General features: G+C 40.6%; 47 protein-coding genes, 2 tRNA genes, 1 pseudogene and 1 riboswitch (2 of these 51 running past the window's edge). Of the genes and pseudogenes, 25 read left to right on the forward strand and 25 right to left on the reverse strand.

The window, feature by feature from the left end; genetic code table 11:
* The 4 genes from ACOFKR_RS09885 to ACOFKR_RS09900 all read left to right on the forward strand — a co-directional run.
* On the forward strand, positions 1 to 643 hold the 3' portion of the coding sequence (locus ACOFKR_RS09885) for a tetratricopeptide repeat protein (protein ID WP_419800636.1). The gene continues 470 nt to the left of window position 1, outside the view; only the last 643 of its 1113 coding nucleotides appear in the window; its start codon lies beyond the left edge, outside the window; its stop codon occupies positions 641 to 643.
* Between the two features lie 6 nt (positions 644 to 649).
* The gene (locus ACOFKR_RS09890; RefSeq protein ID WP_419800637.1) at positions 650 to 1822 is read left to right on the forward strand and encodes a tetratricopeptide repeat protein; all 1173 of its coding nucleotides are present in this window, start codon (positions 650 to 652) and stop codon (positions 1820 to 1822) included.
* Positions 1823 to 2294: 472 nt separating this feature from the next.
* Entirely contained in the window at positions 2295 to 3905 is a 1611-nt protein-coding gene (locus tag ACOFKR_RS09895) for a catalase (protein ID WP_419800638.1), read from the forward strand.
* 91 nt (positions 3906 to 3996) lie between these two features.
* Complete coding sequence (locus ACOFKR_RS09900; protein ID WP_419800639.1) at positions 3997 to 4470, forward strand: ankyrin repeat domain-containing protein; 474 nt, start codon at positions 3997 to 3999, stop codon at positions 4468 to 4470.
* Positions 4471 to 4607: 137 nt separating this feature from the next.
* Here the strand turns inward: ACOFKR_RS09900 and uxuA are convergent, their stop codons facing one another.
* The 3 genes from uxuA to ACOFKR_RS09915 all read right to left on the reverse strand — a co-directional run bounded on the left by uxuA (position 4608) and on the right by ACOFKR_RS09915 (position 7718).
* Positions 4608 to 5795, reverse strand: a complete 1188-nt coding sequence (gene uxuA / locus ACOFKR_RS09905) for a mannonate dehydratase (RefSeq protein WP_419800640.1) — start codon at positions 5793 to 5795, stop codon at positions 4608 to 4610.
* A gap of 94 nt (positions 5796 to 5889) precedes the next feature.
* Positions 5890 to 6639 (reverse strand): LytR/AlgR family response regulator transcription factor, encoded by a 750-nt coding sequence (locus ACOFKR_RS09910; protein ID WP_419800641.1) that lies wholly within the window; start codon positions 6637 to 6639, stop codon positions 5890 to 5892.
* Between the two features lie 68 nt (positions 6640 to 6707).
* Positions 6708 to 7718, reverse strand: coding sequence for a sensor histidine kinase (locus ACOFKR_RS09915; protein WP_419800642.1), 1011 nt, complete (start codon positions 7716 to 7718; stop codon positions 6708 to 6710).
* Positions 7719 to 7784: 66 nt separating this feature from the next.
* Here ACOFKR_RS09915 and ACOFKR_RS09920 point away from each other — a divergent pair, with 66 nt between their 5' ends.
* Both ACOFKR_RS09920 and ACOFKR_RS09925 read left to right on the forward strand, forming a co-directional pair.
* Positions 7785 to 10316 (forward strand): TonB-dependent receptor domain-containing protein, encoded by a 2532-nt coding sequence (locus ACOFKR_RS09920; RefSeq protein ID WP_419800643.1) that lies wholly within the window; start codon positions 7785 to 7787, stop codon positions 10314 to 10316.
* 167 nt (positions 10317 to 10483) lie between these two features.
* A tRNA-Leu gene (locus ACOFKR_RS09925) sits at positions 10484 to 10567 on the forward strand.
* Between the two features lie 11 nt (positions 10568 to 10578).
* On the opposite strand, the gene ACOFKR_RS09930 is transcribed toward ACOFKR_RS09925, so the two are convergent.
* From ACOFKR_RS09930 to ACOFKR_RS09960, 7 genes and pseudogenes are all read right to left on the reverse strand, one after another.
* A complete protein-coding gene (locus ACOFKR_RS09930; protein ID WP_419800644.1) occupies positions 10579 to 11340 on the reverse strand; it encodes an MBL fold metallo-hydrolase in 762 nt (253 codons plus the stop codon).
* A 75-nt stretch (positions 11341 to 11415) separates the two neighbouring features.
* Entirely contained in the window at positions 11416 to 12102 is a 687-nt protein-coding gene (locus ACOFKR_RS09935) for a LolA family protein (RefSeq protein WP_419800645.1), read from the reverse strand.
* Positions 12103 to 12105: 3 nt separating this feature from the next.
* Positions 12106 to 12354 (reverse strand): annotated as a pseudogene (locus tag ACOFKR_RS09940) (DNA translocase FtsK); the annotation flags it as partial.
* A gap of 1078 nt (positions 12355 to 13432) precedes the next feature.
* A complete protein-coding gene (locus ACOFKR_RS09945) occupies positions 13433 to 16108 on the reverse strand; it encodes a DNA translocase FtsK 4TM domain-containing protein (protein WP_419800646.1) in 2676 nt (891 codons plus the stop codon).
* Between the two features lie 176 nt (positions 16109 to 16284).
* Positions 16285 to 16506, reverse strand: a complete 222-nt coding sequence (locus tag ACOFKR_RS09950) for a PspC family transcriptional regulator (RefSeq protein WP_419800647.1) — start codon at positions 16504 to 16506, stop codon at positions 16285 to 16287.
* Positions 16478 to 17794 (reverse strand): DUF2851 family protein, encoded by a 1317-nt coding sequence (locus tag ACOFKR_RS09955; RefSeq protein WP_419800648.1) that lies wholly within the window; start codon positions 17792 to 17794, stop codon positions 16478 to 16480. Before ACOFKR_RS09955 ends, ACOFKR_RS09950 begins: the two co-directional genes overlap by 29 nt.
* Before the next feature lie 131 nt (positions 17795 to 17925).
* Positions 17926 to 18573, reverse strand: a complete 648-nt coding sequence (locus ACOFKR_RS09960; protein ID WP_419800649.1) for a DUF47 domain-containing protein — start codon at positions 18571 to 18573, stop codon at positions 17926 to 17928.
* 268 nt (positions 18574 to 18841) lie between these two features.
* Between ACOFKR_RS09960 and ACOFKR_RS09965 the strand changes: the two genes are divergently transcribed.
* The 4 genes from ACOFKR_RS09965 (at position 18842) to ACOFKR_RS09980 (ending at position 24827) form a co-directional block, all read left to right on the forward strand.
* Positions 18842 to 20245 carry a TolC family protein gene (locus tag ACOFKR_RS09965; protein WP_419800650.1) on the forward strand — a complete coding sequence of 468 codons (1404 nt, stop codon included), beginning with the start codon at positions 18842 to 18844 and terminating at the stop codon, positions 20243 to 20245.
* 36 nt (positions 20246 to 20281) lie between these two features.
* Complete coding sequence (locus ACOFKR_RS09970; RefSeq protein ID WP_419800651.1) at positions 20282 to 23524, forward strand: efflux RND transporter permease subunit; 3243 nt, start codon at positions 20282 to 20284, stop codon at positions 23522 to 23524.
* On the forward strand, positions 23499 to 24614 hold the full coding sequence (locus tag ACOFKR_RS09975) for an efflux RND transporter periplasmic adaptor subunit (protein WP_419800652.1): 1116 nt from the start codon (positions 23499 to 23501) through the stop codon (positions 24612 to 24614). The genes ACOFKR_RS09970 and ACOFKR_RS09975 overlap by 26 nt, the downstream gene beginning before the upstream one ends.
* A 139-nt stretch (positions 24615 to 24753) precedes the next feature.
* Positions 24754 to 24827, forward strand: a tRNA-Arg gene (locus ACOFKR_RS09980).
* Positions 24828 to 24993: 166 nt separating this feature from the next.
* On the opposite strand, the gene ACOFKR_RS09985 is transcribed toward ACOFKR_RS09980, so the two are convergent.
* The 3 genes from ACOFKR_RS09985 to mqnE form a co-directional block, all read right to left on the reverse strand.
* A complete protein-coding gene (locus tag ACOFKR_RS09985) occupies positions 24994 to 25740 on the reverse strand; it encodes a menaquinone biosynthetic enzyme MqnA/MqnD family protein (protein WP_419800653.1) in 747 nt (248 codons plus the stop codon).
* 88 nt (positions 25741 to 25828) lie between these two features.
* The gene (locus tag ACOFKR_RS09990) at positions 25829 to 26452 is read right to left on the reverse strand and encodes a histidine phosphatase family protein (RefSeq protein ID WP_419800654.1); all 624 of its coding nucleotides are present in this window, start codon (positions 26450 to 26452) and stop codon (positions 25829 to 25831) included.
* 46 nt (positions 26453 to 26498) lie between these two features.
* Positions 26499 to 27686: an aminofutalosine synthase MqnE gene (gene mqnE / locus ACOFKR_RS09995; RefSeq protein ID WP_419800655.1), complete on the reverse strand. Its 1188-nt coding sequence runs from the start codon at positions 27684 to 27686 to the stop codon at positions 26499 to 26501.
* A gap of 214 nt (positions 27687 to 27900) precedes the next feature.
* Here mqnE and ACOFKR_RS10000 point away from each other — a divergent pair, with 214 nt between their 5' ends.
* The 7 genes from ACOFKR_RS10000 (at position 27901) to ACOFKR_RS10030 (ending at position 36318) form a co-directional block, all read left to right on the forward strand.
* Entirely contained in the window at positions 27901 to 29028 is a 1128-nt protein-coding gene (locus tag ACOFKR_RS10000) for a trans-sulfuration enzyme family protein (protein ID WP_419800656.1), read from the forward strand.
* A 94-nt stretch (positions 29029 to 29122) separates the two neighbouring features.
* Positions 29123 to 29231: riboswitch (SAM riboswitch) on the forward strand.
* Positions 29232 to 29440: 209 nt separating this feature from the next.
* Positions 29441 to 30769, forward strand: coding sequence for an O-acetylhomoserine aminocarboxypropyltransferase/cysteine synthase family protein (locus ACOFKR_RS10005; protein WP_419800657.1), 1329 nt, complete (start codon positions 29441 to 29443; stop codon positions 30767 to 30769).
* A 240-nt stretch (positions 30770 to 31009) separates the two neighbouring features.
* Complete coding sequence (locus ACOFKR_RS10010) at positions 31010 to 32038, forward strand: homoserine O-acetyltransferase family protein (RefSeq protein WP_419800658.1); 1029 nt, start codon at positions 31010 to 31012, stop codon at positions 32036 to 32038.
* 29 nt (positions 32039 to 32067) lie between these two features.
* On the forward strand, positions 32068 to 33267 hold the full coding sequence (locus ACOFKR_RS10015; protein ID WP_419800659.1) for a homoserine dehydrogenase: 1200 nt from the start codon (positions 32068 to 32070) through the stop codon (positions 33265 to 33267).
* 153 nt (positions 33268 to 33420) lie between these two features.
* The gene (locus tag ACOFKR_RS10020) at positions 33421 to 34608 is read left to right on the forward strand and encodes a glycosyltransferase family 87 protein (RefSeq protein WP_419800660.1); all 1188 of its coding nucleotides are present in this window, start codon (positions 33421 to 33423) and stop codon (positions 34606 to 34608) included.
* Positions 34605 to 35558, forward strand: a complete 954-nt coding sequence (locus ACOFKR_RS10025; protein ID WP_419800661.1) for a glycosyltransferase family 2 protein — start codon at positions 34605 to 34607, stop codon at positions 35556 to 35558. The genes ACOFKR_RS10020 and ACOFKR_RS10025 overlap by 4 nt, the downstream gene beginning before the upstream one ends.
* A complete protein-coding gene (locus ACOFKR_RS10030) occupies positions 35539 to 36318 on the forward strand; it encodes a polysaccharide deacetylase family protein (protein ID WP_419800662.1) in 780 nt (259 codons plus the stop codon). The genes ACOFKR_RS10025 and ACOFKR_RS10030 overlap by 20 nt, the downstream gene beginning before the upstream one ends.
* 28 nt (positions 36319 to 36346) lie before the next feature.
* Here ACOFKR_RS10030 and ACOFKR_RS10035 read toward each other — a convergent pair whose 3' ends face one another.
* From ACOFKR_RS10035 to ACOFKR_RS10050, 4 genes are all read right to left on the reverse strand, one after another.
* Positions 36347 to 37081, reverse strand: a complete 735-nt coding sequence (locus tag ACOFKR_RS10035; protein ID WP_419800663.1) for a hypothetical protein — start codon at positions 37079 to 37081, stop codon at positions 36347 to 36349.
* 493 nt (positions 37082 to 37574) lie between these two features.
* On the reverse strand, positions 37575 to 38951 hold the full coding sequence (locus tag ACOFKR_RS10040) for a dihydrolipoamide acetyltransferase family protein (RefSeq protein ID WP_419800664.1): 1377 nt from the start codon (positions 38949 to 38951) through the stop codon (positions 37575 to 37577).
* 30 nt (positions 38952 to 38981) lie between these two features.
* Positions 38982 to 40226 (reverse strand): competence/damage-inducible protein A, encoded by a 1245-nt coding sequence (locus ACOFKR_RS10045; RefSeq protein WP_419800665.1) that lies wholly within the window; start codon positions 40224 to 40226, stop codon positions 38982 to 38984.
* Complete coding sequence (locus ACOFKR_RS10050; RefSeq protein WP_419800666.1) at positions 40227 to 42983, reverse strand: putative LPS assembly protein LptD; 2757 nt, start codon at positions 42981 to 42983, stop codon at positions 40227 to 40229.
* Positions 42984 to 43128: 145 nt separating this feature from the next.
* Here ACOFKR_RS10050 and ACOFKR_RS10055 point away from each other — a divergent pair, with 145 nt between their 5' ends.
* Together ACOFKR_RS10055 and ACOFKR_RS10060 are read left to right on the forward strand one after the other, a co-directional pair.
* Positions 43129 to 43887, forward strand: coding sequence for an N-acetylmuramoyl-L-alanine amidase family protein (locus ACOFKR_RS10055; protein ID WP_419800667.1), 759 nt, complete (start codon positions 43129 to 43131; stop codon positions 43885 to 43887).
* Between the two features lie 26 nt (positions 43888 to 43913).
* Positions 43914 to 44876, forward strand: coding sequence for an MlaD family protein (locus ACOFKR_RS10060; protein WP_419800668.1), 963 nt, complete (start codon positions 43914 to 43916; stop codon positions 44874 to 44876).
* A 153-nt stretch (positions 44877 to 45029) separates the two neighbouring features.
* On the opposite strand, the gene ACOFKR_RS10065 is transcribed toward ACOFKR_RS10060, so the two are convergent.
* From ACOFKR_RS10065 to ACOFKR_RS10080, 4 genes are read right to left on the reverse strand one after another with little or no spacing between them, the layout of a single operon-like run.
* On the reverse strand, positions 45030 to 45941 hold the full coding sequence (locus tag ACOFKR_RS10065) for a ribonuclease Z (protein ID WP_419800669.1): 912 nt from the start codon (positions 45939 to 45941) through the stop codon (positions 45030 to 45032).
* A 21-nt stretch (positions 45942 to 45962) separates the two neighbouring features.
* Positions 45963 to 46340 carry an STAS domain-containing protein gene (locus ACOFKR_RS10070; protein ID WP_419800670.1) on the reverse strand — a complete coding sequence of 126 codons (378 nt, stop codon included), beginning with the start codon at positions 46338 to 46340 and terminating at the stop codon, positions 45963 to 45965.
* Between the two features lie 55 nt (positions 46341 to 46395).
* Positions 46396 to 47343, reverse strand: a complete 948-nt coding sequence (locus ACOFKR_RS10075; RefSeq protein WP_419800671.1) for a phosphoribosylaminoimidazolesuccinocarboxamide synthase — start codon at positions 47341 to 47343, stop codon at positions 46396 to 46398.
* 59 nt (positions 47344 to 47402) lie between these two features.
* The gene (locus ACOFKR_RS10080; protein ID WP_419800672.1) at positions 47403 to 48365 is read right to left on the reverse strand and encodes a PhoH family protein; all 963 of its coding nucleotides are present in this window, start codon (positions 48363 to 48365) and stop codon (positions 47403 to 47405) included.
* A 101-nt stretch (positions 48366 to 48466) separates the two neighbouring features.
* Here ACOFKR_RS10080 and ACOFKR_RS10085 point away from each other — a divergent pair, with 101 nt between their 5' ends.
* From ACOFKR_RS10085 to ACOFKR_RS10105, 5 genes are all read left to right on the forward strand, one after another.
* A complete protein-coding gene (locus ACOFKR_RS10085) occupies positions 48467 to 49243 on the forward strand; it encodes an SAM hydrolase/SAM-dependent halogenase family protein (protein WP_419800673.1) in 777 nt (258 codons plus the stop codon).
* A gap of 82 nt (positions 49244 to 49325) precedes the next feature.
* A complete protein-coding gene (locus tag ACOFKR_RS10090) occupies positions 49326 to 49847 on the forward strand; it encodes a hypothetical protein (protein ID WP_419800674.1) in 522 nt (173 codons plus the stop codon).
* A 60-nt stretch (positions 49848 to 49907) separates the two neighbouring features.
* Positions 49908 to 51731 (forward strand): ABC transporter ATP-binding protein, encoded by a 1824-nt coding sequence (locus tag ACOFKR_RS10095; RefSeq protein ID WP_419800675.1) that lies wholly within the window; start codon positions 49908 to 49910, stop codon positions 51729 to 51731.
* A gap of 76 nt (positions 51732 to 51807) precedes the next feature.
* Positions 51808 to 53211, forward strand: coding sequence for an MBL fold metallo-hydrolase (locus ACOFKR_RS10100; RefSeq protein ID WP_419800676.1), 1404 nt, complete (start codon positions 51808 to 51810; stop codon positions 53209 to 53211).
* A gap of 30 nt (positions 53212 to 53241) precedes the next feature.
* Positions 53242 to 53778, forward strand: coding sequence for a hypothetical protein (locus tag ACOFKR_RS10105; protein WP_419800677.1), 537 nt, complete (start codon positions 53242 to 53244; stop codon positions 53776 to 53778).
* Between the two features lie 99 nt (positions 53779 to 53877).
* Here the strand turns inward: ACOFKR_RS10105 and ACOFKR_RS10110 are convergent, their stop codons facing one another.
* The 3 genes from ACOFKR_RS10110 to rpe form a co-directional block, all read right to left on the reverse strand.
* Entirely contained in the window at positions 53878 to 54828 is a 951-nt protein-coding gene (locus ACOFKR_RS10110; RefSeq protein ID WP_419800678.1) for a D-2-hydroxyacid dehydrogenase, read from the reverse strand.
* 28 nt (positions 54829 to 54856) lie between these two features.
* Positions 54857 to 55924, reverse strand: coding sequence for a 3-phosphoserine/phosphohydroxythreonine transaminase (gene serC / locus ACOFKR_RS10115; RefSeq protein ID WP_419800679.1), 1068 nt, complete (start codon positions 55922 to 55924; stop codon positions 54857 to 54859).
* A 153-nt stretch (positions 55925 to 56077) separates the two neighbouring features.
* Positions 56078 to 56728: a ribulose-phosphate 3-epimerase gene (gene rpe, locus ACOFKR_RS10120; protein ID WP_419800680.1), complete on the reverse strand. Its 651-nt coding sequence runs from the start codon at positions 56726 to 56728 to the stop codon at positions 56078 to 56080.
* 125 nt (positions 56729 to 56853) lie between these two features.
* Between rpe and ACOFKR_RS10125 the strand changes: the two genes are divergently transcribed.
* The gene (locus ACOFKR_RS10125; protein ID WP_419800681.1) at positions 56854 to 57159 is read left to right on the forward strand and encodes a hypothetical protein; all 306 of its coding nucleotides are present in this window, start codon (positions 56854 to 56856) and stop codon (positions 57157 to 57159) included.
* 217 nt (positions 57160 to 57376) lie between these two features.
* Here the strand turns inward: ACOFKR_RS10125 and ACOFKR_RS10130 are convergent, their stop codons facing one another.
* Positions 57377 to 57671 carry the final stretch of a sigma-70 family RNA polymerase sigma factor gene (locus ACOFKR_RS10130; RefSeq protein WP_419800682.1) on the reverse strand. Its footprint extends 563 nt past the window's final position, so 295 of the gene's 858 nt are visible here — the last part of the coding sequence; its start codon lies beyond the right edge, outside the window; its stop codon occupies positions 57377 to 57379.

Here is a 57671-nt window from a genome sequence, read left to right on the forward strand (position 1 = left end):
CGGTGCCGAAAATTTATCGGTTTATCTGGCCTACGCAACCAACAAAATGGGCGAACTGAATAAATCTGCTTCTTATTATGATCATTTGCTGGAGAATGATCGGCCGGGCGCAGAGGTGATTTTAACTGCTCAAAGAATTTACAAAACGTTGGGCGATACCACTAAAGCCTTAATTGCCATTGAAAAGGGCAGGAGGATTTACCCCGAAAACAAAAAGCTGCTGTATGAGCAAGCAAACATTTATAACAACAAAAAAGATTACGAGGCGTTAAGAAAATTGCTGGAAACGCTGATTAAAGTTAGTCCAGATGATTACGACATTAACTTTTTGGCAGCAGTTTGTTATGATCATTTAAACCAGCAAGATCAGGCAGAAAAGTATTATAAAAAGGCGATTCAGCTTAACCAAAGCAGTTATGATCCGATTTTTAACCTCGGTATTTTGTATATGAAAAAAGAGCTTGCCAGCCCGGACCCATCGGTACAAAAATATAATACAGCGATCAATCTGTTGGAAAAAGCAAATCAACTTAACCCGAACGATCCGGATTTTTTAAGGACTTTAAAATTAATTTACGATAAAACAGGCAACACAGAACAATCAAATAAAATAAGTACACAACTAAATCAGATCATTAATTAATTAACCATGAAAACAAAGTATGTAATAGCAAGTGCATTTGCGCTCGCGGTTTCTACAGCTGCCATGGCGCAGAAATCAGAGTTGGCCAATGCCAAATCAGAGTACGACAAGTTTAGCGTTGTACGTACCGGCAAAATAGCGTCCACCAGTTTAAACTCCGCAAAAGAAGCTATTGATAAAGCTGCCGCTAATGACAAAACAGCAGCTTTGCCCCAAACATATGCTTTAAAAGCAGCAATCTATGGTTCGCTGGCCGGAGATACCACGCAGCAATCCAGGGATAATTTAATCACCACTGCGCAGGAAGCTTACAAAAAAGCGGAGGCAGCCGACACAAAAGGGGAAAACAAAAAGCTATTGGAAGACACCAAAATTTCTTTGGCAAATTATCAATTGCAAACTGGTGTAAAACAATACCAAAGCGGCAAATACGATCAAGCGTTTGCTTCTTTTGACAATTACCGCCAGTATTTTCCGGAAGATACAAATGCCATTTTATATACCGGTTTAGCTGCTGCCAATGCCAAAAACAATGATGCGGCCATCAGCAATTATAAAAAGCTGGTAACTACCAAATATTCTAAAACAATGGGCGTTTATTCTGATTTGGCTTCCCTGTATCTAATGAAAAAAGATACGGCTTCTGCATTAAAAGTTATGGATGAGGCAACCAAAAAGTTTCCTAAAAATGCAGATTTAGCCAAGCGTGAAATCGAACTGAACATTCAATCCGGTAACAAAAAAGAAGTTTTACAGAAAATAGAAACCGCAATAGCTAATGATCCAAAAAACAAAACCTTGTATTATTATGCAGGCTTAACTTACTCATCTGCAAAGGATTATGTAAAAGCAGGAGAGTATTATCAAAAAGCTTTAGATATCGACCCTAACTATTACGAAGCTAATCTGAACCAGGGTTTTGTGATCATGAGTCCGGCAATTGATATTTTTAATGCAGCCAATAAACTACCGGCCAATAAACAAAAAGAATATACAGCGGCCATTGCAAAATCAAATGCCTTATTTACTAAAGCAGAACCATACATTGTTAAAGCAACGGAAGAAAACCCAACTTCTTTGGAAGCTTTAAGTAATTTGAAAACCGTTTATATCGGCAAAAAAGAGGATGCAAAAGCAGCAGCAGTACAAAAGAAAATTGATGCGCTGACTAAAAAATAGGCAGCCCAATTTTATACCATAAAAGAAGCATATTTAAAAGATATGCTTCTTTTTTTATATTAAAGTTTTTCGATAACATTTTGAATTTATTTAAAGATCATCAGGATTCTAATGCTTCTTTTATCACCTAAAATTTGGTGGTTTTGGTTGAAGCTTTTTAAAAAACAATTACAAAACAAAAATTACCTGCCTAAAAGAAGTATCGTAAATTTCCAAAAGTAGTTTAATCATTATTTAGGTTTTTATAACAATTATTTTGAAAATTTATGTGGTAAAAGAAGCATCGGAAATTACTACTTAACATAATATTAATTATAAGACATTTAATTTTTATAATACATTGGTTATAAACTTTTATTAAGATATAGATTTTATCTATTTAAAATAGATAATCCCAATTAACATTAATTTATAAAATGTAAATATTGACATTTCATAACCTTAAATTCGCTGTTATTAAAAATTACAAACTATGATTGATCAGCAAAAAAATTCGGCTGTCGAACCCGGCACAAACGAACCCTCCGGCGACAATATTTTAACAACCAGGCAAGGCCATCCGGTTTATGATAACCAGAACCTGCGTACAGTTGGAAACCGAGGACCGGCAACTTTAGAAAACTACCATTTTTTAGAAAAACTTTCCCATTTTGATCGCGAACGGGTTCCTGAACGTGTAGTTCATGCACGTGGTGCCGGTGCTCATGGTGTATTTGAAGCTTACGGAACAGTTGGCAATGAGCCGGCATCCAATTATACCCGCGCTAAGTTTTTGCAGGAAAATGGTAAGGAAACACCGCTTTTTGTACGTTTTTCTACCGTAATTCATGGCGGAAATTCTCCTGAAACACTGCGCGACCCTCGTGGTTTTGCCGTAAAAATGTATACTGAAGACGGGAATTGGGACTTGGTAGGAAACAATTTGAAAGTGTTTTTTATCCGTGATTCTATGAAATTCCCGGATTTGGTCCATGCATTTAAACCAGACCCGATGACCAACCGTCAGGATGGCGAGCGTATTTTTGATTTTATCAGCAATACACCTGAGGCGATGCAAATGATCACTTTCCTGTTTTCTCCCTGGGGCATCCCGGCAAACTACCGCCAGATGCAGGGTTCTGGCGTTAATACTTACAAATGGGTCAACGCTGATGGAAAAGCTGTTTTGATAAAATATCATTGGGAGCCGCTGCAAGGCATTAGAAACCTAACACAGGAAATGGCGGAAGAAATCCAGGGTAAAAACTTTAATCATGCTACCCAGGATTTATTTGATGCGATTGAGAAAGGCGATTTTCCTCAATGGGAATTATTTGTTCAGATTTTGAGCGATGATGAGCACCCGGAACTCGATTTTGATCCTTTAGATGATACCAAAATCTGGCCAAAAGAGCAATTTCCATGGCTTCCGGTCGGTAAAATGACGTTGAACAGCAACCCGGTAAATTATTTTGCTGAGGTAGAACAGGTAGCTTTTGGTACAGGCGTTTTGGTTGATGGTTTGGATTTCTCTGATGACAAAATGTTGCAGGGACGCACTTTTTCTTACTCCGATACACAACGTTATCGCGTAGGCACCAATTATCTGCAATTACCGATAAATTCCCCTCGAAAAAAAGCAGTTACCAACCAGCGCGATGGACAAATGGCTTATAATCAGGATTTAACAGCGGGCATAAATCCACATGTTAACTACGAACCTTCAACTTTACAAGGAATAAAAGAAGCACCAAAAACCGGTAAAGATTATACACCAATGTACAATGCCGCTTTGGTAAGAGAGAAGATCAGCCGACAAAACAATTTCGCACAGGCGGGAGATACTTACCGGAATTTTGAAGATTGGGAGCGAAATGATTTAATCAATAACTTGGTCAGCACGCTTGCACCAACGCAGCAACACATTCAGGATAAGATGGTTGAGTTGTTTACGCAGTGCGATGCAGATTATGGCAAACGCGTTTTAGAAGGTTTGGCGCAATTTAAAGCGATGAAAAACTCAGGTGATAGTAACGGTAATTCCCACAACAATCAGGCTGTACAGGAAGCCATAGAAGAATCTATGGAAGCAAAAGCGTATTAAGCATTTGTTTTTTAATTTTAAGAACTGTTTTTATTAAGGTAAAAACAGTTCTTTTTTTATAAGCTATTCTCTTTCCTATCGTTTTTAAATTATGGACAACAATTATCAACTCATTAATGCGGCCCGTATGGGTGATTTGGCACAAATAAACTCATTATTGAAGCAAAATGCGGAAATCAACTTTCAGGATGATAAAGGTTACACGCCCCTGATCATTGCCTGTTATAATGAACAGTTGGAAGCCGCCAAAATTTTAATTGCGGCCGGTGCCAATGTTGATGCGCAGGATTTTGGCGGAAACACGGCCTTAATGGGCGTTTGTTTCAAAGGTTATCCCGAAATTGCCGAATTATTGATTGCCAATGGTGCAAACCTGGATTTACAACATGGCAACGGCGGCACTGCTTTAATGTTTGCCACAATGTTTGGCCGAAATAAATTGGTAAAAATAATGCTGGACCATGGTGCCGATTTAACTATTCTGGAAAACCGCGGTTTATCGGCGGCAGATTTGGCTGTGCAGCAAGGCAATGTAGAAGCTTTGGAAATTATGGAAAAATACTGATCTGCCAAATTTACCCTTATAAAAGAAGCATCCGTTTAAATAGCGGATGCTTCTTTTACCATACTTTTTTTGGTGAAAACTTAATAAAATAGCTAATGCTTCTTTTATCATACTTTTTTTGCTGAAAATTTAACAGTTTAAATGCTCCGCTTAATGCCGAGTTCTAAACCGCGCAACTCCGCCAAACCTTTCATTCTGCCCGAAACAGAATAGCCAGGATAAGTATTGTAGTTAAAATCATCCAGGATTTTATGCCCATGGTCCGGCCGCATCGGGATGGCAACATCTTCCCGCCCATTGCTTTCCCGTTTTCGCTGTTCTAAAATGATGGCTTTCATCACCGCAAACATATCCGTACTTCCGCCCAAATGATCGGCTTCATAAAAACTGCCATCAGCTTCGCGCTGCACATTCCGCAAGTGTAAAAAATGAATATGCGCACCTAAACGTTCAATCATTCCGGGCAGATCATTATCGCCGCGCGCACCTAAAGAACCCGTACAAAAAGTTAAACCATTGCTTGGCGAAGGCGCGGCATCAATCAAAAACTTTAAATCCTGTTCGGTAGAGACCACGCGCGGCAAACCCAGAATCGGGAACGGCGGGTCATCCGGATGGATACACATTTTTACGCCTGCTGCTTCTGCGTCCGGCATAATCGCCTGCAAAAAATAAGCAAGGTTTTCCCTTAAAGCATTTGCGTCTGTTTGCGCATATTTTTGCAGATGTCCGCGAAATTCATCAATGGTATAAACGTCTGTGGTCCCGGGCAAACCGGCCATAACATTGTTGATCAATTGTGTTTTTTCATCGGCATTTAAACCGTCTAAATAAGTTTTTGCCGCTTGCTGTTGTTCCACAGAAAACTCCTTTTCGGCCCCTTCCCTTTCTAAAATATACAAATCAAATGCGGCAACGGCCGGTGCATGATAACGCAAAGCCGAAGCTTGGTTTGGCAACCGGAAATCCAGATTGGTACGCGTCCAGTCAAGCACAGGCATGAAATTATAGCAAACCGTTTTTATGTTTTCTGCAGAAAGGTTTTTTAGCGAAACAATATATTTTTCGATATATTGATCCCGTTCTGCAGAAGCTGTTTTGATACTTTCGTGGATATTTACGCTTTCCACCACGCTCCAGCACAGCCCGGCATCTTCAATTATTTTTTTTCTCTGGCTGATTTCTTCGCGGCCCCACTCCTCGCCGGCTTTTATGTGATGCAAAGCATTCACAATTCCTGTTACTCCGGTTTGGCGTATGGCAGCCAGACTTACGGGATCATTTGGCCCGAACCAGCGAAAAGTTTGTTCTAAATTGGCAATCATAACAAAAATGATTTATTTCAGCATAATTACCACAATTTTTTGACCGGTAAAAACAGTATTTCATTTTCTCTGAGTTGAAATCCGGGCAACAACTTCACTCCTGCTCCCTGATCATTTTTAAAAATCCGTCGCGGTAAGTTTCGCCAATCGGGATCGGTTGTTCACCGATGTAAACCTGGTTGCCGTCCACCATCCTGATCTTATCCACAGAAATAATATACGATTTGTGCACGCGGTAAAAAGGCGGCTGTGGCAGCTGCGTTTCCAGGTCACGCAGCGTTTGATAAGTAACCATGCGCTGCCCGGAAGTAAACAATGAAACATAGTTTTTCAAACCTTCAATATACAAAATATCATCGTAGTTTACTTTTAGAAACTTGTTTTTGCTTTCGCCTTTAATAAACATATAATCATTTGCCGAGCTGTTTTGCACAATTGGGTTTTCCTGGTTTGGAATAGATGGAATTGCATCCGATGCTGTTTTTACCGGCATAATTTGAGTGTGTGCTTTGTTAGCCGCTTTCAAAAACCGGTCGAATGCAATCGGTTTCAGCAGATAATCGATTACATCATGTTCGTAGCCGTCCAGCGCGTATTCCGGATAAGCGGTTGTCAGAATTACTTTGCATTTGCTGCCACACAATTTCAGGAACTGGATCCCGGTCAAATCCGGCATTTGGATATCCAAAAAAACCAGGTCGATATCGCCTTGCTGCACTTTCGTCAAAGCTTCGATTGCACTTGTTGTGGTTCCGACCAATTCTAAAAACGGGATTTTGCCAATGTAATCAGCAATAATTTTTGTGGCGTAAGCTTCATCATCAACGGCAAGGCAACGGATCATTATTTGAGTTGTGAGTTATACATTATAAGTTTAGTTGCAAGGTATAAAGTTTAGCCGAAATCAGATCGCTAAATGCTGATAACCAACGACGCTTTATAAGTTTGCCCGTTTTCCGAAACCAATAATTCGCTTTTGTTTGGATAAATCAGTTCTAATCTTCTGCGGATGTTAACCAAACCAACGCCGGTAGAAGGATCTTTCTGACTTTGGTTGATTTTATTGCTCACCGAAAAATCCAGCCGGTCGCCGGTAACTTTCAGGTTGATGCGGATGGGCCGTTGCGGATCGTTCACTACGCCGTGTTTAAATGCATTTTCTACAAACGGGATTAATAACAATGCGGCAACACGTTTCCCGGCAATGTCTCCATCGGCTTTAAAATCAACATAAAAACCTTCTTCAAAACGCAGTTGATAAATGCTGATATAGTTTTCAATATAATCTACTTCTTTCTGCAAATCCACCGTTCCGTCTGCACTGGCACTTTCCGTCAGCATGTAACGCATCATATTGGAAAGCTTGATCACGGCATCGGCCAGTTTATCAGAAACCGGATACGCCAGCGAATAAATATAATTGAGTGTATTATACAAAAAATGCGGGTTGATCTGGGTTTTCAAAAAAGCGAGTTCAGCCCGGGTTTTTTCTTCGCGGAGGGATTTATTTTCCTGTTCTTTTCGCAAAGCATTAAAACTGCTGTAAACGGCCATGCTTAGCACCAGTCCAGATGTTCCATAATACAGATTGTCAACAATATATGACTTTGCAGTATAACCATAATAATTATGGATATGAAAGATTTTGAACAGTACAACTTCTTCTAAAAGATACCTGGCAGCAATAAAAAATATAATCCCAAATAGAATCCCACCGATAAGTTGCGGAAGTTTATTCCTTTTTAAAAAATGCGGATATATCCAAAGATAAAAAATATAAAATTCTACAATTTTAACGGTCTGGAAAGAATAAGTAAACAGTTGACTACCGAAAGGACGAGGTTCAATCCAGAAACCAACGACAATATATAGCAGGTAAACCATCCAGCCGCCAATATGATAATAGATTTCTTTTTTCTTCATTATGGAATAAAAGTAAACCAAAACGGTACTTCAGACTAAAAATTTATCCCAACACCTTGTTTTTTTATGCGAACCGGCAAAACCGGTACAATGCTTCTTTTATCAACCTTTTTTGGTGTTGGGATAATATTGCGGGGCTTTGGTATCAATTTATTTCAGGCGGATTTTGGTTATGGCACTTTTGAGGCATCAACCCAAACGAACATGAAAACGCTTTGCACTTTTTTACTTTTACTGATCTGCGGAATTGCTTTTGCCCAAAACGGAACGATCTCCGGCAAAATCCTTGATCAAAAACAACAACCTTTAACCGGAGCATCTGTGCTGCTGCTGCAACTGCCGGATTCTGCCACAATTAACGGTCAGTCAACGGACTTGAACGGTGATTTCCATTTTAAAAATAGTAAACACGGAAAGTATATAGTAAAAATAGTAATGATTAGTTTTATTACTATTTACAAAAGCTTTGAATTTTCGGGATCAGATTTAACCTTGCCGCCTTTTATCATGGTTGAGAAAAAAAATACGCTAAAAGAAGTAACCATTTCATCAAACATACCGCAGCTAGAGCAAAAAAGCGACCGGCTGGTGGTAAATATAGAAAAACTAAACACCACCGGCGACAATGCTTTAGAGGTTTTGAAGAAAGCACCTGGCGTCCGTTTGGATAAAGACGACAATATTTTATACCGAAATAATGGCGGTGTGGTGGTGCTGATTGATGGCCGCCGTACGTACATGAGCGGTGCCGAACTGAGCAATTACCTCAAAAACATGCCCGGAAATGCGCTAAGCAAAATAGAACTGATCCCGAACCCGCCGGGAAATTATGATGCAGAAGGAACGGCCGGGATGATCAATATCATTTTAAAACACAATAAACTGCAAGGTTACAGCGGTAGCGCCAACGCAAATTTGGGTTACGGCAAATACGGAAAAGCTTACGGCGGATTTAATTTCAATTATAATTCGGGCAAATTCAGTTTTTTTGCACGTTCAAATACCGGATATTACAGTTCGTACAACAAGCTGACTTTAAGTCGACAGATTGGTACTGATTTATACAATCAATATAATTTATGGCGGCCAAAAACCCTTGCAACGGGTTACACCATCGGCACCGATTTTTATGCCGGTAAAAAAAGCACGTTTGGTGTAATGTTTAAAGGTTACAACAACCCTACCGATGCGCAATTTACCAGTATGAGCAACACGCTGAACAATTTGGGCGAGCAAACCGCTATTGTAACCAGCCTTAATCCGCAGAAAACTTATACCGGAACTTACAGTATCAACTTAAATTATAGTTTATCTTTGGACACAACCGGTCAAAAATTGAGTTTTGATGCCGATTATGTGCACAGTGCATCAACCAATAATGAAAATTATACCAATACTTATTTTAATGGAAATGGTAACATAATTGGTAATTCGATAGATTTAAGAAGTACGGCACCAATTTATTACAACATTAAATCTATCAAAGCAGATTACGTTTTGCCGCTCAAAAATAAGTTTCAGTTTGAAGCCGGTGTAAAAAGCAGTTTGGTAAATACGCACGCCGTTATCGCTTTTGATTCGTTAAAAGCAGCTGGTTATATCCTCGATCCAAAGCGCAGCAATGATTTTGTTTATGAGGAAAATATCAATGCGGCTTATGCCACACTGAACAAAACTTTCAGCCCAAAACTGGATGTAAAAGCCAGTTTACGTGCCGAGCAAACGGTTTCTACCGCAAATTCACTTTCTCGAAATGAGGTTGTAAAACGCAATTATTTACAGTTTTTCCCGAGTGCGTTTATCACTTATAAAGTTAATGCGGATAACCAGTTAAATGCTTCTTTTAGCAGGAGAATTAGCAGGCCGGGTTATAGTTCGTTAAATTCTGCCATCCGATATACTGATCCGTACACGGCAATCCAAGGCAATCCGTATCTGCAACCCTCAATCTCACAGAGTTATGTGTTAAATTACACGTATAAAAGCTTTCAGATTTTAAGTCTGAGTTATTTAAAAGTTAATGGCGATCAAAGTTCTGTTATCAACCAGAATGATCAAACCAAAGAAAGCATCACCACTTACCAAAACCTCGGCAGCGCGCAATCTTTTTTAGCAACTTCTGCCGGTACTTTCAACATCAAAAAATGGTGGAATGTTAATTATCAGCTGGCTGCTTCTTTTGATAAGGTAAATACGGTGGTTGGTGCAAACCCGTACAGCAGCAGCCGTTTGGCCTGGAGCGTAAGCGGCGATAACACTTTTTATCTCCCAAAAAGCTTTAAAATTCAGTTAACCGGAGAATATGATTCACCTTCTATTAATGGTTTGGCGCGGGTTTTATCATCTTCTCAAATTGATGCCGGTATTACCAAAACCATGCTGGAGAAAAAATTAAATGTGAGTTTTAAAGTAAGAGATATATTTTTTCAGAGCCGTTACCGCAGCATTTTGCAATATAACAACGTAAATACCCGCTGGAATAATGAATACGAAAGTCGCCGTTTTACTTTGGGATTAACTTATAATTTTGGAAATACCAAGCTAAAAACAGCACGCAACCGCCAAAACGGAAGTAAAGAAGAAGAAGGTAGAATGTAGATTAATTTTAAATTGAAAGAAAATTTTCTTTAGTATTTGTTTTTGCTGAAGAAAGTTTTTGACAACCAACAAATGCTGCCATACTGTTTTTATCGATATAATTTTGTTGTTCATCCGCAGAAAAAATACGAAAACATGTATCTTTGGCTTCAGCTTTTTTAAAAAAAGCCCGGGTGGCGAAATTGGTAGACGCACCACTTTGAGGGGGTGGCGTCCGAAAGGATGTAGCGGTTCGAATCCGCTTCCGGGCACAAAAAACTACTTAAATTTCCAGTTGCAGACCATCGTAAGCCAGTTGGATATTGGGCGGCAACTCCGCAGAAACATCCTGGTATTTGCCTAAACGGTGACTGATGTGCGTAAAATACGTCATCTCCGCGCCTGTTTTTTCTGCAAAAGCTATGGCCTCTGCAAAAGTAAAATGCGAGATATGTTTTTCTTTCTGCAAAGCATTGACAACCAGTATTTTACTGCCTTTTATCTTTTCTATTTCTACTTCAGATACTGTTTTTGCATCTGTAATATAAGTGAAATCATGGATGCGGAAACCCAGCACCGGCAACTTATAATGCAATACTTCTATCGGGATAAAAGGGATACCAGCCGCTGTAAATGGCTTTAAATCAATGGTTTTTAAATTGATCTGCGGGATGCCCGGATATTTGTAATCGGTAAAAATGTAAGAAAACTCGCGTTTTAAAGCATTCTGCACCCGCAAATCAGCATAAACATCAATGGCAGAATTTTGAAAATAGTTGAACGCGCGGATATCATCCAAACCGGCAATATGATCTTTATGTTCGTGTGTAAAAACCACGGCTTCCAGATGTTTTACCTGCGCACGGAGCATCTGGTAACGAAAATCGGGACCGCTGTCGATCACAACATTTTTGCCGTTTTCCTCAATTAAAACAGAAGAACGCAACCGTTTGTCATGCGGATCGTTTGAGGTGCAAACCGCACAGTTACAGGCAATCATGGGTACGCCCTGCGAAGTTCCGGTTCCTAAAAAAGTAATACGCACTGTAAATAATTAGTTGGGGAAATTAATAAAAACCGCTTTGGCAAAATTTATACCGGTAAAAGAAGCATCTGCACCTCAGCGCAAATCTACCACTTCTGCACCGGGATAGTTTTTTTTGTTGAAACCGAAAACCGAATCAGAACCGGTATAATTTGTTGCAGGAGAACTTAAAATATAGGTGTAACGACTGCCGTTTTTATCATAAATACTTGCGCTATAAATGCGGTTTTGTGCTTTGCTGATCAATAACCGCACTTTAAAAAACGGCTTTTTGCTATCAACCGGCGTTAAATCAATCTGCTGGTAAACCTGGCCTTGCTGCCTAACTTCCCCGGTGAACAAATATTTATATCCTTTTTCGTAAATGGTGAAAACCTGTGCCGGGTTTAAGGATTGCGAACTGTTGTCGGCGTCATTGATCTGCACTTCATTGTCTTTTTTCTCGTAAGTCCACTGCGTTTTTCCATCGCTGATAATTTCCTGTTCAACCGATTTTGTTGCGCCGGAACCGCTATAAATGGTCAGATGAAATTTATTGGTTTTCGGACTGGCCAAAATCATTCCGCTTTGTTTGTAGCTTTTGATGTTTTCCTGCGGATTGTCCAGCACATAACTAAAATCAGATTTAATGGCCGAGAACGATTTATACTTTTTGCTCACACCGTCCAAAATTGCTTTGGCTTTCGGGTCGTTTTGTGCTTTTGCTGCCGAAATTACCACTGAAAAAAGTATCGTAAAAACAGCTATTCTTTTGAAAATCATACTTTATTTTGAATTGATGGTACTTAAAAACTGTTCCAGCGCGTAATCGTCCGGCAATAAAACTTCACGGGCTTTGCTTCCCTCAAACGGGCCAACTACGCCGGCCGCTTCCAGCTGGTCAATGATCCGCCCGGCACGGTTGTAGCCTAATTTCAGTTTCCGCTGGATAAGGGAAGTTGAACCCTGCTGGTGCATCACAATCAGTTTGGCGGCTTCTTCAAAAAGCGGGTCGCGATCGCTGGCATCAAACTCTTTATTCAAATTCAGAAACTGCTCTTTTTCTTTTATAAATCTTTCTATATCAGTCTTGCCAACTTTGGAAAGGTATAAAAAATCGAAAGCCAAATTATTCAAAACAAACTGGCAATCTGAAAAACTACTATAATTTGAATGTCCACTACGATTACCTATAATTTCTAAATTAAATTTTTTGATTGATAATTTCCAAGCAACGAGTCTTCTAAATGCAAACAACGCGATATGCTCATCTTTGATTTCAATGTTATTCTCATGCAAACCAACAACTTTGCGATTGCCAATATACTGCTCTTGCTTATCTAAGGGCTTAGATGTTTTGTCAATAATAGTGCAATTAAGTTTAGTTTGATCTTCAAATAAAAATGAAATTTCATCATTCTCATAAATTTTAAATCTTGTATTTTGACTTGATAATTTATCAGTAAAGTAATTTATGGCTAAATAGAATTTGTTGTTTCTTTTTACAAATGAGAACATTAACAAGAACCCATCTTCTGAGGAAGTAACGACACCATGTTTGGCTAAATCAATGGAATTATTTATTCCACCAACACAATCCCATTTTATATTTAGTGAATTTGAAAAAGGATTTTCTTCAACAGATGGAATATTAAAATATACAGCTTTTTTTATTTCATGCAATCTGTTGTTAATAGCTGAGTTACTAGTATCGATTGAGACATTTAAGTTCTTTAAATCAATTTCTTTAACAACACCGCAGGCAAAAGGAATTAAGAAGTTGTACCTTTTTTTTAAAGTGATTAAAGAATAAGAAATATCAAATTTAATTTGTTGATTAATGTTTAGTATATCTCCTACTTTACAAGAAATGTTATTTATATCGAAAGAACTTAAATTTGTATCAACAGCTGTTATCCTGAATATATTATCCTGCTCATAAGTTTCAAATTTTATATCTAAAGGTATTTTGTGAAAGTTTTTTTTACTTGGGATAGTTTCCTTAAAAACAGGAGTTTGTTCTTCATCCTTACCATCGGGAATAGATTTCTCAAAAATAGCAGTCTGTTCCTCATCCTTTACACCAAATAATCTTTTAAAAAATCCCATAAACTTATTTTGAATTAATGGTGCTTAAAAACTGCTCCAGCGCGTAATCGTCCGGCAATAAAACCTCGCGTGCTTTGCTTCCCTCAAACGGGCCAACTACGCCGGCCGCTTCCAGCTGGTCAATGATCCGCCCGGCACGGTTGTAGCCTAATTTCAGTTTCCGCTGGATAAGGGAAGTTGAACCCTGCTGGTGCATCACAATCAGTTTGGCGGCTTCTTCAAAAAGCGGGTCACGATCGCTCGCATCAAATTCTTTTGCGCTGCTTTCACCACCTTCGCCCACAAACTCGGGCAATAAAAATGCAGAAGGATAGCCACGCTGGTTGCCGATAAAATCAGAAACTTTTTCCACTTCCGGCGTATCTACAAACGGACATTGTAAACGGATCAGATCATTTCCGGTGGATAACAGCATATCGCCACGACCAATCAGCTGATCTGCTCCACCGGCATCCAGAATCGTGCGCGAATCAATCTTAGACAAAACCCTGAAAGCAAGCCGCGCCGGAAAGTTGGCCTTGATCGTGCCCGTAATAATATTCACCGATGGACGCTGCGTAGCAATCACCAGATGGATGCCCACGGCACGCGCCAGCTGCGCCAAACGGGCAATCGGCGTTTCCACTTCCTTGCCGGCCGTCATCATCAAATCTGCAAATTCATCAACAATCAGCACAATAAACGGCAGGAAACGATGGCCTTCCGTCGGGATTAATTTTCGGTTGACAAACTTCAGATTATATTCTTTCAGGTTCCGTACCTGTGCATCTTTCAGCAAATCATAACGCTGGTCCATTTCGATACAAAGTGAATTAAGCGTATTGATAACTTTTTTGGTATCAGTGATAATCGCATCGGCTTCGTCAGGAAGTTTGGCCAAAAAGTGCCTTTCTATCTTACGGAACAAAGTCAGTTCCACTTTCTTCGGATCAACCAGCACAAATTTTAATTGTGATGGATGTTTGCTGTACAAAAGCGAAACTAAAATCGCATTGATACCAACCGATTTTCCCTGACCGGTTGCACCGGCCACAAGCAAGTGCGGCATTTTGGCAAGATCGGCAATATAAACTTCGTTGGAAATGGTTTTGCCTAGCGCGATCGGCAAATCCATCGTTGTATTTTGAAATTTTTCAGTTTCTAAAATTGAGCGCATGGAAACTACTTCCGAATGCTGGTTTGGTACTTCAATCCCGATGGTTCCTTTACCCGGCATCGGCGCAATAATCCGGATGCCCAGCGCGGCCAAACTCAGGGCAATATCATCTTCCAGGTTTTTGATTTTTGAAATGCGCACGCCCGGTGCCGGGATAATTTCGTACAAAGTTACCGTGGGCCCAACCGTGGCTTTAATTTTATCAATTTCGATGTTGTAATGGTTCAGGGTTTCAACAATCTTGTCTTTGTTGGCCTCCAGTTCTTCATTAGTAACCTGAATTTTGTTGGTTCCGTGTTTCTCCAGCAGATCAATATTGGGTTTTTTGTAGGAGGCCAAATCCAGTTCCGGGTCATACAAACCAAATTCTTCCACCAATTTATTGGCCGTCATTTCCACCGCCGGAACTTCAACGGTAAACTCGGGTTCATGGCTTAGTAATTCTTCCTGATCAACCGCAAATTCAGGTTCGGGCGTTAAAGTTATGGGGTGAAAAACTTCTGTCAGCGGTACGGTTTTAGGTTGATTGACAACCTCATTTAAAGGTTTTTTCTGAACTTGAAATTCGTAATCAGCAGCTACAATTTGTTCTTCAGATGCTGTTTTTATGGGGTGATTTTGGGTGAGTTTTGCTGTTGGCTTATCTAAAAGTTCTTCTTCATCCGTTAAAATCGAATTGACTGTAAAATTTGGTGTCGGTTTCGGAACGGCCATTTCCTGTCCTTCGTCAGGCAATACTGTTTTTACCGGGTAATTTTGGGCGAATTTTGCTCCGGCAACAGCTTCATCTTCCGTCAGCGGGACTTCGCCGGGTTCAGTAACCAGTTTCAATTTCCGTTCCGGTAGTTTAAAATCGATGTTGTAAACGACGATTAAAAAACTCAATCCGGCAAAAATCAATAATCCGGCAATCCCGGCCTCACCGATTTGTACTTCGAGCAGGCGGTTCGTCCAAAAACCAAACCCGCCTTCCAGATAATGCGGTGCGTCCGTCATCCAGCTATGAAAAAAACCAATTGCTATGGAGAAAAAAAGCAGGCTAAAAAAAGCATATCCCAAAGTTTTATCAATGGCAAACAGCTTCACTTTAAACAATAAACGATAACCGATCACCAAAAAAACGGCCACAAAAATAAAGGAGGCCACGCCAAACCACTCGTAAATAAACTGGTGCGAAAGCAATGCGCCCAGCTTGCCCAGCCAATTTTGCACAATCGGGTTGATCACACCGCTGTCTTGCAGTTCCTGCGGCGTTTTCCAAAAGTTGCCCCAGCCGCCGTTGGCTTCTAAAACATAGCTTTGGTCATCCTGCCAGGTAAATAAATAGGAAGTGAAGGCGATTAAAAAATAAAGGCAAACGATCAGAAAAAACAAACCGATGATCTTAACAATGCGGCCATCCCCCAAATTAAAAGCAGGCATCTCGGGCCTTACTTTTTTGTTTTTTGGGAACATAAACGGTGCCCCGGATTTGTTGTCTTCCTTTAAATTAGAATTTTTAAACTGATTTCCTTTTGGGGGCATTTACGGTCAACAAATTAATTTTGCACAACAAAGTTAAAATATTTGGAAGCAGTAGCACGCATCTTTGAGTTTTAATTAAACCCTCGCCGGTGCTCAGTGCGCAGCAATATTAAGATAACTTTTTGCACAAAGGTTTAACGATGCTTCTTTTACGGCTGATTTTTAATTAAGATATTTTAAAGATCGGTAACGCGGCTACCGGCACGTTTGATGTAATTACGAAAATCAAGCACAATTCCTGCAAAAAAGTAAAAAATCAGCGGAAAACCAACGGCCAGAAAGGAAGAATAGATAAAAAACAACCTGATTTTTGCAATCGAAATATGAAAACGGCCGCCCAGATAAGTGCAAACACCGAAAGAGTATCTTTCAAAAAAGGTCAGGACCCGCTGCAGCATAATGGTTCGTTTTTAAAATTTTGTGGCCTATTCCGCAGTTTAAGCAACGTTTTTTATCGCAAAACTCATTTTTTAGTTCGATCAAAGCCTGAGAATTTGCAGCAGATTTCACTTTGATTCCTGCTGATATAAAATTACTGATTATAAAATTGTTTTCGCAAGGCAAATTTTCTAAAATCTGCAATGCTTTGCCGCGTTGTGTTTCATCCTGATTTTCATTCCCGAAGGCAAAAAGAAAAACGGCAACGGTATTGATCAGGATATTTTCTACCGATGAACGGCCCAGTGTTTTTGAGTTTGGTTTTGAAATTTTCCCAAACTGATAATGATCCAGCCAATATTCCGACGGATTTATACCGGTAAAAGGAGCATCGATGTTGTTGATTTTTTCTGTTTGGATTAAATCAGTCAGAAAGTGGTTGTTGCGGTGCATTAAGGCAGCAAATTGTGCCAGCCGGACAGTTGGGAAATTAGAAGGCCGCAAGCGCAAAAACTTCCACAAATGTTTTTCTAACGGAAATAAACTGTATTTCTGCTGTAAAAACTGATACTCTTTTTGCAAGGTCAAATAATAAGGATCAGCAAAATCATCAGTCAAAAAACCGGCCTGTCCAAAAATCAGGGCTTCGGTTTGAAGTAAATTAGAACTGTGTTTGGCAAGGATTTGTAAAGGCAATGATTTGGCCAGCAGTTCAAAAGGCAAAGCGTTTATTTTAAAACCAAAATTTGCGGCCAGCAGCTGGTAAAAAGTTTCTGCCCAATTACCTTTTTGCTGTGTCAAAACTGCTTTTACTCTGGCTGATTTTTCTTCCAGCCGCTGGATCAGCATCCGGCTAAGCCAGGTTTGCACCGTTAGTTCATCAACGCGATGAACCGTTTTTTGACAGGGAAAATCAACCATTTCCGCAAAAACCAGGTTTTGATAGCTGATCAAAAGCTGGTCTGAAATGCGGTCTTCCAAAACCAAAACCGGCATTTTAAAACCGGCTTCATTCCGGATTTCCTGATCGTTTTTGTAAACCACATGCAGGACGACATTATTATAAGCCGGATCTGAACTATGGTTGTGCCGCATCCAATCAGACGAGCGAATATGGATTTCTACGTTTCCAGCCCAAAGCGTATCGGCAATCCTGATTTTGGCCTGCTGAAAATCCGGACCGGCATGATGATGATGTAAACCCGGGGAAATAATTTCGATTGCTTCTCCGTCCTCAGTTTTCAAATTTTTATGTTGAAAAAGGCGAAATTTCCAGATATAATGCAGAAAATCTTCAGCAAAAACCATTTAAGATTATTTCTTTAAATATATAATTATTATTTAATAGTTAATAATATTATTTTAATAAAGGATTTTTAATGTATAAATGAAAAGTTGCAAACTATTTAAAGGATGCTTGTTTTACCGGCTAAAATTTGTTAGCTGTTTTTAATCATGATCGATTCTACCACTTTCACAACATCTTTACACATATCGGTTGCGGTTTCCAGTCCCAACAAAATTTCCTGGTATTTTATCATCCGGATCGGGTCTTTTTCGTTCTCAAATAAATCAGCAACAGCCTGATTATAAATTATATCCGCTTTGTCTTCTATAGTGTTGATGGAATCACAATGCCTGATGATCAATTCTACATTTTCAATATCTTTCAGTTCATCAATCAGTTTTTGGAGTGCAAAAGCAGCATCTAAAATCAAATCGGCCAAAACCTGCATTGGCTTGGTAAATTCTGTTAAGCCGTATAAAAACATGCGGTTGGCAGATTCGTGGATGTAATCGGCCACATCATCAATGGAAGAAACCAATGCATGGATATCTTCGCGATCAAAAGGCGTGATAAAATTTTTGCTCAGTTCTATATTGATGTGATGGGTAATATCGTCGCCAATGTTTTCCAGCCGGTCTATTTTCTGAAAAAGGTCTTTGGTATTGATCGATGCCGGGTCGTTCAGCTCTTTTTTCAGCATTTCGGCCATTGCAACCACGTTTTGGGTGGCCTGATCAAACAGCGGAAAGAATAATTTCTTGCCGCGTGGCGTAAAATATTGTATAAGTGTGCTAAACATAAGCAATGTGGATTTTGATTTAAAGATAGTTTGGCTACGTTAAGAAATTGTTAAGCAATTTGGTTTTTTCAGAAAAGTTAAGAATTAAGTCAAATTTTAGTGGATAAAAACAGTATCGTACATAAACACCTGTTTTTAAACAATAAATTTGTTACAAAGCACTTATCATTGCAAACCTATATTTGCGGCGTTGGCTCGTATTTCGGGTACAATGTACATGCAAATTATCCTGCTGTTTTTTGTGCTTTCGTTTATATCATAATTGCTCATGTTTTACAGAACTACTTTTTGCCGGGTGTTGTGCCTGCTGTTTCTGTTGAGCACTTATCATGCTGTTTTTGCCCAGCAAAAAACATTGACTTTAAAACAAGCTGTACAAAATGCACTGCAAAACTATGGCACCATCAAGGCAAAGGCAAATTATGCCAGGGCATCTGCCGCTTTGGTTACGGAGGCAAAACGCGAGTATCTGCCTAATTTAAACGTATCGGCACAAAACGATTTTGGAACGGTAAATTCGCAATACGGCCCACTTTATGGTTTGGGCGGATATGGAGTTGCCTCGGGCGGCCCAATTTTAGCCGGACAGAATTGGAATTCGGCTTTTGGCGGATTGTACCTGGCCAATTTAAACTGGGATTTTTTCTCCTTCGGGAAAGCAAAAGAACGGGTAAAAGTTGCCCAAAACCAGCAAATGTTGGATCAAAGCGATTTGATGCAGGAACAGTTTCAGCAGGAAATCCGCGTTTCCGGAGCCTACCTAAACCTGCTCGCTTCGCAGCAACTGAGCGTTTCCCAGCAAAATAACTTAAACCGCGCTTTGGCTTTGCGTAATGTGATTGTTGCCCGGGTAAAAAGCGGCTTAAACCCGGGTGTAGATTCTTCCCTGGCAAATGCCGAGGTGGCCAGTGCGCAAATTGCCTTGACCAACGCGCAGGATGTAGTGCAGCAACAGGGCAATCTGCTGGCGCAATACACCACATTAACCCCGACGAATTTTTTGCTGGACAGTGGTTTTGTAAGCCGGATACCTAAAACTTTGGACACAAGTACACACATCAGCTTGAGCAAGCACCCTGTTTTATTGTATTACCAAAACCGGATCGGACTAAGTGCCGAACGCGAAAAGTACTATAAAACGCTCAGTTATCCAACGTTTTCGCTGTTCAATATTTTTCAAAGTCGAGGTTCGGGCTTTAACAGTTATACACTTAATCAAACTTTATATACGCAAAATTATTTCAGCGGTATAAACCCAACCCGCTCTAATTATCTGCTGGGCATCGGTATGGTTTGGAACCTTGCCTCGCCGTTGCGCGTGCACGAGCAGGTAAAAGCACAGCAATTTACTTCCGAAGGTTTGAAAAACGAATATGATCTGGTGAATCAGCAGTTGTCGGCACAACTGATTTTATCGAAATCCAGGATTCAAAATGCGTTGAAAAATTATCAGGCCGCGCCAATTGGGTTAAAAGCTGCCACAGATGCTTTTAACCAGAAAACGGTTTTGTACAGAAACGGACTGGCAAATATTGTAGATGTTACGCAGGCCTTGTTTACGCTGAACCGGGCAGAAACAGACCGCGATATTGCTTATAATAACGTTTGGCAGGCTTTGCTTTACAAAGCGGCTGCCACCGGGGATTTCGGAATATTTTTTAATGAATTTTAGGTTGCCGGAAAACAAAATATACCGGATAAAAACAGCATGGGATTAATCAGAAGCGCACTCAGGAAACCAATCACTATTTTAGTTATTGTTGCAGCAGTTTTCTTTTTTGGGTTGAATGCCGTGCGTAACATCAAAATCGATATTTTCCCCGATCTGAATCTGCCGGTTATCTATATTTCGCACCCTTTTGGCGGTTATACACCCAACCAGATGGAGGCTTATTTTGGCAAACCATATGTTAACTTGTTACTTTATGTATCAGGTGTTAAAAGCATTGAAACAAAGAATATTACAGGTTTAACACTTATTAAACTTTCCTTTTACGAAGGCACCAACATGGCGCAGGCCGCAGCGGAGGTTACGGCTTTTACCAACCGTGCCCAGGCCATCTTTCCGCCAGGGACACAACCTCCGTTTATTATTCGTTTCGATGCTTCTACACTGCCGGTTGGGCAACTGGTTTTAAGCAGTCCGAAACGCACCAACAATCAGTTGCTGGATATGGCCAATGTTTACGTACGTTCTGCTTTTACTTCTATTCCGGGATTGATTTCTCCGGCACCGTTCGGCGGTAATACACGTACAATTGTCATTAAAGTTGATCCGGTACTGTTGCGGTCGCACAATTTAACAGCCGATCAGATTGTTACGGCCATACGCGAAAACAACATCACTTCCCCTGCCGGAAACGTTCGCATCGGCGATTACAATTATCTCACCCCAACCAATACCACCATTAAAAAAATATCCGATTTTGCCAACATTCCGATTTACAGGGGCGGCGTGCAAAATTTGTTTTTGCGTGATGTGGCCACGGTGGAAGACGGTGCCGATATTACCAGCAGTTATGCGCTGGTTAACGGCAAACGCTCGGTTTATTTGCCCATCACCAAATCTGCAGATGCTTCTACCTGGGATGTGGTACAAAGTTTAAAGAAAGCTTTGCCCCGTTTTCAGGCTTTGCTGCCGGATGATGTGAAGCTTTCTTTTGAGTTTGACCAATCGGTTTATGTGATCAATGCGGTTAAAAGCCTGATTACCGAAGGTGCCATTGGCGCGGTGCTGACCGGTTTAATGGTGCTGCTGTTTCTGGGCGACCGAAGAGCAGCTTTGATTGTGATTTTTACCATTCCGATCTCACTGATTTCCGGTGTGCTGTTTTTATACCTGTTCCATCAAACCATAAACATCATGACGCTGAGTGGATTATCCTTAGCAATTGGTATTTTGGTTGATGAATCTACCGTAACCATCGAAAACATACATCAGCACATAGATATGGGCAAGCCCAAAGCTTTGGCCATTTGGGATGCCTGTAAAGAAATCGCTTTTCCAAAATTGCTGATCCTGTTTTGTATCCTGGCAGTGTTTGCGCCTGCTTTAACAATGAAAGGTATTCCGGGTGCTTTGTTTTTACCGCTTGCACTGGCTATTGGTTTTTCAATGATCACTTCTTATTTGCTGGCCCAGACTTTTGTACCGATCATGGCCAACTGGATGATGAAAGCGCAGGAAGATCATCCCAAAATACATTTCGACCCAAAAGAAGAAAATGATACCTGGGACCAGAAAAAACACCTGCTAAAAGAAGCATTACAAAACCCTACCCATTTTGATAAATTTCGGCAACGCTATTTACAGTTGATGGACAGGCTTTTCAAACAGCGTAAAACCACCGTTATCGTTTACGTTGTTGGTACTTTGGGTTTGGCGTTTTTTTTAATTACTACCATTGGCCGGGATGTGCTGCCAAAGGTAAACGGCAGACAGTTTCAGGTGCGTTTGCGGGCACCAGACGGAACGCGTTTAGAACGTACCGAAGCGGACGTTGTGAAAACCCTGCATGTACTGGAAGAACTGGTTGGCAAAAAAAACATTGCAGTTACCTCTGCTTTTGTCGGTCAGCACCCTTCACAGTTTTCTACCAGCCCGATTTATTTGTTTATGGCTGGCCCGCAGGAAGCTGTTTTGCAGGTAAATCTCAGCGAAAATTATAAAGTCGACCTGGATCAGCTGAAAGAAAAATTTCGGCACAAAATGCACGCAGAAATGCCAGATGTCAAGCTTTCTTTTGAGCCGATAGAACTGACGGACAAAATTTTGAGCCAGGGATCCCCAACGCCGGTTGAAGTTCGCATTGCCGGAAAAAACAAAAAACAGAATGAGGTTTATGCCGCTAAAGTAATTTCTAAATTGCAGAAAATCAAATATTTACGTGATATACAATTAGGCCAGGCCATTCATTATCCGGCAATAGACATTGATATCGACCGCACGCGTGCTTCGCAGTTGGGCGTAAGTGTTGCAGAGATTTCACGTTCGCTGATTGCTTCCACGTCATCTTCCCGCTTTACCGAAAAAAATGTATGGCTGGACCCGAAAGTTGGTTTAGGCTACAGCGTTCAGGTAGAAGTACCGGAATATAAAATGGCCAGTATGAACGACATCAGCGAGATTTCTGTGTTAAGAAACTCGGCAAGGCCGGTTTTGGGTGATGTGGCTAGCATCAAAAAAGACACAACTTTGGGTGAAAACGATGATATTGGTGCTCTGCCATATCTGTCTGTAACGGCAAACCTAAACAAAATGGATTTGGGAACCGCAACTGATGATGTGCAAAAAGTAATCAAATCTTTAGGAAAACTGCCCCGCGGCATAACGGTTGAAGTAAAGGGTTTAAGCGAAACTTTACTGGATACTTTAAGCAGTCTGCAATCCGGTTTAATTGTAGCTGTGGTTGTAATATTCCTGATGCTGGCTGCCAATTTCCAGTCTTTTAAAGTTTCGTTAGTGGTGCTTTCCACTGTTCCGGCAGTAATTGTTGGTTCGTTATTATTGCTGTTGTTGACCGGTTCTACGCTCAACCTGCAATCTTATATGGGCACGATCATGTCTGTCGGTGTTTCGGTTTCCAATGCTGTTTTAATGGTTACCAATGCAGAACATTTGCGGATGCACAATGGCAACGCGCTTGAATCTGCCCGAGAAGCGGCGGCTTTACGCCTTCGGCCAATATTAATGACGAGTTTGGCAATGGTTGTTGGCATGGTGCCGATGGCTTCAGGTTTAGGCGAAGGCGGCGATCAGGCATCACCTTTGGGGCGTGCAGTTATAGGTGGCTTGATTGCATCTACATTTGCCGTATTACTTGTTTTGCCATTGGTTTTTGCCTGGCTTCAAGGTAAAACCACTACAAATTCTGTTTCTTTAGATCCGGAAGATAAAGAAAGTAAACATTATATTCCATCACTTTATGATAACCCGAATATCCAGGAATAATATTTTCAGAAGTCTGGTTTTAATTGCTGTTTCAAGTACGTTTAGTGCCTGCCATTCAAAAACAGATGATACCAATCAGGACAAAGATACCACGGCAGTAACCGCATTAGAAACTTTTCCGCTTAAAAAAGGAATCTTGTCCGCAGATTTAAGTATGCCCGGCGAATTGATTCCCTACCAGCAGGTTGATTTATATGCGAAAGAAAACAGCTTTGTAAAAAAGATTTATGCAGATGTAGGTTCGGAAGTAAAACAAGGCCAGTTGCTGGTTTCGCTGGATGCACCGGAAATCAATTCAAATATTGCCGCGGCAAAATCAAAATTACAATCACAGGAGGCTATTTATACGGCCAGCAATTCTAACTATAACCGTTTGATCGAAACTGCAAAAACGCCCGGAACAATCTCTAAAAATGATATTGATCAGGCAATGGCACGTAAAAATTCTGACAAGGCAGAGCTGGAAGCTGCAAAATCGGCCTTTCAATCTGTAGCAGCAACGGGTGCTTATCTGGATATCCGTGCTCCTTTTAATGGCGTAATTACCACGCGTAACATTAACACTGGTGCTTACGTTGGGCCTTCCGGCAAAGGTTCTGATATGCCACTTTTTGTTTTGCAGGAACAAAAGCTTTTGCGTTTAGTTATTTCTGTACCAGAAGCTTATACCGGATTGCTAAAACAAAAAGATGAAGTAAAATTTAGTGTAAAATCTTTACCAAACCAGCATTTTACAGCCACTGTTAAACGTTTGGCCGGTGCGCTGGATGAACGTTTACGTTCCGAACGTTTGGAGATGGACGTTTCTAACAACAATAAAAAACTTTTACCGGGAATGTATGCGGAGGTAAGCCTTTTGCTGCCCGCATCAGACAGCACTTTTGTAGTCCCGAAAACAGCATTGGTTTCTTCTACGGAAAGGGTTTTTGTCATCCGCGTGGCCGATCATAAAGCAGAATGGGTTGATGTGAAAAAAGGCCGTGAATCCGTGGATGAGGTTGAGATTTATGGAAAACTCCAAGTCGGCGACTTATTGATCAAAGTTGCTACTGATGAAATCCGCAACGGATCAACCATCAAAACCAAATAAATCAATTTAACGATTTGTACTGAAATTGACTATACTACAAAAATTCAAATTTTTAACGTTGCCCGGAAAAGATTATTTTATACTTTTGTGCTTCTTTTAGCAGGTATATTTTATGCCGATAAAAGAAGCATTATTTCAAGCACCCATAGCTCAGTTGGATAGAGCAACGGTTTTCTAAACCGTCGGTCTCAGGTTCGAATCCTGATGGGTGTACAAAATATGAAAAACGGCCTCTGCACTGCGCACAGGCCGTTTTTGCATAATAACAATATTTCTGTTTTTAAGCGAAAGACCTTTACCAATATTTGCGCACCATTAAACCGATAAATCACCGCGTAGAGAAAATGATTCTGGCCAAAAACTGAAATGCTGTTTTTACCTATAATTTTTTGATATAATCCAGAAACAGGTTTAAAGCCTGTTTTTTATCTTCCGTTAAATCAAACTGCAGTTTATTAAAAAGATAATCGCGCAAATCAAAATCAGGATAAACCGGAAGTGTTTGCAACACTTCTTCGCGGGCATCCAACCCTGCTTTTAGAGCTATATTAAAGCTTTTCATAAATTCCGGACTGAGGGGTTTGTTGGCAACCCAGGCTGCAAAAACAAAAGGTAAGCCAGTCATTTTTTGCCAGGTCTCGGCCAGATCATAAACAAATTTATATTGGTTTTTTTTGCCGAAAGTACGGTCGCCAATCTGAACGAATGCTGTTTTTATACCAGTAAAATTAGCATAATCCGGTGCGTTGATAATTTGTTTTGGGTTGATTTTCCAATAGTTTTTCAGCAATACTTTTGCCAGGTTATTAGAGGATCTCGACTCCGGGTCCAACTGGATTTCTGCGGCTTCTTCTATCGCACAATTACTAAAAATAAAAACTGAATTAACCGCACCAACGGCTCCGATACAATAGTCGGAAACAATCTGCCAATATGGCAAACTCAATATTGCCGCAACGGGTATCAAACCTATATCAACTTGATTATCAATTAGTTTTTGGGCGCAATCTGAAGGAGTATCTAAGCTTAAATCTAATTTATTTTTTATTTGATTAAGCTCTAAACCGAAAATAAAGGGTTTGGTGTTGGTATAACTAACGGCCGAAACCCGAATTTTATCTGTCAAAATATTAAAATTAAAAATCAAAAGAATACCTTAAAATTTGATTTTTCCTGATTAATGAAATCAAACTTTACCGGCTCAAAATAAAAAATTATACTAAAAATTTTAGGTGATCCGTATTGTTAAAATCAACAATATGAAATTTTTCCCCGTCGTAATTTACCCGATAAAGTGTGGTGTTCCGGTGCGGATATTTGTCCATTTCCGTAAGCGATAAATTACTCAGCAAACAAAGCAACAAACGCATGGCGCGGCCGTGCATACAAATCAAAATGGTGCTTTCTTCCGAGTGGGACATGATAATTTTTACCGCTTCTTTTTGCCGGGCCTGTACTTCATTAGGGCTTTCGCCATTTTCAAAACGTACGTCAAGATCACCTTCTTTCCAGCTTTGCATAATCTTTTTGAACCGGCCTCTGGTTTCTTCACTCACCGCTTTTCCTTCGTAATCGCCCCAGGCCATTTCATCCAAACCAGATAATTGTTCCCAGGGAATGCCGCTGTCAATAAACCCCTGTACGGTTTGGTGCGTACGTTTCAAGACAGATGTATAAATTTTATCAAAAGATACATTTTTGTAAGCGCGGAAAAAAGATTCCGCTTGTTTGCGGCCGGTTTCGTTCAAATCAGTATTCATTCCTCGCCCTTGTACAATGCCGGCTTTGTTCAAATCAGTTTCGCCGTGGCGGATAATGTAAAGCGTTTTTTTAGTCATTAAAAGAAGTATATCAGGTTTTGCTAAGTTTAAGCTGAAGATTATTTCAGTTTAAAACCGGCAATTTATAAAATTCAGGCTTCACCTCGTCCTCAAACTGATAATCCTGGTAGTTGGTGACCATATTATATAAGGTATCGCGCTCCACGGGTTCACGGCCAACCTGCTTAATCAGTTCCACCAATTGTTTGGTGCTCATGCCCGGATGCTGTTCCTCTGCCCCTGCCATGGCGTAAATTTTGGTCGTGTCATCCAAAGTTCCGTCAATATCGTCCACCCCAAAATTTAACGAAAGCTGTGCCGTGTTCCGGCTAATCATCGCCCAGTAAGCTTTGATATGATCAAAATTATCAAGGTAAATGCGGGAAATCGCATAATTTCTGAGATCTTCAATTACGGTAGATTCAGGAACATTAGACATCTGGTTGTCCTGGTTCCTGAATTTAAGCGGAATGAATGTTTGGAAGCCACCAGTCCGGTCCTGCAATTCACGCAAACGCTCCATATGATCTACCCGGTGCCAATACTTTTCAATATGGCCATAAAGCATTGTTGCGTTTGATCTTCCGCCCAGTTTATGCCATTCTTCATGGATAGCCAGCCATTGGTCGGCCGTACATTTATCTTTAGCGATCAGTTCACGCACTTCCGGATGAAAAATTTCTGCTCCACCGCCTGGAATGGATTGCAGGCCGGAATCCATCATCAGCTTCATACCGTCCGCATAACTTATTTTAGCTTTTTTGAAAATGTAATGATATTCTACCGGCGTCAAAGCTTTGATGTGCAAATCCGGACGATGGTTTCTGATCCGTGTAAATAACTCCGCATAAAACGAAACATCATATTGCGGCAAAACGCCACCAACAATATGAACTTCTGTAACCGGCTGACTATCATACTTTTTAACAATATTGAACATATCGTCCATCGTATATTCCCAACCTTCCGAACGCTGTTTCAGCAAACGCGAATACGAGCAGAATTTACAATCGTACACGCAAAGATTGGTTGGCTCGATGTGGAAGTTACGGTTGAAATAGGTTTTATCGCCATGCCGTTTTTCGCGGATGTAATTGGCCAAAACCCCCAGATAAGGCAACTCGCCGTGTTCATATAAAAAAACACCATCTTCAAATGTAACCCGCTCATTTTGAGCAACTTTTGCAGCAATAGCACGATGTTGCGAAGAAAGCCTCGGGCTGTTGAGCAAGCCCTGTATAGCATCAGGCATAACCAAATTTATTTCTGCAAAAATACTATAAAAGCATCAACCGGGAGTTATTTTAAGCCCTGGGGCAAGGCAACATGCTTCTTTTATGGCTGCTTTTTACATTGGGTTGATGTTGTATTTTGATTTGCATTGATTTTAAAAGCATAATCTTCAGGCATAATCTGCACATTTGCCGCTGTTTGCAAAAACCCGATTTTTACCTCACAAAAGAAGCATGAAGATTGAAACCATCGCCATCCACGCAGGCAACGCGAAAGACAAAGGAAACCAGGCCGTAATCCAGCCAATCACCTTATCAACCACTTTTGAACGGGTGGAAGATGGCTCTTATCCTTCGGGCTATGTTTACGGCAGAAGTAACAACCCTAACCGAAATTCGCTGGAAAATGTGCTGGCTAAATTAGAAAACGGCGCAGCAGCGGCGGCGTTTTCGGCAGGAAATGCGGCCGGGATGACGGTTTTTCAATCGCTTGAACCAGGCTCCCATATTATTTGCCCGGACGATATGTACCACGGTCTGCGCAATTTGCTAAAGCAGGTTTTCGGCAGTATTTTGGAATTTGATTTTATTGATCTGGGCAATTTGGACCTGGTTGAAAAAACGATCAAACCCAACACTAAACTGATCTGGATAGAAACACCGTCAAACCCGCTTTTAAAAATTACAGATATTGAAGCGATCGTTGCCATTGCCAAAAAAACATCGATAAAAACAGTATGCGACAATACTTTTGCCACACCGATTTTGCAGCGGCCTTTAGATATGGGCGTTGATCTGGTGATGCACGCAACCACAAAATATCTGGGCGGGCATAGCGATGTTTTAGGCGGAGCATTGATTGCAAAAGAAGCGGATGAATGGTGGCAAAAACTTAAACAAATACAGGAAATGGGTGGTGCAATCCCCTCACCTTTTGATTGTTATATGACTGTTAGAGGAATTAAAACTTTGTATTACAGGATGAAAGGACATGTAGAAAATGCTGAAAAAATTGCTGCATTTTTAGAAAGCCATCCGCAGGTAGAAAAGGTTTTTTATCCGGGTTCAGCTTCCCATCCGCAGTACAAAATTGTTAAAAAACAAATGTCGGCAGGTGGCGGCATGTTGTCGTTTTTAGTAAAAGGTGGTGCAAAAGAAGCACGCACAGTAGTCAATAATGTCAGGATTTTTACGCAGGCAACCAGTTTAGGCGGCGTAGAAAGTTTGATAGAACATCGGGCATCTGTAGAAGGGCCGGATACTAAAACCCCTCAAAACCTGATCCGGGTTTCTGTAGGATTAGAAAACATTGAAGATTTGACCAAAGATTTAGATATCGCTTTAAAAACAATAAAGCATTAAAAAAGAATAAAATTTGGATCGAACCCAATTCTGCATCTATATTTGAAACATTATTTGGTAGCGATACCTTCCGTAATCAGGCCGTTCAGGCTTTGGTTTATAAAGAAGTGGCGAGAGATCAGGCTCTGCAACCCACTGGCAACCCTTTGCAAAAAGTAGGTGCCAATTCCTGGCCCGGAAAATAACCCCGGGAAATATAAATTGATAAAAAACATGTATAAAAACAGCATTTCTCCTATTTTATCCGGTAATCCTGCAAGCAATAACCCGGGTTTTTGTATTGCTATTTTTTGCATCCGAATGTGTTGCTGCTAAGACAGTAAAAATAATCCTATCCAAGTTTTTATTTAAGGAAGTTTTATCTGCGAAAAATCCATCCACCAAAATCAATTAATCTTTTAAACTTATAAGAATGACTACTCAAGCAAAACCTAAATTTGAAACTTTGCAACTTCATGCCGGACAAGAAGTCGACCCAACAACCTGTTCCCGTGCCGTACCGATTTATCAAACCACTTCTTACGTTTTTAACAGTTCTGAGCATGGTGCGAACTTGTTCGCTTTGAAAGAATTTGGTAATATTTATACGCGTTTAATGAATCCTACTACGGATGTTTTTGAAAAACGTGTTGCTGCACTGGAAGGCGGCGTGGCAGCTTTGGCAACAGCATCCGGAATGTCTGCCCAGTTTATCGCTTTAAATAATATCTTGCAAAACGGCGATAATTTTGTCACTTCACCTTTTTTATACGGCGGTAGTTATAATCAATTTAAGGTTTCTTTTAAACGATTAGGTATTGAAGCACGTTTTGCTAAAGATGATGCAGCAGAAAGTTTTGAAGCGTTAATTAATGATCAAACCAAAGCGCTTTATGTAGAAACAATCGGCAACCCGGAGTTTAATATCCCTGATTTTGAAGCCATTGCCGCTGTAGCTAAAAAATACGATCTGCCGCTAATCGTTGATAATACTTTTGGTGCCGGCGGCTACCTGTTTCGCCCGATTGAACATGGTGCAAATATTGTAGTTGAATCGGCTACTAAATGGATCGGCGGACACGGCACCAGCATTGGCGGCGTAATTATAGATGGCGGAAACTATAATTGGGGAAACGGTAAATATCCGCAGTTTTCTGAACCGGCCGAAGGTTATCACGGCATTGTTTTTTCTGATATTTTTGGTGTGGACAGCTCAATGGGCAACATTCAATTTATTATTCGTGCCCGGGTGGAAGGTTTGCGCGATTTTGGCCCGTCGCAATCCCCTTTCAATTCTTTTTTACTGCTGCAAGGGATAGAAACGCTTTCATTACGCGTGCAGCGCCATGTAGAAAACACGTTAGAACTGGCCGAATGGCTGGAAGCACATCCGCAGGTAGAAAAAGTGAATTATCCCGGATTGGCATCTTCTCCATATCATACATTGGCTAAAAAATATCTTAAAAACGGTTTCGGCGCGGTTTTATCTTTTGAGTTGAAAGGCGAAAAAGAACAGGCCATTCATTTTGTAGATAGTTTGAAGCTGGTAAGCCATCTGGCCAACGTTGGCGATACCAAAACTTTAATCATCCAGCCGTCTGCAACAACACATCAGCAATTGTCAGAATCGGAACAATTAGCTGCCGGTGTAAAACCTAATGCGCTTCGTGTTGCTGTTGGCATTGAGCACATTGATGATATTAAAGCTGATTTTGAACAGGCTTTTGCTTTAATTGCACAGCAGGAAACAGAACTGGTATAAAATTTATTGCCGACCGGCAGACATATTTACTTCCGATCAAAGCCTGTTTAAATTTTTGTCAGAAAAACACCGTACTTCTTTTATGCCCATAAATCTTGCTTTTCAATTTTATGCCGATAAAAGAAGCATGGAAGTTTTCATTTTTTTATATGGTAAAAGAAGCATTGAAAACAGGTTGGACAAAATTTAAACAGGCCCTCAGCAATTTCAATTGATTTTAGCCAAACCTTGATTTCTTTAATGAGTTTACAAAAATTTACTTTCACCGATCGTTTTATTTTAGAGTCGGGTAAGCAATTACAAGGTTTGGAAATTGCATATCATACTTTCGGAAAATTAAATCCGCAAAAAAATAATGTGGTTTGGGTTTGCCATGCTTTAACAGCAAATTCTGATGTGTTTGATTGGTGGGCAGGCTTATTTAGCGAAAAATCCATATTCAACCCCGAAGAGCACTTTATCGTTTGCGCCAATATTCTGGGTTCGGCTTATGGCACTACAAATCCGCTCAGCATCAATCCTAAAACGGACGAGCCTTATTTTTTATCTTTTCCGGAAGTAACAATCCGTGATTTGGTTAAAGTACATCAACTGCTTGCCAATCAGCTTAATATAGAAAATATAGAAGTGTTGATCGGCGGTTCGTTGGGCGGGCAACAGGCACTGGAGTGGGCTATTTCGGAACCAGACCGGATGAGGCAATTGATTATTTTAGCAACAAATGCCCGGCACTCGCCCTGGGGCATTGCTTTTAATGAATCGCAGCGTTTGTGTATTTCTGCCGATCCAACTTTTTACAAAAGCCAGTTGCATGGCGGAAATAACGGGTTAAAAGCAGCACGCAGCGTTGCCTTGCTATCGTACCGAAACTATCAGACTTATTGCGCAACACAGGCAGAAACGGATGTTCAGAAACAGGGTTCATTTAACGCTTCATCCTATCAGAATTACCAGGGACAAAAATTGGTAAACCGCTTTAATGCATACAGTTACTGGTATTTAACTAAAGTAATGGATAGCCATAATGTTGCCCGAAACCGCATCAGTATAGAAAATGCTTTAGGTAAAATAACCGCCCGTACTTTGATCATTGCTATCGCATCGGATGTTCTTTTCCCGCCGGAAGAACAAAAATTACTGAACCGACATATCGAAGGTTCTGTTTTTGCAGAAGTGCAATCGCTTTTTGGCCACGACGGTTTTTTGATCGAAACGGACGCTATACGTAAAATTATACAGGCTTTTTTCAAAGTAAATTCAACACGGTAAATTATGCACAACTCCTGGCACTACAAATTATGAGTAAAAAATTAAATATTGGCATTTTTGGTTTTGGCGTTGTTGGCCAGGGCTTATACGATATTATCAAAACTAAACACCTCAACCTGGAAATCCTTCAGTTTGTGATCAAAGATGCAACCAAAAGACGCAGCTTGCCGCAACACTTATTTTCTACCGATAAAAACAGTATCCTCCAAAATCCTGAAATCAATACGGTTGTAGAGATGATTAACGATGCCGATGCTGCATTTGAAATCGTCTCAGCAGCCATGAAGGCCGGTAAAAACGTTGTTTCCGCCAGTAAAAAAATGATTGCCGAACATTTGTCGGAACTGTTGGATTTACAGCATCAATACGGTACTTCACTTTTGTATGAAGGTGCAGTTTGCGGCAGTATCCCAATCATCCGGAACCTGGAAGAATATTATGATAACGAACTGCTGCATTCTATTTACGGTATTTTTAACGGCTCTTCCAATTATATCTTGTCCAAAGGTTTTAATGATGGGTTGGATTATGCATCTGCCTTAAAACAAGCCCAGGATTTGGGTTTTGCCGAGACCGACCCAACGAGCGATGTTGGCGGATTTGATGCCAAATACAAACTGTTGATTACTGCATATCATGCGTATGGGATTGTGGTTGAACCGACCGCTATTTTCAATTCTGGGATTGAAAACATAACTATACAAGACATTCAGTATGCGAAGGAAAAAGACTTAAAAATCAAGCTTGTACCTTATGCGCAAAAGTTGAGCAACAAACAGGTTGCGCTGTATGTTTTGCCGCGTTTTGTGAGCAAAAGAGAGTTGCTTTATAACGTAGATTACGAATATAATGGTGTAATTGTGCAGGCTGCTTTCGCCGATCAGCAGTTCTTTTTTGGCAAAGGTGCCGGTGGTCATCCAACCGGATCGGCCGTACTTTCTGATATTACAGCTTTGCGTTACGATTATCATTATGAATACAAAAAGGCCGCCGAAACTGCGGGTTTACAGTTTACAAATGATATAATGCTGGAAATTTATCTGCGCTACAACCACGAAGATTTGGCTGATAAGCTGGGTTTTGAGCATGTAACCGAACGATTTTACTCCGAACGTTTTAAATTTATCATCGGAAAAATAAATTTACAAAATCTGATTGCTAATCAGCACCGTATATTACAAGACAACGCTTTTATTGCAGTTGCTAATCCAAGTTCATCTTCGCATTAGTAAATAGCTTAAAAGCACTGATTTAAGTTTTGTAGTAGATTTCTTTTATCAGCGTTGAAAGAGGTGCTCCTGGTCAGAGCCCTCTTTTTTTATTTACAGCCAATCTGCAAACCGGATTTACCGCATTTTTTTTATGTTTGTGATTACGCTGCGATGTCTGAAAAAATACTGCCTGCCTTTGTTGATTTCCTCCTGAAAAAAAGAACAGCACTTTTTTTATGGTTTGGGCTGAGCTTTTTTGTAGCCTTAAAACAAGCATTTGGGCATATCCACAACAATTATTTTATCTACAAATACACATTTTTCAACTTAATACATCAGCATAATTTGTACCTGCCCCAGCCGCAGCATTTCTTAGACCTGAACCATTACGGCCCGCTTTTCGGATTGTTTATTGCACCTTTTGTTTGGCTGCCAGATCATCTGGGCGCCTGCTTGTGGGTGATGTTTAATGCATACATTTTATATTTAGCAATTAATCAATTGCCAATAGCTAATCAGCAGAAAAACATTGTTTTATTACTTTGTTCACATGAGTTAATGACTGCTTCATTCAGCACACAATTTAACCCGTGCATGGCCGCTATCATTTTGCTAAGCTTTGTTTTTATCCGGCAGAAAAAAGATTTCTGGGCAGCTTGTTTGATTATTTTAGGAACCTTCATCAAGCTCTATGGAATTGTGGGGCTGGCATTTTTCTTTTTTTCAGAACAAAAACTCAAACTGATTTTTGGTTTGGCATTTTGGTCTGTTGTGTTTTTTTTACTGCCGATGACCGTTTCTTCCCCTAAATTTGTGGTACAAACTTATCAGGATTGGTTTCATGTTTTGGTAGAAAAAGATGCCCAAAATGCTACCTCAATGATGCAGGATATTTCAGTGATGGGATTGATACGCCGCATTTTTCATCAAAATTTTTCTAACGGGATAGTTTTATTGCCTGCACTGGCTGTTTTTGGTTCTTCCTATTTGTTCATTAATAAGTATAAAACACTGGCTTTTCAGTTGCTGATCCTGAGTTCTACCTTGCTTTTTACGGTATTGTTCAGTTCCGGTTCCGAATCACCTACGTATATCATTGCTTTTGCAGGGGTGGCAATTTGGTTTATAAACCTGGAGAAACCTTTGACCGTTTTGCAAATCAGCTTGATGGTTTTTGCTTTTATCCTGACCAGTTTATCGCCTTCAGATATTTTCCCCAAAAACATTAAAACTGAATATGTGGTAAAATACGCCTTGAAAGCTTTGCCCTGTTTACTGGTATGGCTGCATGTTGTTTATCAAACCTGGATCAGAAAGGCGGTTTTTTCACCCATAAAAACAGCATCCGTACCTGCATGAAAAAGTTGGTTTCTATCGTAGTCCCTTCCTATAATGAAGAAGGCAATGTGGAAACGCTTGCCCACAGGCTGATTGGGGTTTTTAGTAATTTGCCCTATCGTTTTGAGGTGATTTTTGTAGATGACGGCAGTTCTGACCACACATTGGATAAACTGAAAGCATTGGCAAATGTGGGCGACCAGTTTTTTTATCTGGAACTTTCCCGGAATTTTGGCCACCAAAATGCGTTAAAAGCAGGTTATGACCATGCTTCCGGTGATTGTATCATTTGTATGGACAGTGATTTGCAGCATCCGCCCGAACTGATACCGGAGTTTTTAGAAAAATGGGAAGAAGGCTACGATGTGGTTTATACAACCCGCGAATATGCCGACGAGTCAGCTTTTTTTAAACGCAAAACTTCGGATATTTATTACCGCATTTTAAACTCATTATCAGATACCAAACTTGAAAAAGGAACGGCAGATTTCCGGCTGATCGATCGAAAAGTTGCAAATATTTTGGCTCAAATGCCCGAAAACGGTTTGTTTATGCGCGGCCTGGTCCGATGGCTTGGTTTCCGGCAGTTTGCCATCAATTATATGTGCGATCCGCGTTTTTCAGGAAGCAGCAAGTACACATTTAAAAGGATGATCAATTTTGCAATTGAAGGCGTTACTGCATTTAGCGTCCGGCCTTTAAACATTGCAATTGGTATAGGCTTGTTTTTTTCTATAGCGGCCGTTTTATATGTTCCCTACATCCTGATCAGCTACTTTTCGGGCCACGTAGTTTCTGGCTGGGCCTCACTTCTGGCCACTATTGTATTTTTTGGCGGTTTACAATTGATGGTTTTAGGGATCATTGGCCTATATCTTGGCAAGTTGTTTATGCAGGCCAAAAATCGCCCTAATTATATAGTCCGCTCTTCTAACTTAGTAAAAATTAACCATGATTTTATTAAGCTTTGATATTGAAGAATTTGATATGCCGTTTGAATATGGTAAAACAATTTCTTTTGAAGATCAATTATCTGTTTCTACTGAAGGAACGCTCAGGATTTTAGCCTTGTTAAAGCAGCATCAGGTAAAAGCCACTTTTTATTGCACTGCAAATTATGCTTTGAACAAACCGGATATTATTGCTGAAATAGTAAAAGACGGACACGAGATTGCCTCCCATGGTTATTACCATTCTGACTTTAAAGTGGAGCATTTAAGGCAATCAAAAGAAGCATTGGAAAACCTAACCAGCCAAAAAGTTACGGGTTATCGTATGGCCAGGATGATGCCGGTAGATGAAAAAGAAATTTATGCAGCCGGTTATATGTACAATTCATCCATCAACCCAACATATTTGCCAGGCCGGTACAACAATCTGCATCGTCCTCGCACATGGTTTTATCAGGATCAGGTTTTACAATTACCATCTTCTGTTACACCATTTGTCCGTTTTCCGTTGTTTTGGTTAACGTTCCACAACTTGCCGATGGTTTTAATTAAATGGATGTGCCAACAGACTTATCGCAAAGATGGTTATCTTAATCTGTATTTTCATCCTTGGGAATTTACGGACCTGGATCAACCTGCACGTTTTAATTTTCCGGGATACGTGGTAAAAAATTCCGGAGAAGCATTTGTCAAAAGAATCAATAATTTGATTATTTGGGGGAAATCCAAAAATTACATTTTCGCAACTACACAGGAGTTCATCCAAAAAAATAACAAATAGTTTTAAACTATTTGTTATTAGTTAATGACTATTTAACAATTTCCCTTCTGAATTTCTTGATTATTGCTTCAATTATTAAAATATCTTCTTCTTTTTCTAAATTAAGCGTTGTATAAATGCCTGGTCCGGATAGCTTTATCTCATAACAATTTGCCACAGAATCCAATTTTATAGGGCTAAAAGAAGCATCGGGCTGAAGCGATTCATCAGCTTTGGTACTTTGCATATTTTGCTGAATTTCCGGCTTGGACTGATTAACTGGTGACGGACTTTCTTCTTGCGTTTTATTACTTTCAGAATCATCCGCTACTTGATTGCCATTTAACAAACCACAGGTTTTTAAACCATCTTTAAAATAACCCGCCACCCTGCCAGCCGTGGTTTCTTCTACTTCAAACTCCCGGATTAAAATTTTATCCAACATTTCTGCCGGAAGTTCTTTGCCTTTAAACCGCTCAAACAGAATTGAAAAGACCTGCGGTGCCAAAAAAGACTTTTTCAGAAAATTTAATTGCTCTGTGTTGGAATAAGCATGTTTGATGAGTTTATAGTTTTCCGAAGTTGAGATAGTCCCTTTGTCAATACCTACCAAATTAAACTTTTGTGCCGATGAGATAATCACCATAAAACCACCACTGATTTTGCGCTGCATTTTTTCGGCACAAGTTTCAACAGAACTGTTTCCGCCTAAAGCATCAACCGCATCTGCCAAAGCAAATGCTTTTTGAAATGATGCTAAAGGGTAGTTTAAGTTTTTTGGCATAATTATTAATAATTAATTTATAAATTTATTACACTAAGCTAAACTAATCAAAAATAGTTTAAATAGTAATAAATAAGTTTATCGTAATAAACTAATGCTGTGTTTCGATGATTTTTGTTGGATAAAAACAGTATTTTTAATAAAAATGTGCTAATGCAAAATCAAAAACTTAAACTGATCCTAACAGTCTTTTTTGTAACATCAATAGTGGCCAGTAGTTGTTCTAAGCAGCAATATAGAGCCCGTAGCAAACACTATCCGCACGAAAAACCCAATAAATATTAAGAGCCTGTTTAAAATTTATATCAGAAAAAGTGCAATGCTTTTTTTACCCTATAAAATTTAGTGTCTGAATTGGTTTTAAATAAAAAACTTACTATTTTTTAGGTCATAAAAGAAGTATATAAAACCAATTTTAAACAGGCTCTGAATATATCCTTGAAAATGAAGATAAAAATTTGGGTTTTTTTCTCAAAACTTGCTAAACGAAGTATCAGATCGTTCGTTTGATGTCCCAGTTTTCAAGGTAATCTGATATTTTTTTGAGGAACATGCCGCCCAGTGCACCGTCAACAATCCGGTGATCGTAAGATAACGACAGATACATCAAATGCCGGACAGCAATCATATCACCGGAAAGGGTTTCTACCACGGCCGGTTTTTTCTTGATGGCACCGATAGCCAGAATAGCAACCTGCGGCTGATTGATAATTGGCGTTCCCATGAGGTTGCCGAAAGAACCGATGTTGGTAATGGTGAATGTGCCGTCTTTCACTTCGTCTGGCAGCAGTTTGCCCGCACGGGCACGGCTGGCCAAATCATTAACCTTTTTTGCCAAACCCAGCAAACTCAAATTATCTGCATTTTTTATCACCGGCACAATCAGGTTTCCGTTGGGCAAAGCCGTGGCCATACCAATGTTGATATTTTTTTTGCGGATGATCTGCGTGCCGTTTAAAGAAACATTGACCATCGGCATATCTTTCAGGGCTTTGGCAACGGCTTCTGCAAAAATCGGTGTAAATGTGATTTTTTCGCCTTCGCGTTTTTCAAAAGCGGCTTTGTGTCTATCGCGCCACTGAACCAGATCGGTAACATCGGTTTCAATAAAAGAGGTAACATGCGGCGATGTTTGCTTACTGATTACCATGTGGTCGGCAATCATTTTCCGCATCCGGTCCATTTCTATTATTTCATCTCCATCAGAAACTACCGAAGCTGAAACCGGTTGTTTTTCTTGGTTTAATTGATCCTGAACTTCTGGCTCTGTTGCGTTAAAATACTGTTGCTTAACCGTTTCTTTTGTTTCAGGTTTTTGCTGAAGATATTTTAGCAAATCATCTTTAGTCAACCTTCCTTCTGCGCCAGATCCGGACAGACTATCCAATTCTTCCTGCCTAATCCCTTCCTGCGCGGCAATACTCCGCACCAAAGGAGAATAAAAACGGATATTGTTTGATGCGCCAGCTGATGGGTTTTCAGGCTGTAAAAAGTCCATTCCGGGTATTTCTGCCGATGCTTCTTTTACCAGTCCTTTTTCTGCCGATGCTTCTTTTACCACTGTTTTTTCAGGCTGCGCGGTAACTGGCGGTGTGGCAGGTTGTACAAAATTGGTTGAGTTTTCTTCGACTTCAGTTTCAATTAATGCAATAACATCGCCCACCTGCACCACTTCATCTTGCTGAAATAAAACTTTGCTGAGCGTACCTTTTACCGGCGAAGGCACATCAGAATCTACTTTATCAGTTGCAATTTCTACCACAGCGTCATCCGGTTCAATCATATCACCTGGTTTTTTAAGCCATTTAATAATGGTTGCTTCGGCAATGCTTTCGCCCATTTTTGGCAGCAGTAATTCGTATAAAGCCATTCTGATATTTTGGTCGGATAAAATTACGTTTTATTTTGATTCACGCAGCAACTGCAGCAAATCGATCATCGCACGGGTTGCCGTTCGTTCAATATTCTGGATGCGTTTATTACCGAAAACATACCTTTTAGCAAGGGTTTTCTCCTGATTGGCCACTGCGATCCAAACCGTGCCAACCGGTTTTTCGGGCGTACCGCCATCCGGACCGGCAATCCCGGTAACAGCTACTGCATAATCCGAAGAGAAAGTGCGCAATGCACCTTCTGCCATTTCACGCACGGTTTCTTCGCTCACGGCACCGGTTTCCCACAAAGTGTCCGGGTTTACGCCAAGCATCCGCTCTTTCATTTCATACGAATACGAAACCGCTCCTCCCAAAAACACGCTTGATGCACCCGGCAAACTGGTGAATAAATGCGCCAGGTAACCGCCGGTACAGCTTTCGGCCAGCGATAAAGTTTGCTTATTTTTTGACATTAAAAGAAGTATCGCCTTTTCCAGCGGGATATCTTCTGTTGCCACAATCGTATCGCCCAGCCTTTTGGTTATTTTTTTGGTTTGAATGGCCAACGCTTTTTTAAGCTGATTTTCATCTTCGCCATAAGCACTTAAACGCAAACGCACCACACCCAGTTTTGGCAGGTAAGCCAGCTTGATTTCCGGCGGCAGCTGATCTTCAATATCAGCAATGCGTTCGGCCAGAAAAGATTCGCCCTCGCCAGCGGTCAAAATGGTTTGATGGATGATTTTTGGCAGATCAAACGTTTCTTTCAGTTTTGGAATCACTAAATCTTCCATTAGATACATCATTTCAAACGGAACGCCAGGCATAGAAACAAAAACTTTTCCATCTACCTGAAACCACATGCCGGGCGCAGTACCGTTTTTATTGAACAAAACTTCGCAGTTTTCGGGCACATCAGCCTGCCGGATATTTACTTCCAGCAGCGGCCGGTTGTATCGTTCAAAAATATTGGCCACATTGTCCAGCGTTTGCTGATCGCGTTTCATGCCCACACCAAAATATTCGGCAAGAGTGGTTTTGGTGATGTCGTCCTTTGTTGGGCCTAATCCGCCGGTTATCAAAATCAGATCGGCCCGACCGGATGCTTCTTTTAGGGCAGAAAAAATGTGCCCGCGATCATCAGAAACAGAAGAAATTTGTTTGATGCGGACACCAATGGCATTTAGTTGCTGCGCCATCCAGGCCGAGTTGCTATCGATGATCTGCCCGATCAGGATTTCATCGCCAATCGTTATAATTTCTGCTAACATTTAATAATTGTTATAGTAATCTTTCCGCTTGTTCAGTTTCAGCGTTTGTAAAATACTGGCTTTTACGCGCAAATCAACACTGTAATATTTGTAATAGCCAAACGGAATCCATTGAAAAGCCAAATCCCAGCAATGCAGATCACGATAAATGGACAAGGACGTCGTGCTGATTTTGCTCTGCCTGAAATCATAACCGGAAGTGTATTGCAGCTTCCATTTCGGTGTAACGTTAAAATCGCCGTTTACGTTTACGGCATTGCTGATGGACGTAGTAACACCAGAGTTAAAATAACTGAAATTATAATTCAGGGAAACATTCCAGGGAATGTTAAAATCCACAAAAGCATTTGGGTCGCGGTTGATCATGGCCAATTGCCCGGCCTGCTGCGCGTTCATGCCTTGCAACGTATTTAGGTTATTTTGATTTTGGTTGCGCTGCTGTCGCTGGTTTTTGGCCGAATTAGAGTTTAAGCTGAAATTGGATGAAATGGAAAATGATGATAATGTAGGCAACTTGCCGGTAGCTAATGTATATTGATTGATCACCCTGGCATATTTTACAATTTGCCCGTTGGAAATAGAATCTTTGACAATTGTTGTGTAAGGGTTGAATACAGAACTGAAATTGATGCCCAGTTTTTGGTTGAACAAAGCCGTGCGCCCGCTAACACTGATCGGCGAAAGTTTCAGGGAATCGGCCACAATGTTATAAAAGGTAGAAAAAGTAAGCCCCTGTAGAATCGGGATTTTCCGGTCGGCATTGGTGGTATCGGTACTTTTGGCGCGTACTTTTGCTTCTACGGTATTATCAACACTTAAAGCTATACCGGCAGATCTTCCGCCGGAAGGGCCCTGATATAAAGAATTATCAAAAATAGAATATCGGGTGGTAGCATACGGATACGGAATGGCCGGATTGCTTACCACATTTTGAAAATAACCGTAAGAATCGTTATTATAATCAGGCCGATATTGAAAACTCAGTGAAGGCGTCATTACATGGCGGATCGCTAATAGTTTACTGTTCTTAAAATTAACCGTTCCGTAAACTTTGGTAGACAAACCGGTACTTACGCTATAAGACCCGGCACGGCGAAATCCCGGAACGGTATCGGTAACCAAAGAATCTACACCGGTTGTGTTGCCGCGTGCATAGCGTTTACGGATGGTCTGCAGGTAATCTACCTCATTATAATTGATACTGGAAGAAAACTGAAAATATTTAAGCACATTTAAACTCAAACTTACCGGAATAGTTTGCTGGAAACCATTTTGAAACCGCTTAAAAACCTGTTTGGTCAGAAACTGAGATTCGGGAATGGCCGTAACCCGGTTATCGCCCGTTAAAGTATATTGTACGTTGATGCGCTGATACCACTTTTGCTGGCCAACCCGGGTTTTAGAATCAAACGGGTTGATGCTGGCCATATTAAAAGTAAAACTTGGCAAATCCAGCGTAATGGTTTTGGTGGACAGTTGCTGACTATGGTTGGCACTGGCCGTAAAATTGAACGGTGTACCCGCCCAGGTTTTGCTGTACGCAACGCTTGAACGTAAGGTATTTTGTGTTAAAGCTGTTAAATTATAGTTAACGTTACTGGCATTATTGGAGTAATAAGTTGATGTTCCGGCATTAACAGAAGCACTGAAAGTAGTACCCGGATGCGCATTGGGGTTTTGCGTGTGTGACCACCGGATGTTGAAATCTTTGGCGGCTGGATCTGTTTCCAGACCATATTTATGATAACCAAAACTCAATACCAAATTGCCTGAATATCTATACCGGTCGAAATAACGTGCATCACTGCTCAGTTCAAATGATCCTTTTGAGTAGATAGAACCGTAATTGGTCAAATCAAATTTATCACCAAAACCCATATAATAGCCAAAGTTGCGCAGGTTAAAACCCAGCGTGGCATCTTCCCCAAAAGAGGGCAAAATGATGCCGGAAGTCCGCTTGTCTGGTTTCGGGAAAAAACCGAACGGAATGGCAACAGGCAGCGGCACGCCTTCAATTTCCAGATAAGCCGGGCCGGAAATAATCTGGTTCTTCTCGGCGATACCTTTTGTGATCACAATACCGAAATGCGTGTCCGGATAAGGCAAATTACAGGTGCTGAACAAAATATTGCGGTAAGCAATTTCATCTTCGTTCAGTTTTTTGGCTTGTCCGCCCGAAATATAATTGCCCTGTTGCTCGGAAAAAGCCTGATATATTTTTGCTTTTTTGGTCACATAATCAAACACTAAAGAATCTGCCGTGACCGGACTGTCGTTTTTTTGCTTGAGGATGGGTTTGCCGGAATAACGCTTAGTTTTCGGGTTCGTCGTTCCACGTGCGTAAGCCGTATGGTTTTTTTGATCAAGCCGGATGTAATCTGCATCGATAGCCGCATCTTCGTAAGTAATGCGGGCTTTGCCATACAGGTAAACAATATTCTTTTCCTGATCGGTAACAATAGAATCTTCGGCTGTATATTTTACGGTAGAATTTAAACCGTTTTTGGATTTATTGGTCGTATCGGTTTTTGCTGATGCTGTTTTTACACCTGTTTTTTTGGTGGTTTTTCTTTTTCCCGGAACAGTATCTTTCTGCAACAAAATACGATCACGCTTTTTGAAAGAATCAAGCTGGATTACTGTATCGGCTGTTGCAGGCTTATATTTTTTTACAAAACGCGTAATGGAGAAAGAAAAAGCAGAAAAAAAACAAATTGTGACGAGCAGTACAGGAAAAAGAAACTTTATAAATCTCAAAATCGATTTTGAATATTATTTTTGCAAATGTATGTTGTGTACGGTCTCAAAATTAACGAAAATTAAAACATTGAAAAGGCTCATTTATTGTTTAACGTTTTTTAACCTTTTTGCCAGCAGTACTTCTTTTGCCCTTGAAAAATCAATGCCAGCTGATACACTTGCCGAAAAACGCTTCAAGCTCAAAACAATTGTAGTTGATGCCGGGCATGGTGGCCGCCGCGCCGGTGCTGCAGGTTCGTTTTCATTGGAAAAAGACGTAACGCTTGCAATCGCATTTAAGTTACAAAAAGCGATACAGCAGCAAATGAGCGACATTAAAGTAGTGATGACGCGCACAGATGGTGAAGATGTGGACTGGCAAAAACGATCAGACATTGCCAATGAAAACAAAGGAAACCTTTTTATTTCCATACATTGCAACTCTTTGCCGGATAAAATTGTAACCGTTCGCGGAAAAAGGACACGCGTTGCCAATCGTTCCGGTAAAGGTGTTCTGCTGTTGGTTTATGGTTTCCATCGTACTAAAGAAGAAGAAAAAGCCATCCGCGAAAATTTGATGGACGAAAAAGATTCTAAAGAAATGGACAGTAGTTTTGACCCAACTGACCCAACTTCTACCATTTTATTAAACGCTTATAAAAATAAATATCGTAAACAAAGCATCCGTTTTGCTGATTTGCTCAATAGTGAGTTTGTAGAAACGGATGGCCGCCACAGCAATGGTGTAATTGAGCAGGGTGTGCTGGTTTTATGCCATAGTGCAATGCCATCGGTTTTGGTTGAGACTGGTTTTATCAACAATCCGGATGATGAAAAATATTTGAACTCAGAAGAAGGACAAACTGAAATTGTAAACTCCATTGTACGGGCAATTGTAAAATACCGCAAGGAAAACGAATAAATCAAACTATATTAAAACCCTCTATTTTGAAAATATCAAACGAAACAAAAATTGGCGCACTTACAGCCATTGCAATTACGGTACTTATTTTAGGGTATAATTTTTTACGCGGTAACGATATTTTTTCGAGAGAGCAGCTGTTTTATGCGATCTATAGCCATGTGGACGGACTAAACGTTTCTAAACCGGTGCTGGTGAATGGTTTTCAAATTGGCCGTATTTCCAACATGCGTTTGCAGCATAGCGGTAAAACAGTTGTCGAGTTTAAGATCAGTAAAGATTATCCTATCCCGGAAAATTCTGTGGCAAAACTAATCAGCACAGATTTGCTTGGGAACAAAGCTGTAGAATTTGAACTCGGAAACAGTGCGGTATTTGCAGAAAATAAAGATACTTTGCGCTCTAACGTTGAACGTAGTTTGGCAGAGTCTGTTCAGCCGGTACAAAAAAAGGTGGAAACAATTATTGCCAAAATGGATTCGCTGCTCACTTCTGTAAACACCATTTTAAATCCTGGTTTTGCAAATAATTTTGACCGCAGCTTTAAAAGTATTGCAAATACGCTGGCCACATTAGAAAGTACCAGCAAAAGAGTTGATGGTTTGGTAGGCACCGAAGGCGGCAAAGTTGGTAAAATCCTGTCAAACTTTGAATCTATATCTACTAATCTGCGAAACAATAATGACCGCATTGCCAGGATTGTGTCCAATTTTGATAAACTGAGCGATCAGGCCGCTAAAGTAAATATTCAGGAAACTTTAACAAATGCCAATAAAGCAGTTTCGGATCTGCAGGTGGCAATCAACAAAATCAACAATGGTAAAGGTTCGCTTGGTTTACTTTTGAACGACGATAAAATGTACAATAACCTGAACAATGCAGCAGAAAGTCTGGATAAATTAATTGTAGATGTTAAAGAAAACCCAAAACGGTACATTAGTGTAGATTTCAGCCTGATCCAGATTGGTGGAAAAGGAAAGAAAAAATAGTTGAGGCCCCGTTCAAATTCTGACCGATATTTTACATGCTTCTTTTATCACCTAAAAATTGCTAAAGTTCATTTTCAGTTTTGTGTAATGGTGATTAAACCACCAAAATTACAGTGCTAAAAGAAGCATCAGTTTTTTAAAAGCAGGAATTAATTATACAACATAAGTTTTTCCTTCTATTGCGAGGTCTGTATTTAAAAATACAGACCTCGCTTCGTTCAGTAGATCATCCAAAGTTTTGTACCGTGCAGAAAAATGGCCTATCAACAGCTTTTTTACATTTGCTTTTTGAGCAATTTCCCCTGCTTGTAAAGCTGTAGTATGATGTGTTTCCTGAGCGCGGATCAGCAGATCATTTAAAAAAGTTGCTTCGTGATATAGCAAATCAACTTTCTGTATTTGAGGCAGATAAGAATCATTAGCTAAAGTATCAGAACAATAAGCGTAACTTTTAGGGTCATCCGGTTTGATTGTCAACAGATCATTCGAAACAATTTTACCTTGTTCTGAAATAAAATCTGCACCTTGTTTCAACTTAAAAAACTGATTTCGCGGAACCTGATAATTTTCCAACTGATGCGCATCTAATTTTAACAAAGGTTTTTTTTGTCGAAAAACGAAACCGGTACAGGGAATGCGATGGTTAAGGATAATTGTTTCTACAGTAAGGTCATTATTGTCTAGGATGGTTTCCGGACGTTTGGTTTGAGTGGGGTAAAATTCAATTTCGTAGTTCAGGTTTGTCCAGGAATACTCAAAATGGACATTTATTATCTTGATCAAATCCGGCGGCCCAAACAGTTTCATTGGTTTTTTCCTGCCGTTTAAATGCATGGAAGACAACAAACCGATCAGCCCCAAATAATGATCTCCATGCAAATGACTGATAAAAATATGATCTATTTTGCCCGGTTTTACATCAAAACGCAGCATTTGCTGTTGTGTACCTTCGCCGCAATCAATCAGATAAACACGTTCATTAACGTTCAAAGCTTGCGAAGTAGGATTTCTGTTGTATATAGGTGTGGCAGAGCTGCTTCCTAAAATCGTTACCTCAAATCTCATTTTCAGCGCAAGCAGAACCGGTTATTTGGTTTCTTTTTTAAGCTCTTTTTCAATTTCTTCCATAAAAACCAAGTCAATTGCTTCTTCTGTAGTGCCTACAATAGAGAGTACGTTTTCTAATTGGGAAATGGAAACTAAGCGCGCAACAGAATCGCTTAAACCGGTCAATATAAAATTTCCTTCGGCATTTTTACATATACGATGACCAACAAGTAAACTGCTTAAACCGGAAGAATCCGCAAATTTTACCATGCCCAAATCCAAAATAATATTGCGCTGCCCATCTGTGTTCATCAAAATCAATTCTGATTTGAGTTGAGGTGAGATCAATGAATTTAGTTTTGATTCGTTTAATTTGATCAAAACGTATTTTTCATGTTTATCAACCGTAAATTTCATATACCTAAATATTAATAGTTAAAGATAGTATAATTTTGAGTAGAAATAAAAGGTTTTAAGGCAAAAGTTCAATTGCTTTTTGAATATTTTTTTCTACTCTGTCCAAAATGTTTTCATCTCCGGGTTTTTGAAATGGCAGATCAACAATACGTTCGTAGAGTTCAATGTACCTTTCAGAAATAGAATCAACAATCGCTGCGGTCATATCCGGGATTTGCTGCCCGGCCTGGCCGGAAAACCCATTTTCCAGCAACCACTTCCGTACAAACTCTTTTGAAAGCTGTTTTTGCGGCTCATTTTTTTGCTGACGTTTTTGATACCCTTCTGAATAGAAATAACGAGAAGAATCAGGTGTATGGATTTCATCGATCAAAAATATTTTCCCGTCGGATTTGCCAAATTCATATTTGGTGTCCACCAATATCAAACCGGTTTTAGCCGCTATCTGTGTGCCGCGCTCAAAAAGTGCTTGTGTATAAGCTTCCAGTTGCACGTAATCTGCTTCAGATACAATCCCTTGTTTTAGTATTTCTGCTCTTGAAATATCTTCATCATGGCCAACTGCTGCTTTAGTAGTTGGGGTGATAATGGGTTGCTGAAGCTTGTCATTTTCCTTTAATCCGTTTGGTAAAGCCACGCCGCAAATGCTTCTTTTACCGGCTGAATATTCGCGCCAGGCATGGCCGGCCAGATAGCCCCGGATCACCATTTCTACCTTAAAAGGTTCGCATATACGGCCAATAGTTACATTCGGGTCTGGAACGACAAGTACCCAGTTCGGGACAATATCTGCCGTAGCTTCTAAAAACTTGGCCGCAATTTGGTTCAAAACCTGTCCTTTATACGGAATTGGTTCCGGCAAAACCACATCAAATGCCGAAATGCGGTCCGAAGCAACCATTACCAGATATTGATTGCCAATTGTATAAACATCCCGCACCTTGCCCCGGTAAAAATCACTTTGCCCCGGAAAATTAAAGTTTGTTTCTTTTATTGCGTTCATAAAAAGTATCCGTAAAAACAGCACCTTAAATTGTTAAAAATCTGTTGTGTTGATCGGGTTTACTGAATGTCGCCGTAAGCTTCCAGTATTCGTTTTACTAATTTGTGCCTCACTACATCATCGCCATTCAGGTAAATGATTTCGATGCCTTTTATATCGGGCAAAATCCGCAATGCCGTATGCAAACCGGATTGCTGTTTCCGGGGTAAATCTATCTGCGTAACATCTCCGGTAACAATAAATTTTGCGGTTGGCCCCATACGCGTTAAAAACATTTTCAGTTGCATATCGGTGGCATTTTGTGCTTCATCTAAAATTACAAAACAATTGTCTAAGGTACGGCCACGCATAAAAGCCAAAGGTGCAATTTCAATGGTACGGTTTTCAAGATAAACCTTTAACCGTTCTGCCGGGATCATATCATCCAAAGCATCGTATAGCGGGCGCAGATACGGATCGATTTTTTCCTTTAGGTCTCCCGGCAAAAAACCCAGGTTCTCGCCTGCTTCCACTGCTGGGCGCGTTAAAATAATCCGCTTGATTTCTTTGTTTTTTAATGCCCGGACGGCCAGCGCAACTGCTGTATAAGTTTTACCGGTGCCGGCCGGCCCAATGGCAAACAAAATATCGTTTTTGGTGATACTGGTGACCATTCGTTGCTGGTTCGGCGTTCGGGCTTTGATCATCAGGCCATTGTTGCCAAACACAATCACTTCACCGTTACTCGCTTTCTCTTGCCCATTGGTTTCGGCAGCAACTGGAACGGCACCCTTCGATCCCACAATCCGTTCTACATCAATCAGATGAAGATTTTGGAATTTCTCTACATGTCCTACAAGTTGGTTCAGCTTTTCCTGGAAATTTTTGATTTCGGCTTCGTCCCCCAAAACCTTTATATCGCTTCCGCGGGCAACAATTTTCAGCTTTGGAAACTGTTTTTTTATGACTTCAAAATGGTCATTGTTAGACCCCCACAACACCGCCGGGTTAATGGCATCAATCGTTAAATTTAATTCGTTCAAGCTTAAGAATTTTTAGTTGTCATTTTTTATGCTTAAAAATTTAATATTTGCAGCAGTTTATAGCTATCCACAAGATTAGTGATAAATATTGAAAAAAATTAATGGCGATAATAACTTTAACTACAGATCTGGGCGATAAAGACATCTATCAGGCTGCCCTGAAAGGCAGTATTTTGAAGTTGTTGCCAGATGTTAATATTGTTGATATAACCCATTCAATATCAGTATTTAATGTGCCACAGGCTGCATTTATACTTAAAAACAGCTTTCATTACTTTCCAGAGGAAACCGTTCATTTGATCGGGATCGATACGGTTTACAACGATCAGACCAGATATTTAGCCATTAGCTATCACAACCATTATTTTGTTGGGGCTGATAACGGCATCTTTTCATTGATTTTTGATCATATACCGGATGAGATGGTGGAAATTACCATTTTACAAGATTTAAAATTCCTGCATTTTCCGCTGGCCGATATTTTTGTAAAAGCGGCGTGTCATCTCGCCCAAAAAAGAAAACTCACAGATATTGGCATACCGCTGATCCGGCTGGAAAAAAAGATGACTTTGCAGCCGGTAGTAGATCAAAACATCGTAAAAGGAAGCGTTATTTATATTGATTCTTTCCAAAACGTAATCACCAATATTACCAAAGAACTTTTTACGGAAGTGCAGAACGGGCGGCAGTTTGTGCTTTATTTTAAACGGAACGAATCCATCAATAAACTCAGCTGGCATTATAATGAAGTGCCAGAAGGTGAAAAATTATGCTTGTTCGGCATAAGCGATCATTTGGAAATTGCCATAAATAAAGGCAATGCCAGCGGTTTGCTGGGTTTAAATGTAGGTGATATTGTACGGATCGAGTTTTTGTAGTCAATCAGCTTTGAACAAAAACCTATCTGAAACAACTATATAATTCGCTATAAACCATAGACCTTGTCACCAATCAATTGCTATGAACTTCTCAAAATACATACTGTTTTTATCCTTGTTTTTTTGGTTTGGAAATGCATTTTCCCAAGCAACAGATTCGTTGGCTTATCAGCTTCAACGCACAAAAATCAATAATTTACTGGCTAAAAGAAGCATCACTTTCAACCAGTATTTTCAAAGTTTGGACAGGCACACCGGAATTTTTGGTTTGCAGACCAAGAAAGACATCCGCCGGTCTAACGAGATTTTGATGGATATTGTGAAAACCGATAATACTGTTTTTAAGGAGTTGAAAATCTTGCTGGATTATCGGACGACCGTGCAAACCGAAGTGGAAAGCAAATCCAATGAATCTGAAAACCGGAACTATGGTTTCATCAAAACGATTAATCTGCTTCGCGGGCAAGCCCAAAAACTACAGGCAGAAGCAGCTGAAAATAATCGCCAGACCGAGCGATATCAGTATTTTTTGATCGCCGCGGTTGCTTTGATTATGATCCTGATTTTCGCAATCATCAGGGTTAAGTCAACTAAAGCACGCTAAATTGCCAAAGCCAAAGAATTTTGATAAACTCGTTGCTTATACAAAATTCGATACAAAATAATGGCCAGAGCGCAACTAAACAGCGGCAGCACGCAGGAACAGGAATTACCAAAAGCAAAGCTGAACCGCGAAAGTTTACATAAAATATCCAAACTTTTAGTTTATATCAAACCTTACCGGGGCAAATTTTTTGCTGCCCTGGTTTTTCTTTTTTTAACCAGCTTGACCGGCCTTGCTTTTCCTTCTTTTTTAGGTGCGCTGATCGATGCGGCGCAGGGCAAACAGCGTTATGCTTTTTTGCCGCCAACAGTAAATGCCATTGGTTCGCTGGCGTTTGTTGTGCTGCTTTTTCAGGCAGGTGTTTCCTATTTTCGGGTGGTTTGGTTTGTGCAGGTGGCCGAAAACGCGCTGGCAGATATCCGCCGCGACACGTATTTCAGGCTGATTACTTTGCCGATGAATTTCTTTTCCAATCGGCGTGTCGGCGAGTTGAACAGCCGGATTTCTGCAGATCTTTCTCAAATTCAGGATGCCATTACCACCACTTTGGCCGAAATGATCCGGCAGTTGGTTTTGATGATTGGCGGTATCATTTTACTCGCGATTTTTTCCATCAAACTCACGTTTACCTTGTTGCTGATTTTGCCGGTTTTGATCGTGGTTGCGGTCTTCTTCGGAAGGTTTATCCGGAAAATTTCGCGGCAGGCACAGGATAAATTGGCCGAATCCAACACGATTGTAGAGGAAACACTACAAGGGATTTCCAACGTAAAAGCCTTTGTAAATGAAGCATTTGAAGCCGGACGGTATGAAAAGAAAATCCGTGAAGTTGCCGGTATTGCCGTGCGTGGTGCCAAGTTTCGCGGCCTGTTTGCTTCGTTTATCGTATTTTGTTTATTTGGGGCAATTGTGGCCGTCATCTGGTACGGTTCGGTTTTGGTTAGTCACGGCGAAATGTCTGTTGGTAATTTAACCACTTTTATATTGTATTCGATTTTTGTTGGCGCAGCGATGGGCAGTTTCCCGGAGTTGTACGCCGGTTTGCAAAAAGCGGTTGGTGCCAGTGAACGTGTTTTAGAGATTTTAGACGAAAAAGGGGAAGATATTTCTATCAAAATTGCTGATAACAACATCAAACAAACCATCACCGGGAACCTTGATTTTGAAAACGTGGTTTTTGCTTATCCTTCCCGCACCGAAATTACCGTGCTAAAAGAAGTATCGTTCCATGCGCACTCGGGAGAAAAAATTGCCATTGTTGGCCCAAGCGGAGCCGGAAAATCTACTATTGCCGGTTTAATTTTGCAGTTTTATCATCCGCAAAACGGTTTGATTTTGTTTGACGGAAAACCGGCCTCCTCCTATTCTTTAACAGATATCCGGAACCAGGTGGCCATTGTTCCGCAGGATGTGCTGCTTTTTGGCGGAACTATCCGTGAAAACATTGCTTACGGTAAGTTAAATTCTTCCGAAGAAGAGATCATCAAAGCTGCACAACGCGCCAATGCGGATCAGTTTATCAAATCTTTTCCGGAAGGTTATGATACCATTGTGGGCGAGCGCGGCGTAAAACTTTCCGGCGGCCAGCGCCAGCGGATTGCCATTGCACGGGCCTTGCTTAAAAACCCTTCGATATTGATTTTGGACGAAGCCACCTCTTCATTAGATTCAGAATCAGAACGTTTGGTGCAGGAAGCGTTGGAAGAACTGATGAAAAACCGGACTTCCATCATCATTGCGCACCGCTTGTCAACCATCCGCGAAGCCGATAAAATTATTGTTTTAGAAAAAGGAAAAGTGAAAGAAAGCGGTACGCACGATGAATTGATTACCCACGAAGGCGGTCTTTATCGCTATCTTAGCAGCTTGCAATTTGAAGTTTAGGTCAGGTTTACGTTCTGCCGCGATGCTTCTTTTACCCTATAAAAATTGGCGTAAACACTACGCAGAAAGATATTAAATGAAATTAACGATTTGGGGTGCTGCCGAACAAGTTACCGGAAGCATGCACTTGCTTACTACAGCTGAAAATTATAAAATACTGATAGACTGTGGTTTGGATTACGAAAGAGATCATTCTGTACAAACCAATGAAGATTTTCCTTTCAACCCCGGGGAAATAGATTTGGTGATCTTAACCCATGCACATATTGATCACTCGGGAAATTTGCCAACTTTAGTACGGATGGGTTTTGCCGGACAAATTTTGTGCACGCCGCCAACTGCAGAACTCGCTGAATTACTGCTGATGGATTCGGTAAATATTTTTATGAGCAAGGCACAAAAAAGCCGTAAGCATCGTGGTCATAAACGGCGTGATGGCAGCCGGAATTTTCAGCCTTTGTATCTGCAAAAACACGTTTTGGATACGATAGACCGTTTTGTTACGATTGGATTTAACCGACCGTTCCGCATTAATGGCGATATTGAACTGACTTTCATTCCGGCAGGCCATTTACTGGGCGCAGCTTCGGCAGTATTAAAAATCCGGGAGAACGGCGAAGAAAAAACGATCACTTTCACCGGTGATATCGGCCGGAAAAACTATCCGACACTGCCCGATCCGCAGGTTTTGCCGCCAACAGATTTTTTGGTTTCCGAATCCACTTACGGCGGCCGGAACCACTCCAAAGGAAAAACAATTGAGGAAGTTTTGACCGAGACCATCGAAAAATGCTGTGTAAAAGAAGCAGGAAGATTGATTATTCCGGCTTTCAGCATTGGCCGTACACAGGCTTTGGTTTTTTCGCTGAACAAGATATTTTCAAAAGGCCTGCTGCCGCCGGTCAGGGTTTTTGTTGATAGTCCGATGGCCAATTCCTCCACTGGGATTTTCAGGAAACATCACCAGTTGCTGAGCGAAGAAGCGCAGGAATTTTACCGCCGATCAGGAGATGAATTTGAGTTTGACAACCTAACTTATGTTGAGAATTTGAGCGACAGCAAACAGGTTTCTAATTATTTTGAGCCTTGTATCATCATTTCTTCTGCCGGAATGCTGGAAGGCGGCCGCATTCAGGATCATCTTTTCCACAACATTCAAAATTATTATTGTACCATTTTGTTCATCGGCTATTGCGCCAAAGGCACTTTAGGTTATCGTTTGCTGCGCGGAGATCCGATTGTGCACATCAAAGACCGCGATCTTTCGGTTTATGCAACGATCAAACAAACGGATTTGTTCAGCGCGCACGGTGATCACGAAGATTTGGTAAATACCGTAAAACATAACAGTCCGGTAAAACTAAAACAGGTTTTTCTCGTACACGGGGAAACAACGAGTATGCAAGCTTTGGCCGATACTTTAACCGATGGCGGTTATGCAGTAACGATTGCCCAAAAAGGAGTTGCCTATCAGTTGTAAATGCTTTTGTATTTACTAAAAACCTGATTTATGAATAACTTTTTTACTTTACGTGAAGCGTTGCTTGCACCGGCAATGCTTCTTTTATGCGGTATTTTTCTGCAGTCCTGCACAGAAGAAATGCCAATTTTGAAACCAAGTGATTTATCGGCCAATTCTTCCGGCAGTACAATTGTAGTAAATGCAAATAAATCTACTTTCACTTTAAAAAACGTGGCTCCCGGATATGCATATTTTGCGCCGATCGGGCTTAGCTCGGGTACTTATTCTGGTACGCAATATAATGTAAACGGCGGTAACGGCCTGAAAGACAATTCGGTAGATTTCGTACTTGATTTTGGTTTGGATGCAGGTAAAAAATATGTGGTCCTTAGTTCTCAATTGGATCTGGGCGATAAAAGTTATACAACCCTTAACAATCAAACCGTAAAAGCACAGCTAACCGTAACCAAACTGGATACAATTGCCAACGCAGCCAGTGGAAGTTACGCCTATTATCTGTACAATTCTGCAGTTTCCCCAACAGATTCTATCTACGTAAACGGAACTTTTAACATTGTAAAATAGCCTCATCTTATCGGCAGAAGTTTTTTTAAAGCAAAAATTACCTCATAAAAAAAGCTTTCGAACTAAATCCGGAAGCTTTTTTTATGGGGTTAAATTTACCTAAACTTTAAAATGCTGGATAATCAAATTGGCCAGCTCTACACCGATTCTTTCCTGCGCTTCGTTGGTAGAAGCGCCAATATGCGGCGTCAGCGATATTTTGGGGTGAACCAGGATTTCCTGCCGCGGCGTTGGCTCGTTATCAAAAACATCCAAACCGGCAAAAGCTAATTTTCCATTGTTTAAAGCTTCCAGCAAAGCCAGTTCGTCAATTGTTCCGCCGCGGGAAGCATTTACTACGGCTGCACCTTTTTTCATGGCGGCAAATTCTTCGGCACCTAAAAGTGGTTTTTCGCTGAAAGGCGTATGTAAACTAATGAAATCACTTTGGGCAATTACTTCTTCTTTAGATGCTGTTTTTACCGATACTTTTATCAGTTGTCCATCCCCAAGTTCTATCGTGATTTCCGGTTCAAACGGATAAAGGTCGTAAGCTAAAACCTTCATCCCCAAGCCAATGGCGATTTTGGCAACTTCACGGCCAATACGGCCAAAACCTAAAATCCCGATAGTTTTGCCATGCAGCTCAATCCCTTTGGCGTATGCTTTTTTTAGGTCGTTAAATTTGGTATCTCCTTCTATTGGCATTTTCCGGTTACTGTCCTGCAAAAACCGGATACCGGTAAACAAATGCGCAAAAACCAGTTCGGCCACAGAAAGTGAAGACGAAGCCGGTGTATTGACCACTGCAACACCTTTGGATTTAGCGTATTCCACATCAATATTGTCCATACCTACGCCGCCGCGGCCAATCAGTTTTAAATTCGGACAGGCATCAATTAAAGCCTGGCGTACTTTGGTGGCACTTCTAACGGTAATCGCATCAAAATTGTTTAATTTTTCGGCAAGAATTTCCTGCGGAATGTGCTCGGTTTCTACTATAAAACCAACTGTTTCCAGCAAGGCTTTTCCAGCGGGATCAATCCCATCGTTTGCTAATATCCTGATCATCTGAAATTTATGTTGATAAAAGAAGTATCTATTTGTTTTTTTCGGCAAATTCCTGCATCACCTCAACCAAGGCCCGGATGCTTTCGATCGGAAGCGCATTATAAATGGAAGCCCGGAAACCGCCTGCGCTGCGGTGGCCTTTAATGCCTACCAAATTCCGTTCTTCCGCCAGTTTTAAAAACGGTTTTTCCAGCTCCGGTTTTTCCATCACAAAACAAACATTCATCACCGAACGATCTTCTTCGGCACAAACCCCTTTAAACAGCGGGTTTCGGTCGATTTCTGCATAAATGGCTTTGGCTTTGGCTTCATTTTCTTTTTCGATCATGGCCACACCTCCTTTGGCTTTAATCCAGCGCAATGTCAGCATCGAAACATAAATGGCAAAAACCGGTGGCGTGTTGTACATCGAACCATTATCGATGTGCATTTGGTAGTTGAGCATCGAAGGGATCGGGCGTTCTGCCTTTCCCAGCAAATCGTTTTTTACAATAACCAAAGTTGCGCCTGCCGGGCCCATATTTTTTTGTGCACCGGCGTAAATCAGCCCAAAATCAGCTACGTTTATAGTCCTGCTGAAAATATCAGATGACATATCGCAAACCAAAGGAGCCGTGGTTTTAGGAAAACTGTGCAACTGCGTGCCGTAGATAGTATTGTTTGAAGTGATGTGTAAATAGGAAGCATCCTCAGGCACTTCATAATTTTTCGGGATTTTGATGTAATTTTCTTCTTTGTCCGTGGCCACAACAACCGGTGTACCAAAAATTTTCGCTTCTTTGATAGCCTTATTTGCCCAAACGCCGGTTTCCAAATAAGCAGCGGTTTTATTTTGCGGCAGCAGATTATAAGGCACCATGGCAAACTGCAAACTGGCACCGCCCTGCAAAAACACAACCGAATAACCATCCGGAACCGCTAATAGTTCTTTCACTAAACTTACGGCCTCGTCCATCACCGCTTCAAACTCCGGTGAGCGGTGCGAAATCTCTAATATTGATAATCCTGTTCCGTTAAAATCCAGAACAGCTGCTGCGGATTGTTTAAGCACTTCCTGTGGTAAAATACCAGGACCTGCGCCAAAATTATGCTTCATAAGATTAATATTTTATGCCGGAAATAACATGAAAATATAAAATGTAACCGGCAGGCGAATTTATAAATTTAGAATTGCGAGAGGAATTTATTTGCCTTTATTTTAATAATACTAAAGACATGTTTTAATAATGACAGGTAGTTTGGTATTTTTTTAAAAATGTTTTAATTTAGAAATCTCCTGTATTGGATTGGCCGAACTAAAAACAGAACTACCGGCAACCAGCACATTAGCACCTGCTTCAATAAGTTGCCGGCAATTATAATTGTTCACGCCGCCATCAACTTCAATTTTTAAATCAGGTTTTCTTTGATGGCTCAAGGTTTTCAAATCAAATAGTTTTTTGTAAGTGTTCGGTATAAATTGTTGTCCGCCAAAACCAGGGTTTACAGACATGATCAGCACTAAATCCAAATCCAGAATGATGTCTTCTAAAAATGCGACCGGTGTGTGCGGATTCAAAGCCACACCTGCTGTACAACCCGCATCTTTTATCAATTGAATGGTTCTGTGGAGATGCGTGCAGGCTTCAGAATGAACCGTGATGTTGGATGCCCCAGCCGAAGCAAACTGGCCGATATACTGATCCGGATTGACAATCATTAAATGCACGTCAATTGGTTTTTGGGCGAGTTGTTTAACAGCTTTAAGCAACGGAAAACCGAAAGAAATATTAGGCACAAAAACACCGTCCATCACATCAAAATGAACCCAATCCGCCTCACTTTGGTTCAACATTTCAATATCACGCTGCAAGTTGGTAAAATCTGCAGCCAAAACGGAAGGCGCAATCAAATGGTTCATGCTTCAAATATACAGTTATGTTTAGTTTGGTCGAATGATTTTCAGCACGTGCTTCTTTTACCGGTATAAAAATGGTGGGCAAAGAACAATATCACACAGCTTCGGTTTAACAGGAAAAACCGATCATGAATTTAGAACCGCTGCATGTGCCGTACCGATATCAAGAAGACGATTCCCCTGAACAAAAAGTAATTTTTGCTTTGGGTCAGTTGGGGGAAGCTAACACGGAGGAAATTATGGCTAAATTGATGACATACAATCCGCAGGAAAACTTGACGGAAACCGAAGCAGCAACTATTTTAAAAAATTATTTTGACCACGGAATGATCAACGGCGGTACTGAGCATGGGAGTTTTCGTTATAACTTACACAAAATATTAAAACAAAATTCTGGCAGAACCAATATCGAAGGATTAGAAGAAGAACTGTAATGCTTCTTTTATCGGTATAAATTTCGGATCCAACAAAAAAGCCCTTGAAATTTTCAAGGGCTTTTTTGTTGTGAAATATTATCTGGTTACCCACATTACAATTACGGCCAGAACAAGCAATATCAATAATACAATCCCGATCCCGATAATTTTGGAGCCTGCTTTTTTTTTGTTTTCCGGCATATATTTATTTTAAGTGGATAAAAACAGTATTAAATTATAAATAAGATTCGAGCACATTGTTGCGTGAGGTGTGGCGCAAACGTTGTAAAGCTTTGTCTTTTAACTGGCGTACACGTTCGCGAGTGATCATAAAGCGTTCTCCGATTTCTTCTAAAGATTGCGGCGTGCCTGAACCTAATCCGAAGAAAAGAATGATTACTTCGCGGTCACGTTCCGGCAGGGATGACAAAGAACGCATCACTTCCATTGATAATGATTCCTGGATCATGCTATTGTCAGTGGCCGGATCGCCATGCTGCAAAACATCTAATAGTGTATTTTCTTCTCCC

Source organism: Mucilaginibacter sp. (assembly GCF_965201005.1).
Classification (GTDB): Bacteria; Bacteroidota; Bacteroidia; order Sphingobacteriales; family Sphingobacteriaceae; genus Mucilaginibacter_A.

What these genes read in the sequence shown, in the direction of transcription:
- ACOFKR_RS09890 (WP_419800637.1), top strand. Translation starts at nt 650, where the DNA reads ATGAAAACAAAGTATGTAATAGCAAGTGCATTTGCGCTCGCGGTTTCT.
- ACOFKR_RS09895 (WP_419800638.1), top strand. Translation starts at nt 2,295, where the DNA reads ATGATTGATCAGCAAAAAAATTCGGCTGTCGAACCCGGCACAAACGAA.
- ACOFKR_RS09900 (WP_419800639.1), top strand. Translation starts at nt 3,997, where the DNA reads ATGGACAACAATTATCAACTCATTAATGCGGCCCGTATGGGTGATTTG.
- uxuA (WP_419800640.1), bottom strand. Translation starts at nt 5,795, where the DNA reads ATGATTGCCAATTTAGAACAAACTTTTCGCTGGTTCGGGCCAAATGAT.
- ACOFKR_RS09910 (WP_419800641.1), bottom strand. Translation starts at nt 6,639, where the DNA reads ATGATCCGTTGCCTTGCCGTTGATGATGAAGCTTACGCCACAAAAATT.
- ACOFKR_RS09915 (WP_419800642.1), bottom strand. Translation starts at nt 7,718, where the DNA reads ATGAAGAAAAAAGAAATCTATTATCATATTGGCGGCTGGATGGTTTAC.
- ACOFKR_RS09920 (WP_419800643.1), top strand. Translation starts at nt 7,785, where the DNA reads ATGCGAACCGGCAAAACCGGTACAATGCTTCTTTTATCAACCTTTTTT.
- ACOFKR_RS09935 (WP_419800645.1), bottom strand. Translation starts at nt 12,102, where the DNA reads ATGATTTTCAAAAGAATAGCTGTTTTTACGATACTTTTTTCAGTGGTA.
- ACOFKR_RS09945 (WP_419800646.1), bottom strand. Translation starts at nt 16,108, where the DNA reads ATGCCCCCAAAAGGAAATCAGTTTAAAAATTCTAATTTAAAGGAAGAC.
- ACOFKR_RS09950 (WP_419800647.1), bottom strand. Translation starts at nt 16,506, where the DNA reads ATGCTGCAGCGGGTCCTGACCTTTTTTGAAAGATACTCTTTCGGTGTT.
- ACOFKR_RS09955 (WP_419800648.1), bottom strand. Translation starts at nt 17,794, where the DNA reads ATGGTTTTTGCTGAAGATTTTCTGCATTATATCTGGAAATTTCGCCTT.
- ACOFKR_RS09960 (WP_419800649.1), bottom strand. Translation starts at nt 18,573, where the DNA reads ATGTTTAGCACACTTATACAATATTTTACGCCACGCGGCAAGAAATTA.
- ACOFKR_RS09965 (WP_419800650.1), top strand. Translation starts at nt 18,842, where the DNA reads ATGTTTTACAGAACTACTTTTTGCCGGGTGTTGTGCCTGCTGTTTCTG.
- ACOFKR_RS09970 (WP_419800651.1), top strand. Translation starts at nt 20,282, where the DNA reads ATGGGATTAATCAGAAGCGCACTCAGGAAACCAATCACTATTTTAGTT.
- ACOFKR_RS09975 (WP_419800652.1), top strand. Translation starts at nt 23,499, where the DNA reads ATGATAACCCGAATATCCAGGAATAATATTTTCAGAAGTCTGGTTTTA.
- ACOFKR_RS09990 (WP_419800654.1), bottom strand. Translation starts at nt 26,452, where the DNA reads ATGACTAAAAAAACGCTTTACATTATCCGCCACGGCGAAACTGATTTG.
- mqnE (WP_419800655.1), bottom strand. Translation starts at nt 27,686, where the DNA reads ATGCCTGATGCTATACAGGGCTTGCTCAACAGCCCGAGGCTTTCTTCG.
- ACOFKR_RS10000 (WP_419800656.1), top strand. Translation starts at nt 27,901, where the DNA reads ATGAAGATTGAAACCATCGCCATCCACGCAGGCAACGCGAAAGACAAA.
- ACOFKR_RS10005 (WP_419800657.1), top strand. Translation starts at nt 29,441, where the DNA reads ATGACTACTCAAGCAAAACCTAAATTTGAAACTTTGCAACTTCATGCC.
- ACOFKR_RS10010 (WP_419800658.1), top strand. Translation starts at nt 31,010, where the DNA reads ATGAGTTTACAAAAATTTACTTTCACCGATCGTTTTATTTTAGAGTCG.
- ACOFKR_RS10015 (WP_419800659.1), top strand. Translation starts at nt 32,068, where the DNA reads ATGAGTAAAAAATTAAATATTGGCATTTTTGGTTTTGGCGTTGTTGGC.
- ACOFKR_RS10020 (WP_419800660.1), top strand. Translation starts at nt 33,421, where the DNA reads ATGTCTGAAAAAATACTGCCTGCCTTTGTTGATTTCCTCCTGAAAAAA.
- ACOFKR_RS10025 (WP_419800661.1), top strand. Translation starts at nt 34,605, where the DNA reads ATGAAAAAGTTGGTTTCTATCGTAGTCCCTTCCTATAATGAAGAAGGC.
- ACOFKR_RS10030 (WP_419800662.1), top strand. Translation starts at nt 35,539, where the DNA reads ATGATTTTATTAAGCTTTGATATTGAAGAATTTGATATGCCGTTTGAA.
- ACOFKR_RS10035 (WP_419800663.1), bottom strand. Translation starts at nt 37,081, where the DNA reads ATGCCAAAAAACTTAAACTACCCTTTAGCATCATTTCAAAAAGCATTT.
- ACOFKR_RS10040 (WP_419800664.1), bottom strand. Translation starts at nt 38,951, where the DNA reads ATGGCTTTATACGAATTACTGCTGCCAAAAATGGGCGAAAGCATTGCC.
- ACOFKR_RS10045 (WP_419800665.1), bottom strand. Translation starts at nt 40,226, where the DNA reads ATGTTAGCAGAAATTATAACGATTGGCGATGAAATCCTGATCGGGCAG.
- ACOFKR_RS10055 (WP_419800667.1), top strand. Translation starts at nt 43,129, where the DNA reads ATGCCAGCTGATACACTTGCCGAAAAACGCTTCAAGCTCAAAACAATT.
- ACOFKR_RS10065 (WP_419800669.1), bottom strand. Translation starts at nt 45,941, where the DNA reads ATGAGATTTGAGGTAACGATTTTAGGAAGCAGCTCTGCCACACCTATA.
- ACOFKR_RS10070 (WP_419800670.1), bottom strand. Translation starts at nt 46,340, where the DNA reads ATGAAATTTACGGTTGATAAACATGAAAAATACGTTTTGATCAAATTA.
- ACOFKR_RS10075 (WP_419800671.1), bottom strand. Translation starts at nt 47,343, where the DNA reads ATGAACGCAATAAAAGAAACAAACTTTAATTTTCCGGGGCAAAGTGAT.
- ACOFKR_RS10085 (WP_419800673.1), top strand. Translation starts at nt 48,467, where the DNA reads ATGGCGATAATAACTTTAACTACAGATCTGGGCGATAAAGACATCTAT.
- ACOFKR_RS10090 (WP_419800674.1), top strand. Translation starts at nt 49,326, where the DNA reads ATGAACTTCTCAAAATACATACTGTTTTTATCCTTGTTTTTTTGGTTT.
- ACOFKR_RS10095 (WP_419800675.1), top strand. Translation starts at nt 49,908, where the DNA reads ATGGCCAGAGCGCAACTAAACAGCGGCAGCACGCAGGAACAGGAATTA.
- ACOFKR_RS10100 (WP_419800676.1), top strand. Translation starts at nt 51,808, where the DNA reads ATGAAATTAACGATTTGGGGTGCTGCCGAACAAGTTACCGGAAGCATG.
- ACOFKR_RS10105 (WP_419800677.1), top strand. Translation starts at nt 53,242, where the DNA reads ATGAATAACTTTTTTACTTTACGTGAAGCGTTGCTTGCACCGGCAATG.
- ACOFKR_RS10110 (WP_419800678.1), bottom strand. Translation starts at nt 54,828, where the DNA reads ATGATCAGGATATTAGCAAACGATGGGATTGATCCCGCTGGAAAAGCC.
- serC (WP_419800679.1), bottom strand. Translation starts at nt 55,924, where the DNA reads ATGAAGCATAATTTTGGCGCAGGTCCTGGTATTTTACCACAGGAAGTG.
- rpe (WP_419800680.1), bottom strand. Translation starts at nt 56,728, where the DNA reads ATGAACCATTTGATTGCGCCTTCCGTTTTGGCTGCAGATTTTACCAAC.
- ACOFKR_RS10125 (WP_419800681.1), top strand. Translation starts at nt 56,854, where the DNA reads ATGAATTTAGAACCGCTGCATGTGCCGTACCGATATCAAGAAGACGAT.